At 41.3% G+C, this 57,671-nt stretch carries 47 protein-coding genes; 29 read left to right on the top strand and 18 right to left on the bottom strand.

The window, feature by feature from the left end; genetic code table 11:
• Positions 1–74 precede the first annotated feature (74 nt).
• The 8 genes from apf to AC6UD2_RS06300 all read left to right on the top strand — a co-directional run bounded on the left by apf (position 75) and on the right by AC6UD2_RS06300 (position 8,771).
• A complete protein-coding gene (gene apf / locus AC6UD2_RS06335) occupies positions 75–986 on the top strand; it encodes an aggregation-promoting factor (RefSeq protein WP_500698364.1) in 912 nt (303 codons plus the stop codon).
• A 342-nt stretch (positions 987–1,328) separates the two neighbouring features.
• A complete protein-coding gene (locus AC6UD2_RS06330) occupies positions 1,329–2,009 on the top strand; it encodes a WxL domain-containing protein (RefSeq protein WP_039145156.1) in 681 nt (226 codons plus the stop codon).
• Positions 2,010–2,128: 119 nt separating this feature from the next.
• A complete protein-coding gene (locus tag AC6UD2_RS06325) occupies positions 2,129–3,196 on the top strand; it encodes a WxLIP family cell surface protein (RefSeq protein WP_500698363.1) in 1,068 nt (355 codons plus the stop codon).
• A 21-nt stretch (positions 3,197–3,217) separates the two neighbouring features.
• Positions 3,218–3,661: an LPXTG cell wall anchor domain-containing protein gene (locus AC6UD2_RS06320; RefSeq protein ID WP_500698362.1), complete on the top strand. Its 444-nt coding sequence runs from the start codon at positions 3,218–3,220 to the stop codon at positions 3,659–3,661.
• A gap of 9 nt (positions 3,662–3,670) precedes the next feature.
• Entirely contained in the window at positions 3,671–4,639 is a 969-nt protein-coding gene (locus AC6UD2_RS06315; protein ID WP_500698361.1) for a WxL protein host-binding domain-containing protein, read from the top strand.
• A gap of 6 nt (positions 4,640–4,645) precedes the next feature.
• The gene (locus tag AC6UD2_RS06310; protein WP_500698360.1) at positions 4,646–7,093 is read left to right on the top strand and encodes a lectin-like domain-containing protein; all 2,448 of its coding nucleotides are present in this window, start codon (positions 4,646–4,648) and stop codon (positions 7,091–7,093) included.
• 213 nt (positions 7,094–7,306) lie between these two features.
• Positions 7,307–7,924, top strand: coding sequence for a CAP domain-containing protein (locus AC6UD2_RS06305; RefSeq protein ID WP_500698359.1), 618 nt, complete (start codon positions 7,307–7,309; stop codon positions 7,922–7,924).
• A 61-nt stretch (positions 7,925–7,985) separates the two neighbouring features.
• Positions 7,986–8,771 (top strand): TMEM175 family protein, encoded by a 786-nt coding sequence (locus tag AC6UD2_RS06300; protein WP_052236641.1) that lies wholly within the window; start codon positions 7,986–7,988, stop codon positions 8,769–8,771.
• Positions 8,772–8,871: 100 nt separating this feature from the next.
• Here AC6UD2_RS06300 and AC6UD2_RS06295 read toward each other — a convergent pair whose 3' ends face one another.
• A complete protein-coding gene (locus AC6UD2_RS06295) occupies positions 8,872–10,542 on the bottom strand; it encodes an alpha-keto acid decarboxylase family protein (protein ID WP_500698358.1) in 1,671 nt (556 codons plus the stop codon).
• A gap of 137 nt (positions 10,543–10,679) precedes the next feature.
• On the opposite strand from AC6UD2_RS06295, the gene AC6UD2_RS06290 reads away from it, so the two are divergent.
• Positions 10,680–11,060 (top strand): hypothetical protein, encoded by a 381-nt coding sequence (locus AC6UD2_RS06290; protein WP_500698357.1) that lies wholly within the window; start codon positions 10,680–10,682, stop codon positions 11,058–11,060.
• A gap of 55 nt (positions 11,061–11,115) precedes the next feature.
• On the opposite strand, the gene AC6UD2_RS06285 is transcribed toward AC6UD2_RS06290, so the two are convergent.
• The 3 genes from AC6UD2_RS06285 to AC6UD2_RS06275 all read right to left on the bottom strand — a co-directional run bounded on the left by AC6UD2_RS06285 (position 11,116) and on the right by AC6UD2_RS06275 (position 16,162).
• Complete coding sequence (locus AC6UD2_RS06285; protein WP_500698356.1) at positions 11,116–12,702, bottom strand: L-lactate permease; 1,587 nt, start codon at positions 12,700–12,702, stop codon at positions 11,116–11,118.
• Between the two features lie 135 nt (positions 12,703–12,837).
• Positions 12,838–14,325, bottom strand: coding sequence for a glutamate/gamma-aminobutyrate family transporter YjeM (yjeM, locus tag AC6UD2_RS06280; protein ID WP_500698355.1), 1,488 nt, complete (start codon positions 14,323–14,325; stop codon positions 12,838–12,840).
• A 94-nt stretch (positions 14,326–14,419) separates the two neighbouring features.
• Positions 14,420–16,162 (bottom strand): ABC transporter ATP-binding protein, encoded by a 1,743-nt coding sequence (locus AC6UD2_RS06275; protein ID WP_500698354.1) that lies wholly within the window; start codon positions 16,160–16,162, stop codon positions 14,420–14,422.
• Positions 16,163–16,273: 111 nt separating this feature from the next.
• On the opposite strand from AC6UD2_RS06275, the gene AC6UD2_RS06270 reads away from it, so the two are divergent.
• Positions 16,274–17,110: an aldo/keto reductase gene (locus AC6UD2_RS06270; protein WP_500698353.1), complete on the top strand. Its 837-nt coding sequence runs from the start codon at positions 16,274–16,276 to the stop codon at positions 17,108–17,110.
• Between the two features lie 54 nt (positions 17,111–17,164).
• Here the strand turns inward: AC6UD2_RS06270 and AC6UD2_RS06265 are convergent, their stop codons facing one another.
• Both AC6UD2_RS06265 and AC6UD2_RS06260 read right to left on the bottom strand, forming a co-directional pair.
• Positions 17,165–17,668, bottom strand: a complete 504-nt coding sequence (locus tag AC6UD2_RS06265; RefSeq protein ID WP_500698352.1) for a TetR/AcrR family transcriptional regulator — start codon at positions 17,666–17,668, stop codon at positions 17,165–17,167.
• Between the two features lie 170 nt (positions 17,669–17,838).
• Positions 17,839–18,675 (bottom strand): DegV family protein, encoded by an 837-nt coding sequence (locus AC6UD2_RS06260; RefSeq protein WP_500698351.1) that lies wholly within the window; start codon positions 18,673–18,675, stop codon positions 17,839–17,841.
• 281 nt (positions 18,676–18,956) lie between these two features.
• Here AC6UD2_RS06260 and AC6UD2_RS06255 point away from each other — a divergent pair, with 281 nt between their 5' ends.
• The 3 genes from AC6UD2_RS06255 to AC6UD2_RS06245 all read left to right on the top strand — a co-directional run bounded on the left by AC6UD2_RS06255 (position 18,957) and on the right by AC6UD2_RS06245 (position 22,672).
• A complete protein-coding gene (locus AC6UD2_RS06255) occupies positions 18,957–19,079 on the top strand; it encodes a hypothetical protein (RefSeq protein ID WP_259739964.1) in 123 nt (40 codons plus the stop codon).
• 114 nt (positions 19,080–19,193) lie between these two features.
• Positions 19,194–20,387, top strand: coding sequence for an MDR family MFS transporter (locus tag AC6UD2_RS06250; RefSeq protein ID WP_039145130.1), 1,194 nt, complete (start codon positions 19,194–19,196; stop codon positions 20,385–20,387).
• Between the two features lie 11 nt (positions 20,388–20,398).
• Positions 20,399–22,672, top strand: coding sequence for an ATP-binding cassette domain-containing protein (locus AC6UD2_RS06245; RefSeq protein WP_500698350.1), 2,274 nt, complete (start codon positions 20,399–20,401; stop codon positions 22,670–22,672).
• Here the strand turns inward: AC6UD2_RS06245 and AC6UD2_RS06240 are convergent.
• A complete protein-coding gene (locus AC6UD2_RS06240; RefSeq protein ID WP_500698349.1) occupies positions 22,652–23,527 on the bottom strand; it encodes a hypothetical protein in 876 nt (291 codons plus the stop codon). The genes AC6UD2_RS06245 and AC6UD2_RS06240 overlap by 21 nt on opposite strands.
• 193 nt (positions 23,528–23,720) lie before the next feature.
• On the opposite strand from AC6UD2_RS06240, the gene AC6UD2_RS06235 reads away from it, so the two are divergent.
• The gene (locus AC6UD2_RS06235; protein WP_010023001.1) at positions 23,721–24,137 is read left to right on the top strand and encodes a hypothetical protein; all 417 of its coding nucleotides are present in this window, start codon (positions 23,721–23,723) and stop codon (positions 24,135–24,137) included.
• Between the two features lie 73 nt (positions 24,138–24,210).
• Here the strand turns inward: AC6UD2_RS06235 and AC6UD2_RS06230 are convergent, their stop codons facing one another.
• The 4 genes from AC6UD2_RS06230 to AC6UD2_RS06215 all read right to left on the bottom strand — a co-directional run bounded on the left by AC6UD2_RS06230 (position 24,211) and on the right by AC6UD2_RS06215 (position 30,765).
• Positions 24,211–25,557, bottom strand: coding sequence for an FAD-dependent oxidoreductase (locus tag AC6UD2_RS06230; protein WP_500698348.1), 1,347 nt, complete (start codon positions 25,555–25,557; stop codon positions 24,211–24,213).
• A gap of 102 nt (positions 25,558–25,659) precedes the next feature.
• Positions 25,660–26,148: a class Ib ribonucleoside-diphosphate reductase assembly flavoprotein NrdI gene (gene nrdI / locus AC6UD2_RS06225; protein WP_039145123.1), complete on the bottom strand. Its 489-nt coding sequence runs from the start codon at positions 26,146–26,148 to the stop codon at positions 25,660–25,662.
• 128 nt (positions 26,149–26,276) lie between these two features.
• Entirely contained in the window at positions 26,277–29,312 is a 3,036-nt protein-coding gene (locus AC6UD2_RS06220) for a YfhO family protein (RefSeq protein ID WP_500698347.1), read from the bottom strand.
• A 67-nt stretch (positions 29,313–29,379) separates the two neighbouring features.
• Positions 29,380–30,765, bottom strand: a complete 1,386-nt coding sequence (locus tag AC6UD2_RS06215; protein ID WP_500698346.1) for a hemolysin family protein — start codon at positions 30,763–30,765, stop codon at positions 29,380–29,382.
• A gap of 318 nt (positions 30,766–31,083) precedes the next feature.
• Here AC6UD2_RS06215 and AC6UD2_RS06210 point away from each other — a divergent pair, with 318 nt between their 5' ends.
• The 3 genes from AC6UD2_RS06210 (at position 31,084) to adhE (ending at position 36,856) form a co-directional block, all read left to right on the top strand.
• On the top strand, positions 31,084–31,506 hold the full coding sequence (locus AC6UD2_RS06210; RefSeq protein ID WP_039145118.1) for an Hsp20/alpha crystallin family protein: 423 nt from the start codon (positions 31,084–31,086) through the stop codon (positions 31,504–31,506).
• A 154-nt stretch (positions 31,507–31,660) separates the two neighbouring features.
• The gene (locus AC6UD2_RS06205; RefSeq protein ID WP_500698345.1) at positions 31,661–34,012 is read left to right on the top strand and encodes an HAD-IC family P-type ATPase; all 2,352 of its coding nucleotides are present in this window, start codon (positions 31,661–31,663) and stop codon (positions 34,010–34,012) included.
• 225 nt (positions 34,013–34,237) lie between these two features.
• Positions 34,238–36,856: a bifunctional acetaldehyde-CoA/alcohol dehydrogenase gene (adhE, locus tag AC6UD2_RS06200; protein WP_056979242.1), complete on the top strand. Its 2,619-nt coding sequence runs from the start codon at positions 34,238–34,240 to the stop codon at positions 36,854–36,856.
• Positions 36,857–36,906: 50 nt separating this feature from the next.
• Here the strand turns inward: adhE and AC6UD2_RS06195 are convergent, their stop codons facing one another.
• On the bottom strand, positions 36,907–37,797 hold the full coding sequence (locus tag AC6UD2_RS06195; RefSeq protein ID WP_500698344.1) for a LysR family transcriptional regulator: 891 nt from the start codon (positions 37,795–37,797) through the stop codon (positions 36,907–36,909).
• Positions 37,798–37,918: 121 nt separating this feature from the next.
• On the opposite strand from AC6UD2_RS06195, the gene AC6UD2_RS06190 reads away from it, so the two are divergent.
• From AC6UD2_RS06190 to AC6UD2_RS06175, 4 genes are all read left to right on the top strand, one after another.
• Positions 37,919–39,574, top strand: a complete 1,656-nt coding sequence (locus AC6UD2_RS06190) for a malolactic enzyme (protein WP_500698343.1) — start codon at positions 37,919–37,921, stop codon at positions 39,572–39,574.
• Positions 39,575–39,590: 16 nt separating this feature from the next.
• Positions 39,591–40,562, top strand: coding sequence for an AEC family transporter (locus tag AC6UD2_RS06185; RefSeq protein WP_500698342.1), 972 nt, complete (start codon positions 39,591–39,593; stop codon positions 40,560–40,562).
• 131 nt (positions 40,563–40,693) lie between these two features.
• Positions 40,694–41,665, top strand: coding sequence for an AEC family transporter (locus AC6UD2_RS06180; protein WP_500698341.1), 972 nt, complete (start codon positions 40,694–40,696; stop codon positions 41,663–41,665).
• A 73-nt stretch (positions 41,666–41,738) separates the two neighbouring features.
• Positions 41,739–42,380, top strand: a complete 642-nt coding sequence (locus tag AC6UD2_RS06175; protein WP_500698340.1) for an HD domain-containing protein — start codon at positions 41,739–41,741, stop codon at positions 42,378–42,380.
• A gap of 34 nt (positions 42,381–42,414) precedes the next feature.
• Here AC6UD2_RS06175 and AC6UD2_RS06170 read toward each other — a convergent pair whose 3' ends face one another.
• The gene (locus tag AC6UD2_RS06170; RefSeq protein ID WP_500698339.1) at positions 42,415–42,915 is read right to left on the bottom strand and encodes an aminoacyl-tRNA deacylase; all 501 of its coding nucleotides are present in this window, start codon (positions 42,913–42,915) and stop codon (positions 42,415–42,417) included.
• Between the two features lie 112 nt (positions 42,916–43,027).
• Here AC6UD2_RS06170 and AC6UD2_RS06165 point away from each other — a divergent pair, with 112 nt between their 5' ends.
• The 4 genes from AC6UD2_RS06165 to AC6UD2_RS06150 all read left to right on the top strand — a co-directional run bounded on the left by AC6UD2_RS06165 (position 43,028) and on the right by AC6UD2_RS06150 (position 49,761).
• Positions 43,028–44,632 carry an Nramp family divalent metal transporter gene (locus AC6UD2_RS06165; protein ID WP_010022986.1) on the top strand — a complete coding sequence of 535 codons (1,605 nt, stop codon included), beginning with the start codon at positions 43,028–43,030 and terminating at the stop codon, positions 44,630–44,632.
• A 115-nt stretch (positions 44,633–44,747) separates the two neighbouring features.
• The gene (locus AC6UD2_RS06160; RefSeq protein WP_500698338.1) at positions 44,748–45,473 is read left to right on the top strand and encodes a GntR family transcriptional regulator; all 726 of its coding nucleotides are present in this window, start codon (positions 44,748–44,750) and stop codon (positions 45,471–45,473) included.
• Between the two features lie 138 nt (positions 45,474–45,611).
• On the top strand, positions 45,612–47,117 hold the full coding sequence (gene gltX, locus AC6UD2_RS06155) for a glutamate--tRNA ligase (RefSeq protein ID WP_010022982.1): 1,506 nt from the start codon (positions 45,612–45,614) through the stop codon (positions 47,115–47,117).
• 235 nt (positions 47,118–47,352) lie between these two features.
• On the top strand, positions 47,353–49,761 hold the full coding sequence (locus AC6UD2_RS06150; RefSeq protein ID WP_500698337.1) for a phosphoketolase family protein: 2,409 nt from the start codon (positions 47,353–47,355) through the stop codon (positions 49,759–49,761).
• Positions 49,762–49,816: 55 nt separating this feature from the next.
• On the opposite strand, the gene AC6UD2_RS06145 is transcribed toward AC6UD2_RS06150, so the two are convergent.
• Positions 49,817–50,698 (bottom strand): RluA family pseudouridine synthase, encoded by an 882-nt coding sequence (locus AC6UD2_RS06145; protein WP_500698336.1) that lies wholly within the window; start codon positions 50,696–50,698, stop codon positions 49,817–49,819.
• Between the two features lie 53 nt (positions 50,699–50,751).
• Positions 50,752–51,192 carry a universal stress protein gene (locus tag AC6UD2_RS06140; RefSeq protein WP_010022979.1) on the bottom strand — a complete coding sequence of 147 codons (441 nt, stop codon included), beginning with the start codon at positions 51,190–51,192 and terminating at the stop codon, positions 50,752–50,754.
• Between the two features lie 137 nt (positions 51,193–51,329).
• On the opposite strand from AC6UD2_RS06140, the gene AC6UD2_RS06135 reads away from it, so the two are divergent.
• Both AC6UD2_RS06135 and AC6UD2_RS06130 read left to right on the top strand, forming a co-directional pair.
• The gene (locus AC6UD2_RS06135) at positions 51,330–51,749 is read left to right on the top strand and encodes a hypothetical protein (RefSeq protein WP_039145100.1); all 420 of its coding nucleotides are present in this window, start codon (positions 51,330–51,332) and stop codon (positions 51,747–51,749) included.
• 15 nt (positions 51,750–51,764) lie between these two features.
• Positions 51,765–52,238 (top strand): hypothetical protein, encoded by a 474-nt coding sequence (locus tag AC6UD2_RS06130; RefSeq protein WP_500698335.1) that lies wholly within the window; start codon positions 51,765–51,767, stop codon positions 52,236–52,238.
• A gap of 191 nt (positions 52,239–52,429) precedes the next feature.
• On the opposite strand, the gene AC6UD2_RS06125 is transcribed toward AC6UD2_RS06130, so the two are convergent.
• Both AC6UD2_RS06125 and AC6UD2_RS06120 read right to left on the bottom strand, forming a co-directional pair.
• Positions 52,430–53,275: an SAM-dependent methyltransferase gene (locus AC6UD2_RS06125; RefSeq protein WP_500698334.1), complete on the bottom strand. Its 846-nt coding sequence runs from the start codon at positions 53,273–53,275 to the stop codon at positions 52,430–52,432.
• 9 nt (positions 53,276–53,284) lie between these two features.
• Positions 53,285–53,692, bottom strand: coding sequence for a helix-turn-helix domain-containing protein (locus AC6UD2_RS06120; protein ID WP_010022974.1), 408 nt, complete (start codon positions 53,690–53,692; stop codon positions 53,285–53,287).
• Between the two features lie 130 nt (positions 53,693–53,822).
• Here AC6UD2_RS06120 and rny point away from each other — a divergent pair, with 130 nt between their 5' ends.
• Complete coding sequence (rny, locus tag AC6UD2_RS06115) at positions 53,823–55,415, top strand: ribonuclease Y (RefSeq protein ID WP_500698333.1); 1,593 nt, start codon at positions 53,823–53,825, stop codon at positions 55,413–55,415.
• Positions 55,416–55,457: 42 nt separating this feature from the next.
• On the opposite strand, the gene AC6UD2_RS06110 is transcribed toward rny, so the two are convergent.
• Positions 55,458–56,999 carry a bifunctional metallophosphatase/5'-nucleotidase gene (locus AC6UD2_RS06110; RefSeq protein ID WP_500698332.1) on the bottom strand — a complete coding sequence of 514 codons (1,542 nt, stop codon included), beginning with the start codon at positions 56,997–56,999 and terminating at the stop codon, positions 55,458–55,460.
• 201 nt (positions 57,000–57,200) lie between these two features.
• On the opposite strand from AC6UD2_RS06110, the gene spx reads away from it, so the two are divergent.
• Positions 57,201–57,599: a transcriptional regulator Spx gene (spx, locus tag AC6UD2_RS06105; protein ID WP_010022968.1), complete on the top strand. Its 399-nt coding sequence runs from the start codon at positions 57,201–57,203 to the stop codon at positions 57,597–57,599.
• Positions 57,600–57,671 lie beyond the last annotated feature (72 nt).

Raw genomic sequence — 57,671 nt, 5'->3', positions numbered from 1 at the left:
ACGAGTTAAAAAACAGAATACCGGAAAACGAAAAAATTAGAATTAGAATATTAGATTAGGAGTGATTATTCATTATGAAGTCAAAAAGTATTAAAGCAGTCGTGTTATCAAGTGCCGCAGCATTAGGTTTATTAGCAGTAGGTGCTAACACCACCCACGCTTCAACTAACGTTACAGTTAAATCAGGTGACACCATTTCAGAAATTGCTCAACAATACAAAGTTTCTGCAAATGAAATCGCTAAAGTTAATCATTTACAAAATGCTGACCAAATTACTGTTGGTCAAAGATTAGTAATCCCAACTGGTGTTACTGTTCCAAACGCAGTATCACAATCAGCACAAACTACTAATGCTCAAGCACCAAAGACTACTACTAAAGCTGTTCAAGCACCAGCTGCTAAGGTTCAAGCACCTGTAAAACAACAAGCTGCTGCTCAACCAGCACAACAAGCTCAAGTACAAGCACCAGCTGCTAAGGTTCAAGCACCTGCACAACAACAAGCTGATGCTCAACCAGCACAACAAGCTCAAGTACAAACACCAGCTGCTAAGGTTCAAGCACCTGTAAAACCACAGGCTACTACTCAACCAGCACCAAAGGCTAATGTACAAACTAACGTTGCTGCAAAGCCAGCTGCTCAAAATACCAACAATGCTCAACCAGCACAACCAACTAACCAAAGAAGTTATGCTGTACAAACTAATACTGTAAAGCCAACTCAAAGTGTTAGCTATCAAAATAATAACACTTCAAGTAATGGCGGCGATGATGCAGCTAAAGCTTGGATCACTTCACGTGAATCAGGTGGATCATACACTGCTTCAAATGGTAACTACTACGGTAAGTACCAATTATCTAAGTCATACTTAAATGGTGACTATTCACAAGCTAACCAAGATAGAGTTGCTAACCAATACGTAACTTCACGTTATGGTTCATGGAGTGGTGCACAATCATTCTGGCAATCACACGGTTGGTACTAAGATAGAGTTAGTCTAACTGAATAATAAAAAGTAAGTGAAATAGTGATGATTATTAAATCATCACTATTTTTTTATTTTTTTCTCACAAAGCTTGCCAAACAGTATATTTATAAGTTATACTAATAATGTTGAAGCGCGAGTGGAAAGCGTTTAGACGAACATTGTGAAGAAATTACAAGAATTGTGAATCTTTCCCATTGCTTTCGGGTGGGTTAGCAGTTTAGTAATGCAATGTCCTTGTGAAAAATGTTATTAAGTTATGTGTTTGTAATGTGCTCGTCGCCATCACAAACATGTAATTTAGTAACAACAAAAATTTATATTTTTTGGAGGTAGTTTTTTATGGAAGCAAATATTGGTAAGAAATTGGTCTTAGGTGTGGCTTCACTAGCAGCCGTTTTAGGTTTGTCAGTAGCTGTAGGTAACGTTAATGCTAACGCTGCTACATTACCAGCAGACACTAGTACAACTGCTAACGACACTACGGGTTCAGTATCAGGAGAATCAAATGCCCATGTTCAAGTAAGAACTGGATACTTGACTTTACAAGAAGTTCCTGACTTAAACTTCGGTGAAGCTGCTAACACATCAACTCCACAAACTAACATTCCTTTGCACGATAACCAAACTGGTCTTGGAAAACCACAATTGGTTGTTACCGATGGTCGTGCCGTTAAAGATCAACCAAATGGTGCTGGTTACAACGTTACAGCTGCATTAAGTAACTTTAGTGATGGCAAAAACACTCAAGGTAATGGTTGGGGAATTCAATTGAAGCAAGGTAGCGGTTTAAATAATGACAATAACGTTCCTGTTAATACGCCACTATTAACTGCTGGAGCCAACAACGCTTCACAAGTACTTTCTGTACAACCTGGTCAAGGTTTAGGTACAACTAGTGTTGATTACTCAAAGAGCACTGATGCTAGCTTAAATATGCCAGCTAATGTAAATCCTGCTGACTACAATGCACCAATCACTTGGACTCTTAATGCTGCTGGTCCACAAAACCCAACTGCTTAATAGTTATTTTTAATAATGCATTGTACAGTGAAGAAGACATTCCAAGTAAGGTTTGTCTTCTTTTTAGTAAATAGGGGAATTAATTAAGTAATTAGGACGTGATTGTAATTTTATCAAGATTGAAAAAAGTCTGGGTGCCGTTTTTACTTGCTGTTGCAACAATCTTTTTGATGATTCCAATGATGGGGATCGGGAAAACGAATGCTTCACAAGGTCCATCAATTGCGGTTAAACCGAACTACACTAAAAATCAAATTAAACAGGATGGGGTAATTTTCGTTCAGACTAAGCCGGGTCAAACCCAGCAAATCAGTTTGAATATTGTTAACTTATCAAAGTCATCCCAGTCATTTAGTATTGAACCAACGACAGCATTTACTTCTGGCGGAGGTGCAATTGCACTAAATCCCACTAAGAATTTGCCAGTTGATAAGACTTTAAAGTATAAGTTTAAAGATTTGGTTCAAGATGGAAAGAAACAGACCATTAATTTGGGACCAAATAAGAGTACTAACGTTAATTTTAATGTGAAAGCACCTGATAAAACTTATAACGGAGTCATCTTGGGTGGATTATATATTAAGCCACAATTACCACCAGAGGCTGCAAAGTTAAAGGGAGTCAGTGTTAACAACAAGTTTGCCTTGGCAATGCCGGTTTATCTGCGTGATAACAATAATCAGCCGATCAAACCGAAATTGACAGCACAAACGATCAAGCCGGGTAAGGTTGCTAATCAACCAGTGATTTACACTAAGCTAGCAAACGAAAAACCCACTACGATTAACCAAATGCAGATCAAAGACAAGATTTATCGTAAGAGTGATCCTAGCAAGATTTTGAGTAAGTCCAATCAAAATGGATTGAGTATGGCTCCAAATTCAAACTTTAACTTTACCAATCAATTTGGCAAAAATGCTTTATTACCGGGTAATTACCACTTAAGTTTGAAAGCTTCTGATAACAATGGAAATAAGTGGACAATTGAAAAAGATTTCCACATTACCATTACGCAGGCTGCCATTAACAACGCCAACAAGAACTGGTGGTGGATCATCCTCTTGATTATCCTGTTGATCTTGATCTTAATTTTGTGCTACGTCTTATATCGTCAACACAGAAAACAAAAGAATTTGATTGCACAACAACAAGCAGAACTTGATAAAAGAAACGATCAACCAAAGTAAAGTAGGTTGGGAGATGTTTAAATGAGAAAACGATATTCTAAAGTTTTCAAGTCAATATTGTTAGTTGGAATGACTGTTTTAGTCGCAATTGGATTAGGTTTAAGCGTTACTTCATTTGCCAAAAGTCAGGATAATTCGAACGCAACCGTTCGGATTGGTAAAAATGTAAAACCGGTTGGCCCAGTTAAACCTGGAGCAAATCCTCAGAAGCCGCAACCAGAGCCGACACCACAACCCAAGCCACAAAATATGGCTAATGAAACTCCGGCTCCAGCTGCCAAACAGGGCACTAAGATTCCGCCAACAGTCGCTGTTAGTGGACAGCAACAAGGTAAGCTGCCTCAGACCGGTCAGATGCTACAGTGGGGAACAATGGTCGCAGGAGCAATCCTCTTGTTCATTGCTTTTCTCATTGTGCTAAACCGTCATTTCATCAAAAAGTTGGAATCTAAAAATTCGAAATAAAAAATTCAAATGCGAAAACTAATTAAAAGTGTAATTTTAGTTGGAGCTTTGTTAATTGGTCTCTTTGCACCAATGACTTCTCAAGCAAGTTCAAAGGACTACACGTCATTTTCTGCCACTCCGATCTTTGGAGGGCTGCCGCTTCAGAAGGGAAAAGAATACTTTGCCATTCGGGCCAAACCGAATCATGAGTATCAATTACCCATTCTGTTAAAGAATTATGGGGCGTATCCAATGAAGGTTCGCTTGACGTTAAATAACGCAACCACGACACCTACGGGAAACATTTCATATGATGACCCAAAGGCACTAGTAAATCGTAGGAGTGCCGTTTCTAAACAAGTAGTTGGGAAACTTGAAAAAGAAGTGACACTTCAACCTAGTTCTAATCAAGTGGTTCGTTATTACCTCAAGACGAATGCTAAGATCGTTGGAACTGAACTTGCGGGCATAACTGCGACCGGGATTGATCCAGCGGAAAATAGCAAGCAGGTCAATAGTCTGGCTAGTTATGTCATTGGGGTTTCATTAAGTGAGCAGGATGCATTGAAATTAGATCGCTTAAAAATTTCAAAAATTGAGAGTGGAAATTATAATTGTTCGAACGCTTTTAAAGTTACGATTAGTAATAATTACCCACAGTTGATTCAACATGCCAAAATGCGAGTGAAAATCTTTCATGGCGGACGATTATACCAAAGTAAAGAGTATCCGGACATTAACATCGCGCCGAATACTCCTTTGGCATGTGTAATCCCGCATAAAAATTTGCAGACTGGTAAGTACCGAATGGACGTAAACATCCAATCAGGTCAACAAAAAGTCCGATTACACCAAACATTTACCCCACTGAAATTATCAAACCAAGCAAGGTCGCATGAACCGCTAATGATTGCGGTTCTGATGACCGTCGAAATTTGGATTATTTTTTGGATTTGTCGAATGATATATCACAAAAAGAAAAATAAAAAGAATTGAGAAAAAATGAAAATAAAAAAAGAAGTACTTTATAAGCTATTAGTAGGAGTGGTGTGTACTGCTTTATTCATGATTTGTGGCATGATGATGAATGCCAGTGCGGATCCTAATAATCCGTATAACATTCCTGAACCACCAGAATCGGGTCCTGCCATGGATAAGTTCATGTTTGCAGGGGTTCAACCCAACGAGGATATTCAGAAGAAGTATCCAAACGTTCAGGTGGTTACCGATAACAACGGTGAAGATCATTCGGCACAAACCATGTGGTGGAGAAATCAGGTAGATTTACAGAAGCCATTTACCATTAAGTTTTATATTTACATGAAGAACCCGAAGAATACGAAGAAATTAGCCGATGGATTAACTTTTACCCTTCAAAATGACAAACCAGACGCGATCGGGTCGTCTGGTGAATCGTTAGGGTCTTACGGAAACGTGCGTCAGGCTTCCGCCGAAATCCATCATGGAATGGATCCAACCAAGGCTTATCTGGGAACTCAGTTTATTCACAATGCCTTATCGTTTGAATTTGACCCTTACTATAATGGAGACTTTAGTGATCACAAGTTACCAAAGGGAATTCCTCATACGGCCTTCATTTATCCTAATGAATATACCGGTCCCTTTGATTCACGGAGATGGGAAGATCATATCGGGATTAATCATCACGACTACAGTGAAACTCCCTCATTAACTAATCGACAGGGAACATGGATCCCAGTTACTTACAAGTGGATGCCCAACAGTTGGACTCCTAATGGAAACGCTAAGTCTGATCATGCAACCGCAACGGTAACCTATAATGATCCGAAGTCTGGTCATCCAGTAAGTGGTGTGGATCAACACACTACCACCGAGAACGTTAACCTTGATCAGTTTAAGGGTGATTATGCTTGGTGGGGATTCACTGGTGCCACTGGGGCATTGAACATGATCAGTGCCATCGCAAACACTGAAATTCCGCAAATCCCAGGAGTTAAGAAGTTAGCTTGTGATTTGAGTGCCTTACAACGTGACGGAAAATACAAGAATATTGATCCCTACGATGGTGATCAAAACGCAGCTAACGACATGATCAAGCAGATTGACCCCAATGATTTTAAGGATCGTGTTACCAACGCGAAAGTTGGAGATGTAATCCTTTATAAGGTGGACACCTATAATTACAAGGACAATGGTTTAGGAAATTCATGGGATAACGTTAAGGTGACCGATAACATCGCTAACTTAGGGATGCGTGGTCTTGATGATAACGATCAGATTGTGGCGGAGTATCCTAACGGAATTGAACCAATTGATGATGATGGGAAGCCAGATTCAGTTGGATTTCGAACCATTATTACTGATCCAAATCCGAATACGAAGCAAAATACCGTCACGGCGAAGGGAAGTAACTTTACTACGCCAGATGACGGAGTGGTCAAATCAAGCCAAGCTACCGTTGAAATGTCGAGTAATCCTTACGACAACGTCAAACCACGAGTAAGTTTACAAAACCAGATGTCAAATGATGGTGGCAACACTTGGACCAATAATCTGACCGACGTGAAGAATAACAGTGAGGTTCAATATAAGATTTCACTGCACAATATGATTGCAGGAACTGAATTCAAGGATGGTTCGTATTCCTTTGTCGTTCCAAGCATTAAGAACATTAATAATATTAACGTTAATGGAAGTCCAATTAGTAAAAGTGATTATACGGTTAGTGATACGAAGGACTACCAGATTAGTGGGAAGAACTCCAACACTGATTTTAAGAATGCCAAAAAGATTACGATTCATAACTTACCTGACATGAATGGACGAATGGTAACCGATATCACCGCTGATTTACAGTTAGGTGACAATAATCCGGATAATATGAGTTCAATTCCTGAACTTACTGGAACGGATCGTAATCGGGATGATCTTAAGTTTAAGGGTAAAAAGGAAACCTACAATTTCTGGAACGGTTCGGTAGTTTTGAACCAGCCACAGGACCTGGATTACGGTGTTCAAAATGATTACTTCTTTAAGGATCAGTATTTACAACCGCGAACGATGGGGAAGAACAAGTCTCCCATTGACATAAGCAAGGGTTATGAAGTAGCTAGTTTAACTGATGACAGACGAGTTAAGAGTCCGTACAGTGTATGGCTGTCACAGGAGAATACTCCGGAAAATAACCACGAGATTGGAAGACCGAACTCACCGTTTTCACTTGCTTACTTTGATTTAAAGAGTAATCAACCGACCATTTTGCAGCCCGGAACTGGGAGCGCACAGGTGTATAATTATCCTGGGAAGAAAGAAGAAGGTAAGATCACTAACCCCATTAAGTGGGGATTACATCAGGGCCTTGATCTCAGAATGAATTATGCTGGAAGTGCAACCGGGAAAACGGGTAACTATGATGCAACGTTGAATTGGAACATCAAGTACGGATCCAAGGCAGATGGAACACCTTAAAAGTGAAGGCAGCGTGATGCATCTAATCAATTAATTACTGCATTCGTTTGTCTTTTGATAATAATTATTATATAATTTGTTTAATTAAAGACTATCATTTAGATGATAGTCTTTTTTATTTATTAAGTTTGCTAGCTTTTACAAAATAATTAAATTGATTAGCTCAAATATGATTAAGTATCGTATTTAAATCTAAGGAGAGGTGGTCAAGGTATGAAAAATGCCAAGAAAAAATTGGTAATCGTTTTGTTAATGGTAGGAATGATAACGGTTGGCGTTAGTGTTCCATTTGAAGTTAAAAATCCAATGACCGTTTCAGCGAAGCAAACAATACATAAGAAGGCGGATAGACAAGTGATTAAACAAGAAGCAACTCCGGTAGCATATAGCACCGCGCACCAGTCAGCTTTTGATACAGAGTATCAAACCAAATTTATCGCACTACTTAATCGTGAGCGAAATGCCCGTGGTCTCAAATCTGTTCATCAAACTAAGGAAGCCCAGGATATTTCCAACCAGCGCATTGGTCAAGTTGTCTCAAACTTACCAAGTAGTTATGGACATGATAATAATGATAGTAGACCATACGCTGAATGTATTGGTCAGGTAAATGCCTTAAAGAATACTAGTGCCGAAGATAGTGCTTATACCATGCTGAACCTCTACGTCTATAACGATGCGCAAACTTTCGATCACCGTCCATGGGGTCATCGCAACATTTTGCTTGATCCGAACGTCAGTCAAGTTGGGATTAGCATGAAGAAGATGCCCGTGGGTGGTGCTGACGCTAACGTTGGATATGCCGAATATAATCAGGTTACTTTAATGTAGTGCTTAAACTCTCTCATGGGGCGTGCTATAATTATGTTAATTTAATAAAGCAGGTGAGGTCATGGGTGAGATAAAGAAGAGAATGAAAGACCGTTTGGACGCCTTCAGTGACGCCATTATTGCCATCATCATTACGGTGATGGTATTGGAATTACCGATTGAGAAGATTGGTGGAAGCGTTGATTATCTAGTGCTCTTTCGGGCCATTGGAATCTATGCGGTCAGCTTTTGTTTTGTTGGCAACTTGTGGTATCAACACGCTCAGGTCTTTAATGACACCGAACGGGTGGCGAATAAGACGGTAGTAATGGACTTGATCTTTTTATTCTTCATGTCGTTGGTTCCTACTTTTACCAAGTTGATGACGGATGATACGTCAAAAATTACGGTAATGCTTTACGGGACCCTTTCGTTAATCTTATTAGTCGTCTTTCGGATCATTGTTTCACAGATTGCTGAGGTTAAGTACAGTAAACATTCTAAACAGCATGAGGTTTTCAATTACATTTTTGCGCGGAATTTCAACTATTCGATTGCTGCGTACGTAATTTTGATTGTGCTTGCTTTCTTCTTCCCCAGAATTGCGTTGGTTCTCTTTATCATTATTCCAATCTGGTCGTTTGTTGAAAACAGCCATGAACATGGAACATTAAGCTTAGCTACGCGAGGAATGGAGGAAGGCCGAATTCAAGTTCCTGAATCAGTTAAGAATCTATCTCCTGACCAGAAAAAAGCTTTACGAGCAAAATTGGCATCTACCATTAAAGCTTCAAGGGGTGCTAAGGATGAAAGTCAGAAACGTGAAATTTGGTCTCAATTTGCCGAGTGGGCTGCGGATCAAAGATAAATAATAAAAAAATGAGTACCTTAGATATTAATCTGTGGTGCTCATTTTTTAATGAACAGAAGGGAAATTTTTTAATTGAAGTGCTTCCATAGAAATATCTTTATCCCTTATTTTGCTTTGCTATAATTTTTCCAAACTCCTTTAAATCTTCTGGAGCATCAGACGCTGCCATGTTGACTCGGACGATTGATAGCTGGGAAGAATTATTCTCGATTGATTTCATTGCCATTAGTAGTTCCTTTTCAGTCTTAACATCGAAATAATTATATTGGTTCTTTTTAGCACCAAAAGCTTCGGGAATTAAGCTGTAATTTAATGCAGGAACGTCATTGTATGGTTCGTGCATCCCATGAATTACTCTTTCAACTGAATACCCATGATTGTCAATTACAAAGATAATTGGTTTCAGGTCATATTTAACCGCAAATCCCATTTCCTGAATGGTCATCAGAAGTGATCCTTCACCAATTGAAAGGACGTTTCTTCTTTTTGGATTAGCAAGTTGACTTCCTAATGTGGCGGGGAAGCTAAAACCGATTGATGACCAAAGCGGCTGGCAGATAAATTTCACGTTAGCTGGAAATTTAATTTGTTCGAGGGCAAATAGTGATGTCCCTTGTTCGGCAATAACGGTGTCATCACTTTGAATGAAATTACTCATTGCACTAGTATAAAAATCCTGGGTGATTGGTTTATCGGATGGAACGGGTAATTTGTTATTAATGGAATCATGTGGTCCCTTTGGAAAACTTTGAGAAAGGCTTGTTTGACTAATTATCTTAATGAGGTTAACAAAGCCATTTTGTTCATTGTAATTAATTATTTTGGAGTAAAAATTAATTCGTTTGGCATTAATATCAATGGTATTCTGGCTATTAAAGCTTTGGGTAAAACCACCCGTATTGGCATCTGTTAGAACGGCACCTAATAATAAAATCAAATCAGATTTATTAATAAGTTGGTTAGTTAAACCTTTAGATAAGGAGCCATTATAAGTTCCGATAAACTGTGGGAGGGTTTCATCAATGATGCCCTTGCTTTCGATCATGTCTGCAAAGGGAATATCATTATTTATAATGAAGTTTCTTACTACGTCTTGGAGATGAAAACGTTGGACATCTTCACCGATGATCAAAATTGGATGATGAGAATTTTTCAATTGATTACTAATTGCTTCTATATTTTGTAAGTGGTCATGCGGTTCGTTTTTATTTCTAAATAAACTAGGGATTAGTTGTTTAAAAATTGGATTAACTGGCATTTCGGTAAGGTCAACGGGAAGGGCTAAATATCCTGGTTGTTTGTTTTCATAAACATACTTAACGACTTGATTGATTTCGCCGATAGCATCATCTTTAGTGATAGCTTCTACTTTGAAACCAAGTTCTTTATGGACGTTTTGAAAGTGTTCAAAGTTCCCATCACCGAGGCTGTGATGAATTAATTTTTGGTCATATTGGGCAGCTAAGGTTGGGGTCCCCACGATTTCTAAAACCGGGACCTTTTCAGCTTGGCTTCCAGAAAGTCCATTGACCGCACTAAGTTCACCTACACCAAAGGTGGTCACTAGTACTGCCATGCCGTTTTGACGAGCATAACCATCTGCCATGTACGCTGCGTTTAATTCATTCATATTACCACGCCATTTCATGTCAGAACGGCGAGTGATGTGATCTAAAAATGATAAATTGTAGTCACCAGGAACTCCTAGAACATCTTTGACATTTAAATAATTTAAAAGATCGAGTAAATAATCAGAAATTGTATACATATTAATATTCTCCACTTTTTATGTTTTCATTTTATTATCTCTTAGTGTAAATTGAAAAGCTAGCAAATTAACTTTAACGCCATTTTTCTTTCAGCTCACATTGTATGGTAGAATTTAGCTAAAGGTAGGTGTTAAAAATGAAGAAAAATGCATTTACTAGTCGTATCAGTTTACTTTGGACCGCAATGGCAATGATTCTGTTTGGAACCAGTGTTGTTGAGGGAATTCAAGAAATTATTTATGGCTTTCCCATTGGCTGGATTGATTGGGTCCTGATCATTTTGAGCGCGATTTGTATCGTGGTTTGGGCAGTTTCCCTATTTATCAAGAATCCAACGATGGCCATTGCTGGTGAAATTACTCAGAAACAACGAGTCTGGGGTGGAGTTGTAACCCTCATCGTATTCCTGTTAGTTATCATTGGAATCTCCCACCTCTCCGTGATGTGGACTGATTTGATCCTGATTCTAGGCTTTATTGGTTTTCTGCTTAACGAAGTGTGGACGTTTAAAAAGTAAATTCGAAAAAAGATCCATTCCAAATCTTAGTTGGAACGGATCTTTTATTTTGACTTTATTTAAAAACAAAAATTGAAACAATAAGGAAGAAAAGGTAGGCAGCAGCCGGGATGGCTGTTTTTCGCATGACCTTACCTTCTTCACCCTTCAACCCAACTACGCCACTGACTGAAACGATGTTGTAAACACAAATCATGTTACCAACGGCGGCTCCAATCACTTGTCCGGCTAAAATAAGATACTTGTCTAGTCCAGCATCGATGGCAACGTCGGCCTGAATCGACGAGAAGGTTAACGTTGAGACGGTCGTACTGCCTGTCACAAACGAACCAACGGCTCCTAAGATGGGAGCAATTGCTAACCAAACCCCGTGGAGGTGAGTGGCCATGAATGACGCGAGGTATCCTGGCATACTGTCAAGGTCAGCTCCGTTGAAATTCGTGTTAGTGAAGACTTGGACCATGATTAGAGTGACAATTAGCGTCAAAAGGGTCGTCTTCATGGATTTAACGACGCCCCATGCTTCTTTAGAAAAGGAGCGAAACGACTCTTCTCGTAATAAGACCGTTAATAACGCCACGATCAACAGTACGGTTCCGGGTGACGCTAGGAGAAGCCAGCTTGAATCGATGGCTTTAAAACCCAGAATGTTCGTGAGTGACAAATTAACATGAGTATTTAACCAGTCGTGAATCGGACGGATTAATTTGGGGATGACCAACAAGACAACCACGAGAACGTAGGGCATCCATGCGCGCACAAGTGAAATGTTAGTTTTGGGTTCTTTGATAGTAATTTTTGGTGATTGTTTCCACGGATTTTTCTTAACGTCCTTGGGTAATAAAATGTTGAATTTGATACTCAAAATTGCGATCACCAAGGCGATGATGGGACTGATGACGGAGGTTAATTCGTATCCCAAGAGTAGTTGACTACCAATATTAGAAATGGAATAGACAAGGCCAATGGCAATGCACCAGGGAGTAACCTGTAAGACTGACTTAAGGCGGTTTTGAGTGTGTTGATTAGGAAGAAGAAACACTAGCATGACAATTAAAATCAGTGGTACCAGTGTTCCACTGATTAGTTCTAGGTTAGCGATTTTTAATCCGACTTTGCCCATTTCAGCGGTGCCAACCGTGTTACTTAATCCAACCGTTAGCGGCGTTCCCACGGCCCCAAATGAAGCAGCGGTGGAATCGGCCACTAGTGCTAAGACGATTGACGAAAGGGGCTTGAAGCCTAAAGCGATTAATAGGGGTGCTGTGACCATTGCTGGAGCACCAAAGCCAGAAACACCCTCGATTAATGATCCAAATAAGAAGACAATTAGGATCGTCTGTAGGCGCATGTCAGTGGTTAACTTGGTAAAGCCAGCATTGATACGATCGACTGATCCAGTGTACTCAAGGGCTCGGAGTAGTAAGAGAGCTCCGAGTAAAATCCACGCAATTGTCAAACTCTTGTGAAATCCTTGAATGGCTGAAGCTGCGAGAGCCTTCAATGGCATTTTCCAGATGAATAGACTAGCTAAAATAACAAGTATTGCCGTTACACTCATTCCTTTTAAGGCTGGCATGTTTAAAAATCCCAGCAGAATAATTGGAACTAGTATCGGAAACATTGAAACTAATAATTCCATAAATGTTTTCTCCTCTTAGTGTTTTGCGGTAAACGATGTCTTGTAACTATTATACATGAGTCAACGTTTTCAAGCTAAGGGATATAAGAAGCAGAAAAATAAGGCGTCCCTCACTTAGGGGACGCCCTATTTTGATTAATTATTTTTTAGGTATTTCTTTTCGTAGTGATGGTACAACAGGTAACCAATTACCCCGAAGATGACGGGTCCAACTACCATCCAAATGCTACTTACATAATTCCCACTCAAAGCGGGAGCGATGATCGTAAAGATGATGGCAAAGCCAACCGTCAGCATGACCACACACACTGCGATTTTAGCAATCAATGGATTCTTATAGAATACAAAGGGCTTTTTGATTTTGGAATTAGCTTTAAACCCGATAAAGGCAAAGGCGATGAATAAGTACGGAATGACCATCGCCACGTTGGTCATCTGAACCAAGATGTTGAAGAAAGCCTTGGCACTTTGTCCCCCAAAGGAAATGATCAAGATGAACGCAATTACAAGTAGTCCTTGGATCATCATGGCGTTTCCGGGAACGTCGTGCTTGTTGATCTTGGTAAAGAATTTCGGCCAAATCTCTTTGGGAGTTCCCTCCACAATCGTCTTGACTGGTGAAATGATGAGGGTAATGAAAGCTCCACTTAAGGCAAGAAAGATGGAAATTCCAACGTAGCGACTGACCCACATGCCAATCTCAACTGAAACGCCGTGAGAGAAGTTGAGTGCCGTTCCCAGTTGGTAACCAAAGTTGTTCATAATGATGAAAGGCACGTTAACTAGGTTAATGTTGTGGTGTGAACCTAGAATTTGGCTCCAATTAGTGAAAGCACCAACCATGAAGATTCCGATGGAGTAAACCACCGAGATGGTTAAAGCTGAGATCGTGATTCCCCTTGGGAAGGCCTTTTCGGGCGTCTTGGTCTGATCGACTAGTCCACCAATGGTTTCAAGACCACCGTACGCAAAGATGGCGTAAACGACGAATCCTAAAACGTTAATTAGTGAATCGTACTGGGGATTAGGGGAAACCAGGATGGCTTTCCAAGACAGTGGTTGAAAGGTGTGACCATTAATTAAGAGAATAATGGCACCACCGACAATCAGGATGACGTTGGTTAACATGGCCGCAAAGCCACCAATGGAAGTAACTTTTTGAATCTGACTGATTCCACGGGTGGCAATAAACGTGATTACAATCATTAAGATCACAGCCAGAATTCCAATTGTTTCAACGCTTGAGAGGCCAAACAAGTGACCGTCGGAGGTTTTATCAACCCCGAAGATTGCATTTGAAAGTGGGACCCAGATTGCTGAACTGGTGTTAACCATCCAAATAATGGCAGAAGCATACCACATTGAAATGCCCGTAAAGGCAAACTTGGGATTAACTGATTCACTCATCCAAGTGTAGATGCCACCATGCTTTTTGGAAAAAGCCGCGCCAAATTCCGCAATCATAAACGCGAACGGGATGAAGAAACAGAGTGCTGCCAGGATATACCAGATGATTGAGGCATACCCCATTAAGTAGAACGCTCTTGAAATGTTCGCTGATCCGAAGACGGAAGTAAATATCATCAAAACTAACGCAAATAATGATAATTTTTTATTATCCATCAAATGTAACCTCCAATTTCTTAAAGAATTCTTAATAGTATAACAGGATTAAACTCATTTGTGGGACAAAAAAAGAAATTCATTTCTGAATTTCTTATTTTTTGAATTGAATTTTAACGTATTCACGGTATTTCGGTAGCTTCTTAATCAGTTCTTCATGTGTTCCGTGACCACTAATTTCACCATGATCAACGAAGTAAATGTCATCCGAGTCGACAATGGTACTTAAGCGATGGGCAATGATGAGGGTCGTACGGCCCTTCATTAGTTGACCAAGCGCCTTTTGAACCATGGCTTCTGACTGGGAATCTAGGCTAGCGGTTGCTTCGTCTAACATCAGAATCTTAGGGTCTCTGAGAAAGGCACGAGCAATTGCCAAACGTTGTCTCTGACCACCACTGACCTTAATACCACGTTCACCAACTTGAGTTGAAAGTCCTTCAGGCATCTCTTTGACAAATCCTTCAGCATAAGCAAGGCTCAATACGTGCCAAAGTTGGTCATCTGTAAACTTTTCGTTTAGTCCATAGGTCAGGTTATGACGAATGGTTCCGGCCATAATGGCCGAATCCTGACTAACTAGGCCGATCTGGTGGCGCCAATTGGAAAGATTAATGTCATCGATATTTTCGTTTCCAATCGTGAGTGTCCCAGACGTTGGCTGATAGTAGCGTTCAATCAAACTGAAGATGGTAGATTTCCCACCTCCAGATGGTCCCACAAACGCCGTGGTCTGGTTGGGTTTAGCAACAACGTTGACGTTTTTTAGCACTGGTTCGTCAGTGTCATACGCAAAACTTACATCGTTTAAACGAAGTGTTTTTCCACCAATGTCGTCTGAAAAGCCGGAGGCAAAGTCCTCTTCCGGTTCCGTGAGTAACTCTCTGACGTGTTCGGTGGAACCGTTGGCCTTGGAAAGGTCGGTAATGAATCGACCTAGCATACTAACTGGTCCAATGATTTGGAACAGGTACATTAGAAAGGCAAACATGGTTCCAATTGTCATGGCCCCGATTGCGACTCGATGAGCACCGTAGGCTAGGATTCCAACGATCATGGCCATCATGACCGTATTCAAGATGGGACCAGCGATTGAATCATAGACGGATTCCTTTAAACCAACCCGATATAGGTTGTGAATTAAGCTGGAACCAGCCTTGGTTTCATATGGTTCGGCATTTGATGACTTTACCAGGCGAATCTCATTTAATGTTTCTTGAGCTTTCCCACTAAAATCAGCCATTTGGTCCTGTCTGGACTTTCCAATCTGACTGGATTTTCTAATGATCGGACGCATGACAATCATGACAATTGGAATGGCAATGAACATGATTAAAGCCATTCGCCAGTCCATGATCAACATGATAATCAGAGCTCCAATTAATTGGAAAATGGACGTAATGGTATTGGGAAATGACACTGATAACAGGTCTTTAATCTGGTCAGAATCACTAACCAACCGCGAAATCATCTTCCCGGTTTTTACACTATCGAAGTAGTGGACGTTTAATTTGACCATTTTCTCCCACAGTAGTTCTCGAAGGTTGGCCACCACGTTTTCACCAAAGAAACCCAGTAGGGTCCCTGATCCGGCGTTAATTAATGCACTTAAAATGAATAATACGATCATGGCGGAGACTAGTAATAGACTAACTCCCTTAGCAAAATCGTTAACCATGACCTGAGCAATCTTTGGCACCGTCAGTTGGGCTCCCGTTGCGATGAGTCCCAGAAGAAGACCAACGACTAACTGCCAGTAACGGGGTTTGGTTTCACGAATTAGGTGAAAGAATCCCCGAAAGTTAAATGATCCATTATTTTTTGCTTGTTTCTTCACGTTATCACCTCTTAAATCGTAACTACTATCATATCACAAATCGACTTACTTGAAACGAATATACATTCCGCTTATCCTTACTGTAGAAACATATTGAGAGGAGTTCTCATCATGGAATATGAATATTATACTTTAAGTAACGGGATGCAAGTTCCAAAGATTGGCTTTGGAACATACCTGTTAAAGGGCTTTGAAGGTGCCATGGCAATCACTTCTGCCATCCATAAGGGTTACCGTTTAATTGACACTGCCTATAACTACGAAAACGAAGGAGCGGTTGGACGTGGAATTGAAAATTCAAACGTTCGTCGTTCTGATTTACTGGTAACTTCCAAGTTACCTGGTCGTTACTACGATCGTAAGAGTGCCATTGATGCCATCCAAGAGTCTCTTTACCGGGCTAACTTAGATTACTTTGATATCTACTTGTTGCACTGGCCTAATCCTAAAGAAGGCAACTACGTGGAAGCTTGGCAAGCACTGATTGATGCCCAACAATACGGCTTAATTCGGACGATTGGTGTCTGCAACTTCTTACCTGATTACCTTGATAAATTGGTTGATGAAACGGGCGTTATGCCAGCCATTAACCAAATTGAACTCCATCCATACTTCAACCAAGCTGACATGCGTCACTATGACGACGAACATGGCATCTTGACCGAAGACTGGAGTCCACTTGGTCGTGCTAGTGAAATGCTTAAGAACCCAGTTTTAGTTGACATGGCTGCTAAATACCACAAGAACGTTGGTCAATTGATCTTACGTTGGGAGATTCAATTAGGGACACTTCCAATTCCTAAGTCAGCCAATCCTGGTAGACAAAGTGGGAACCTTGACGTCTTTGACTTCGAGATTACGCCAGAAGACATGAAGACCATTGCTTCTTTGACGAAGCCTGATGGTCGAACCCATAATCAGGATCCTGCAACTTACGAAGAATTTTAATTAATGCAAATTAAAAGAGACTCATGATTGAGTCTCTTTTTTTATGGATTGAATTTAACTGAGAGCTTCTAACGTGATTTGAAGCCGTTGAAGCAGTTTTTCGGAATCATCGGGGGCTTCCATGGCTTCCTTAATGGTTTCGTGACACAGAATGGTAATGGCCCATCGTTTGGGCGGCAATTGAATGATTGTTGAATCATCGAGGTTTTTCTGATTGTGAAGAATGTCCATCTGAATAAACTCGAAGTATTCACTTTCTGAACTATCCTCTAGAAACGAACGGGCGGCATTGACGTAGTCGGTGGGCTGTAACTGGTTAAGTCGCTTTCCAGCAAACGGCCGATGGATCGTTGATAGGACCATTCTTCTGGTGTAGTCGTAACCGCCCGTGAGGGTAATGAAGTACTTGTAGTAAGCTCCCCGCGATATCTTGGCATCCTTGATGATCCGAGCCACCTGAGCGTCGGCCAACGGATGGGCGGAAAATTCATTGAGAAGGGCAGCATTGATGCGCTCTTTTTTGGCCTGCGGTAGGTTTAAAAAGGTTGATGATGGCATAAAAAAGTCCTCCGTTCAATGTAATAACTTAATTATACCCACATGTTGACACGGTGTTAACTGCTAATTTACCATAAATAGATAATGAGAAGTTTTAGTAGGAAAGAAATGGATCGTTTTTAAATAAAAAGACCGGACGTTTCCGTTCGATCTCCCACAATTACGTTTAGTTAGGCAAAGATGTAACCAAATCCACCGGGACCAACGTGGGTCATAACGATGGGGCTGGTTAAACGACAGGTCACGTCAATGTCTGGTCGAGCTTCCCTGATCTTAGCTGCGATCTTCTTGGGGGCGGTCCCATCATCAACGTAGGATAGTCCAACTTCGGAAATATCCTTGTTGTTAATGATTTCATCGGTCACTTGATTAGCGATCTTGGTCATCTTCTTCAGACCCCGACATTTATACTTAAGCTTCAAGGTTCCCTTGGTTAATTGAATCACTGGTTTAAGTTGGATCAGTGATGAAATAAAACCAACGGCTCGGCTGGCACGACCGCCCTTAACCATGTAGTCAAAACTGTTGATAAAGACGTAGGTCATGATGGTGGGTACAAACGATTTTAAATTATCCATGATTTCGGCAACGGATTTCCCTTCATCGGCTAATTTTTTAGCGCGCATGACGGCAAAGGTGAGGCCACTATCAGTTGAATCACTATCAAGAACGGCGATTTCGCCACCAACCTGTTTAGCAGCGGTTCGGGCGGTTTCCACCGTTCCACTTAAAACTTTAGTGAGATGAATGGAAATGATCGAAGCGTCTGGATCTTCCTTTTGGATTTTTTCGTATGCCTCAATGAATTGACCCAAAGAAGGTTGACTGGTCTTTGGGAACTCTTTATCGTTTGCAAGGTGATCGGAAAATTCCTGACGGGTAATGTCAACGCCGTCCTTATAAGTTTTGCCGTCGATGGTAACCTGAAGCGGTACCACCGTAAGATTATTTTTTTTGATTTCATCTGGTGTTAATTGAGCAGTTGAATCGGTAACAATGTGAATCATGTGTTTCTCCCTCCAATTAACGTTTCGTTAATTTGCCTTATAGATTTTAATTATAGTAGAAGGACTAAATTTTTCCCAGTTAAAATTAAATTTAATTCCACTGGGAGTCCCAACGCCGCAGTGTGTTGCTAATCAGGGCTAACTAAGTGCGGTTACACAGTATGTAAGGTGTAACCAGCGCCACTTATATTATAAAAATTATAAATTAAAAAAATAAGTAGCTTTTTTGTTATAAACAAGATATAACTATAAGTAGGGATTAAAAGCAGAGGAGTTACATTATGAAAAATAAAATGAAAATTTTGTTGACCAGTGTTGCTTCGGTGCTGGTAGCGGGTTCAATGGTAGCTGGAATAGTTGCCAAAAAACGAGATAATGAAAAGAAGCGTGCTTCTAAAAAGTAGGCATTGCTGATTATCAAGGGATTTCAACTACGGTTGAGCATCCCTTTTTATTATGGTCGCTATAGCGTGAAAAAGTTAGTAAAGATCGAAAAAATGGGAAAGTGAGGCAAATAAATGGTAAAAGGAAAACCAAAAGAATTAAGGCTTAGTACGGTTTTAATTTATTCGTTACTACTGAATACTGGGTCATCATTTATGTGGCCACTAACGACGGTCTACATGCATAATTATCTTCATGAGTCACTAACAACCGCGGGGATTGTTTTGTTTGCCATGTCAATGTTTATGATTATCGGCAATTATCTTGGTGGGTATCTCTTTGATCATTGGTCACCGTATAAGACAGCCATCATCAGTGTTTTGATCACAATGGCTTCAATTGTCACCCTGATCTTCTTTCATGGTTGGCCGATTTTCGGAATCATGCTCTTACTGTACGGTTTAGGAAATGGATCCAGCATGACGCTATTGAACTCGTACGCTTCGATGATTACGTCCAAGAGTACTCGCTACGTCTTTAACTCATTATACGTCGGATTAAACCTAGGTGTCGTAGTTGGAACCGCACTGGTAGGATTTTTGATGAAGTACGGAATTTCGGTTGTCTTCATCGTTGCCACTGGCTTTTACATTGTTTTATTATTGATGACCATTTTTGAATTTAACATTAAGTTACATCGTCCTGCACCAACCGCGGTAAAACGTTCTGAGGACGATGATGTCGTTCAACAAAAGAAGAATCGTGGACTAAAACTCATCTGGCTAATTTGTATCATGGTTTTCTGTATTTATATGAGTTACACCTTATGGGAAAGTGTTATGTCAGTTCACATGACCCAACTGGGAATTTCATTTGAGAATTACAGTTTTCTGTGGACGATTAATGGACTCCTGATTGTCTTCATTCAGCCCATTATTAATAAGATCGGAGCCCGCTTTAAGATGAGTCGTCAAATTGCCTTTGGGGTAATCATTTTCGGTCTCAGCTTCTTTATGTTAATATTTGCTAAACAATACGCCGTATTTGTAATCATCATGGTCATTTTGACCTTTGGTGAAATGAATGGGTTGCCAGGAATTCCAGCTTGGATCGATACATTGGCGGATCCCAGACAAAAAGGGAAGTTTCAGGGACTCTTTAATATTTTTATGTCCCTTGGGAGAGCCGTTGGACCGCTTTTTGGTGGTTTAATGGTAGAGTTCTTTAACTATCCCGCCCTATTCATTGTATCCGGCGGACTGATCTTGTTCGCGTTGTTCTGTGTGATGAGCGAAGCAAGAAAGTTGAGTAGAACACAGAAGAATTAGTGAGGTGAACTATGGTTGATACTTATTACCAAGATACAATTGATGTCTCTGATGCACATCAGAATAATTTAAAACACGTTAACGTAAAACTCCCGAAGCATGAGATTACCGTTTTCGTTGGTGAATCCGGTTCCGGTAAATCATCGTTAGTATTTGATACGATTGCGGCCATGTCGCGTCGTGAATTAAACGAAACGTTTCCCAGTTTTTCGCAACAGTATTTACCTAAATACGGACAACCCCACGTCGGTGACATTAAAAATCTGCCCGTTGCAATTGCGATTGAGCAGAAACAACTGACAGGGAATGCTCGTTCAACCCTTGCCACTTACACGGGGATTTATTCGCTACTACGGTTACTTTTTTCACGAGTAGGGAAGCCGTTTGTGGGTTATTCGGAGGTCTTCTCGTTCAACCTGCCGCAGGGTATGTGTCCCTACTGTCAGGGATTAGGTTACGTTGACGAGGTGGATGAATCAAAGCTAATTGATCCAAAAAAATCTCTCAATAATGGTGCCATTACTTTCGTTAGTTTTGGACCAGGAACCTGGCGTTGGCGTGGTTACGGCTACAGTGGGTTATTTGATAACGACAAGCCGATTAAAGATTACACTCCAGAAGAGTACGACTTGTTAATGCACGCACCCCAACAAAAGTTGTACAATGCCCCAGATTACTACAAAACGAGTCAGTATGAAGGGGTCGTTCCGCGGATCAAACGTTCCATTATCAACAGTCGAGAGGGAAAGCATCATAAGGAAGCCATCAGTGAGATCGTTACACGTGAGGTTTGCCCGGTATGTAAAGGAGCCCGACTCAATCCCCGTTCTTTGAGCGTTAAGATTAATGGATTTAACATTAATGATGTTTCGCAGATGGATCTGGTTCAGTTTCTGGACTTTCTCGATTCGATTAAAGATAATCTGGGGGATGAAATCATCCGGGGTCTCGAGTCCAAGATTCAACCCCTAGTGGACATTGGACTGGGCTATTTGACTTTAGATCGAACGACCAGCACGTTGTCTGGTGGTGAAGTTCAACGGATCAAGATTGCTAATCATCTGACGAACTCGTTGTCGGACATCTTGTATGTCTTTGACGAACCCAGTGTCGGGTTGCATCCCCATGACATTGCGTTAATTAAAAAGGCGATGATTAACCTGAAAAAGAAGGGTAACACCATCTTCATCGTTGATCACAATCCAGAAATTATGTCGATTGCGGATCACGTTGTTGAAGTGGGACCTAAATCAGGAGCTGACGGTGGAAAAATTACCTTCTCTGGTACCTATCCTGAAGTCTTAGATTCTGACACGCTTACCGGAAAATGGTTACGAGCTCCCCATCATTTTGCCAAACCCTTGAAACCAAAGGGCTTTGTTGACTTAGAGCACGTTCACATGCACAACATTGACGACGTAAGTGTTAAGGTGCCAACGGGCATTATGACCGTCCTATCAGGTGTAGCTGGTTCTGGAAAGAGTTCACTGGCTGAGGCCATGAAAGACCGTCTAAACGGTGATTACGTGGATCTGACTCAGAAACAAGCCGGGATCAGCATTCGATCCACGCCGGTGACGTACCTCAACATTTTAAATCCAATTCGAAAGTTGTTTGCGAAGGCTAATAACGTTTCTACGCAACTCTTCAGTTACAACGGCAAGGGTGCTTGTCCTCGTTGTAAGGGAAAGGGTGTTACCATCACCAACATGGCGTTTATGGATCCGGTAGTTCAGACCTGTGAGCTGTGTCACGGTAAGCGTTATAGCCAGGAAGCACTTAGTTACAAGTATCATGGAAAAGACATTGCTGATGTTTTGTCAATGTCCGTTGCCCAAGCAGCCACCTTTTTCAAGGATGTTCCTGAAATTGCTAACCCATTGAAACAGATGAACGAAGTTGGTCTAGACTATTTGGCCTTAAATCAGGCCCTGACGACGTTATCTGGTGGTGAATTACAACGACTACGGTTAGCTCAGATGTTGGAAGAGAAGGGGAAAATTTACTTTCTTGATGAACCAACGGCTGGCCTTCACATGAACGACACCCAGCGCCTCTTGAAGTTATTTAAACGGATGGTCGCAGATGGTGATAGTTTAATCATCGTGGAACATAACTTAGACGTAATTAGTCAAGCGGACTGGTTGATTGACATGGGACCAGGAGCCGGAATTTACGGTGGAAACGTTCTCTACAGTGGTATTCCAGAGGGATCGGAGAAAGTTCCACAATCCTTTACTGGTCGTGCCCTAAAGAAATACATGCTACCTTATAAAGAAAGATAAGCAAAAAGAGCGCTTCTCATAATGAGAAACGCTCTTTTTAAGTTTTAACGTTAGAAATCCGATGTAAGACTGAATTTTAGCAGCCAGCATGTTGAAACCATCTTGAATTGTCGTGATAACCTGTTGGATGTCATTTCGGTTATTGTTATCAATATGACTCTCAATTTCTTTTTTGGCGTTATTGATAGCATTCTGAGCTTTTTGGTTAGCATCATTACTACCAGCATTTCCACCATTATCAGCGTTATTTTGTGGTTTGCCGTTATCAGAATTGTTTGCTGGGGTACTATTATCCGCATTATTTGCGGGTTTGTTATTGTAATTTTTGACCACCACTGGTGGATTTTGTTTAACTTGTTGTTGTGCACTTTTACCGGAATGATACAGACCAAAGATCCCTAGCAGAATAATAATGAGGAAGATGATGACAATCCAGCGAAACCAATGGTGCTTCTTTTTGGAGGGAGCTGCCTGGTTAGAAGCGACACGATCGGCGTTTGGTGAAACGACCTTAGCACTAGGAGCGTAAACCAGATTATAGTTAAGCGTTCCCCTGGCAAACGTCCCATTGATCTTTTCGGCTGGGTTAACTGCCACGACCTGACCAACGTTGGCTGGATAGTCGATGTTACGCTTAAAAGTAACGTTAGTAAGGTAGCTCACGGCATTTTGATCTCCGCTAAGTCCTTGGACAACGTAACCGTTTAAATCGGGGATTTCGATGGAAAATCCCTTTCCCGGTGCTCCCGAGTATTTCAAGGGGTTGGTAAGGATTTGATCGTTCTTATTGACGACGTTAATGATTACATTACCAACGTTTCGATCCATCCGACTACCAACAGTTTCATTATTCATTAGTTAAGTGCTCCTTTAGTAGTTTATATTAATTATCTTACCATGATTCATTAATCTGGCAAAAAGAATCCAACTTTGTTAACCAGAGGGACGGGAAAGATCAACTGTCGATTAGTTCCCCGAAATGTGATACTATATTTAATGTAAGTGATAGTTATTAACTATCAGACTGAATATTGAGAGGAAGAATGACATGAGCGAAAAAAAGATGATTAAAAAACTCGATGACATTAAAGATTACGAAGACAAGATGGCTGATTTAGTATCAGCAATTTTGACCGACCAACCTTGGGAACAAACTGACGAAGTTAGAAACGTTTACTTCTTGGACGTTTCCGATTTTGGTAAAGATCTCCAAGACGTTTTGGACCAAATGAACGTTTTGCGTGACCAATATGATGAAACCTTACACTCATACTTGGGTGTTCCGTTCATCCCATACGTTCCACTATCAAAATTAACTGATGCCGCTTTTAAAACTTTAGTTGATGTTGACCCAACCGACAACATTACTAAGACAAAGAAGAACAGTGTCTTTGTTGATTCACGTGTTATTGATAGTAAAGATGGTAAGCACATTAGCTTGGACTTACAATTTAACGAACAATAATAGTATTAAAAAAAGCTCTACATAATATGTAGAGCTCTTTTTTTGTATTCGATATTATAACTATTACGGATGACTACTTACTTTGAGCTTCTTTTTCCTGAGCTGCCTGACCCAAAAGGTTGAGGTAGTTGAACGGACGATCAAAGTTTGGTTGAAACAGCATATCAACCATGGCTAAATCATCGATGGTGTTTTCGTTTTGAATGGCAACCGAAAGGACGTTAGCTGACTGCGAAATGTCATACAAACTGGTTAAGGCTCCACCCAAAATCCTACGGGTATCTGGATCGTAAACCAGTGACATCAGGACCGGAGTCGTCGTTGGCATGAACTCGGGACGGTAATTATCCTCGAGAATAACCTGGTGTGCGTTAATGCCCTGAGCTTTGGCAGCACTCATGGTCAAACCAGTTGAAGCCAAATTCCGGTCGTACAATTTTAAACCAGATGAAGATTGAGTGCCCATGTACTTCTCGGTATCTTTTTCAATGTTCTTTCCGACTAAAATTCCCTGACGGACGGCATTGGTAGCGAGTGGAATGTAGGCATTCTTATGAGTTGGATTGTAGTGGACGGCAGCACTGTCACCCGCAGCGTAGATGTCTTGGTTCGATGAGTGCATGTAGTCGTCGACGATGATTGCACCATTTGACAGCATTTCAACTTGTCCCTTTAGTAAGCTGGTGTTGGGCTTGAAACCGATGCACAGGATGGCAAGATCAGCGGTGAATTCGTCACTAGTGGTTTTGATCGAAACTGTATCACCATTGTCGGTGAACTTTTGGACCATTTGGCCACCTTCAAATTTAACGCCGTGATCTTTATAGTCTTTTTCGACAATGTCGGTGAATTTGGGATCATAGTATTTACTTAAAACTCGATCCACACCATCGATTAAGGTGACTTCATGACCGGTCTTAGAGTAAGCTTCGGCTAGCTCGGCACCAATGTATCCGGCTCCGATGACCGCAATGTGCTTAGCGTCTTTGGCATCATCGAATAAGACCTGAGCGTCCGTCCAGTTCTTGCAGAGGCGAACGTGATCATTATGGATTCCTTCAATCGGGGGAACAATTGGCAAAGAACCACTGGTCATGACCAGTTTGTCATAACTCTCAGTTTTACTTTTACCGGAGTCAAGATCCTTTACGGTGATTTCCTTTTTATCGGAGTCAACGTCAGTTACTTCGTGTTTCATTTGAACGTTAGCACCTAAACCCTTTAATTCTTTTGGATCAGAGTAGAAGAGACCCTTAGGATCCTTGACTTCACCACCTAGATAGAGCGCAATTCCACATGAGAGAAATGAGATGTTGTCATTTTTTTCATAAACCGTTAAATCATAATCGGGATGTTCTTTTAAGATCTGCTTAACAGCAAAGGTTCCCGCATGAGTACAACCAACAACAATAATTTTCATGATATGACCTCCTAAATCCAAAACTTAATGTATCGATTATGGATATCCTACCAGATAGTATTGTGAAATGCTAATCAATTGCCATTTATTATTTGTTTTTAATTATTTCTTAGCAGTAGCCTGCTCGTCCTCGTATTCCCGCGCTCTTTTGATCATGGTTTGATAGACCCGCGATACATCACGATCGGTTCCCCGTAGTTCGTACTCGGCGATCTCGGGAACGTCGAAACGTTCGGCATATCTTCTGGCGGTGAGGCAAAATTGAATGTTAAAATTGCGGTTGCCACTGCCGACAATTCCCATGCAATAATCAGCGTTGTGATCGTATGCGACGTACTCGCCCATGGTATTGGTCATCAGTTCTTTGACCCCATTGTCAATTCCGTTTCCTCCGTCTAGATAAGTTGGGACAAAAACGAAATATGGTGACTTTTCGTCGGCAAAGTCACTTTGATCTGAGATTTCGGTGAGTTCAATGAGTGGTTGATCAGAATTTTTTTGGTGCTGGTCTTCGGCGTAGTCTTCTAGATTTTCGACGAAGTTTCGCGTGTTTCCAGCAATTGAGATGTATAAAATGCGAATTGGTTTAATGATAATAACCTCCTAAATACGAAAATAATCACTATTAGTGTAACCTTTAACAGGTTTAAATGCACAAAATTTTCGGAGTTGATCGAAATCAAAAAGCGTCTGGAAGTTATCATCCGGACGCTTTTAATTTATTTTCTTTTTTTGAAGATCCAAATTACGATTGAACTAATTATGAGAATGATGATTCCAATGACACTGGCGACTGATCCCAGGATTAATCCCGGAGTCTGATACCTTAGCCGAATCTGATGTTTACCAGCTGGCAGGATCGCACCGACAAACCCGGTATTGACCCTTTGAGTTGGGGCTGACTTTCCGTCCACAGTGAGTTTCCATCCTGGTGAATAGGGGATGGACGTAGTCAGAACGGATTTTTTCGGATTGGTACTGATTCCCTTGACTTCATTCCTTTTAACTCTTAGTTTCTGAAGCCGGTTGCGTTGTAACTTATGGATCCGCTGCTCGTATGAATTGCCGAACGGAACGGTGATCAAACGGGCGTGTTTGAAGTTTAGTCGTGAGACACCGTCAAAGGTTAGTTTGATCTGACCCCGTCGTTTTGGAGAATAACCCAAGTTAATGAGAACGTTCTTTTTCTGAGCGTAGTTAGAAAGATTATCCCGTCCATACTGAGAATATCCATTCTTCATTCCCTTGGTAGCGGCGTTAAACGAGTATTGATTGACAAATGGGGTATGAAGATTTTTCCTCATCTGGTTTAGTTTCATCATCCGGGTGTAGGGTTCGTTCTTAATGGCGTGTTGCCTTTCGACCATCGCGTTTTTGGCGTCGGTGGTGTAATCATGACTTTTGATGCCATCTAGCTGTAAATAAAGTTCCGCGTTCTTAGTACGGTTAGGCTGTTTAAGCTTAAGGAAGTATGGAATGGGTTTACCAAGCACATCCTTGGTCATGACGTGTAATCCGTCTGCATTTTGCTTCTGAGTCTCAGTTTCTAGCTCGACGTTTTCATCAAGAATTTTTTGTGCCGTATCCGGTGACGTGTGGTTAACGCTTGGTTCACTGTACTCGACCCGTTTGGAATTATTAGTAAAAGTGGTTAATTTATCAAAATTATCTAACGTTTTTTCGTAATCGGGTTTTACTTCGTAATCAAGCTGTTTTTGTTTATCGTTCAGTTTAGCCGCAGAAATCCCCTTTACGGGCTTGGCGATGTGAGCTCCACTAATCATTGACTGTTCGCGTTCCGTTGGCGAGAGAGCCTGATACTGCTTGTCTGACACCGTTTGTTCCTGCGTGTAAGCCAGGGGAAGGGCGTTTTTATTTTGGAGGACAAGCGTTCCATCTGGTTCTTTGTCGTCAACGAGAGGATTATTGGCCGTAAACAACAGTGGTTTACGGTCTTTACCCTTAACCGTCTTGAAACCAAATGGTTGCGACTTGTCTTGCTGACCGTTTCGAATGAAGAGGTATTTAACGCCCATGAGGTTATCTAACGTTGTCCGGTAGTCATTTTGGGCAACCGGTGCGTTAAAGGTTCTTTGGTTGTTTTGAACGGAACTTTCTAGTTGACCGATGGCCCCATTTTCCACCGTTAAGTATGATGAAATGTCATGCGTCCCAAATAACATGGGGATATTGGTGTTGACGTTGGAGTAGTTGGATAAATTAACGTCGTTCCGACCCGCGTAGTGGTAGCGATTACCGAGCACAGTTCGCTCACCATTGAGGCGGGGTTCGACGTACTTGTTGGCACCATTGTAGAAGTTGTTAACAAAATTAGTGGCAACCTGCTTGTTAAGCATTCCCGTTGAAAAGCCAGAGATGTTGGGACTGTAGTACCCAACGCCAAGGGAGATCAAGTTGACTACTAAAAGGCCGGTTACACTCCCCATGGTCAGGCGCTGATTCCAGTGAAAGAGCTGACCGCACAGGATGATGCCGACTAGGACTAACAGTAAAATAATTTCGCCGTAGTCATGTGCACTTAATTTCATAATAAATCCACGGGAAGCCCAGATAACGATGATCAGTCCGATGGTAGCGCCAATCATAATTTCAAGATCCCGTTTTGAAAGGGTGGAAATGTGCTCGGCAAAAATGGTAGTTGCCAGTCCGATTGGCAATAGTCCAAGGCAGACCCACCGATTTGATGGGGTAGAAATGGCATTAAAAACCGCTCCAAAAGCGGGGATTAAGGCTCCAATGAACACGACAATGAGGCCATAGTTTAGATAGCGATACTTTTTGAAGTGAGAGAGCGTGTAAACAATTCCCAAAAAGCTGAGACCGCTAATGCTGATGATGAGCCAGAAACTAATGGTTAGGTAGCCGTTACCGAGGATTTTACTTGGGATCGAGAGATAATAGTAGAGGGGATAAAAGAGGTAGCCGTTTGCGAAGTTTGATGTGATTCTGGTTGACTTCATGGCAAAGAGTAGGGTCGGAACAAAGATGACCGCACTGATGAGGATTCCAGTCAAAATGGCCGCTCCCATCTTGACAACTGATCTAACAAAGTGAAAATCAGGGTCTTTGCGGATGCTTAAATACCTGATAATGACGTAAATAATGCTACCAAGTCCAATGATGTAGGCAAAGTAGAAGTTACTGAGAAAGGTAAGAGCCACCGCCAGCATCAAAGGCATCATCGAGTGATTGCGAATGATCCGTTCCACGCCATAACAGATTAGTGGAAAGAAAATCATCGGGAGAATAAAAAAAGGATGGTGCATCCCTGCGTATAACGAATAGCCAGCAAACGTATAGGTGAGGGTACCCAGAACCAAACTAATCTTTTTAAAGTTAAATTGGTGAGCAAATAGTAAAAAGGCTAGCCCGGCTACGTAGAGACGCAAAATTACCAGCAGTCCATAGCCTAATTCAAGTAAGTGATCGGGAAAGAGGACAATGAGATAGTTAAAAAAGTCTCCGACTACGTAGTACGAGAAACTGGTTAGCTGATCGGCACCCAGTCCAATGTTAAATGACCAGTTGGTAAAGCCATGACTGGGATGAGCTAAGAATTCGCTCAGCATGTGCTTAAAGTTGATGAGGATGGGATAATGTTGGGCAATTCCGTCCATTCCCCAGATCAGTGAATTACCGGTTAGATAAAAAGTCCAAACGTATGCCATGGTAATTACAAAAAAAATAAGACTATAAAAGAGCCATGCTGGGCATTTCTTTATTACTTTGTTCATGATGCAAATTTCCCCTATGTATTATTAAAGCCGAGGGGTTACCTCGGCTTTATTGGTGATAGATTAGTTATTTATCTTTTGAATCGTCCTCAGCGTTCGAATCATCGTCCTCTTCGTTGGGTTCGATCTTGTTGACTTCAAGCCAGTTAATGAAGGAGTTCTTGTAATCAAGCACCTTAAACTTAAAGCCATCGATCGTTACCACATCGCCCACCTTAATGTGGGGATTTTGTTCGATAATAAAACCAGCGATGGTGACGATATCAGAGTCGTCGAAGGCGGGCATTTCAACGTCAAAGTACTTCTCGAAGTCGTACGTGTTTAATTTCCCGTTGACTTGGAAAGTTCCATTAGGTTGTTTGAAGATGTATTCATTGACCTGTGGATCAATCTCATCACGGACGGTGCCAAATAACTCTTCGTAGATATCCTTATCGGTAATCAAGCCGGAAGTTCCACCATACTCATCAATTACCACTACGATTGGTTGGTGCATTTTGATCATTTGTTGAAGCACCATCGTAATGGGTGTGGTTTCAGGGGTCGTGCTGATCTTTCGCAGCAGTTTTCCAACCTTAACGTTGGAATCGACCTGTGACTGACGAACCAGATCGTAACTATATACGTAACCCAGAATATTATCTTTGTCGTTATCCTTAACTACCGGAATTCGACTGAATTTCTTCTGAATGTAGACGTTAATGGCATCTTGAACGGTATCGTTGATGTCAATGGTAACTAGTTGCGTTCGGTCAATCATGATGTCTCGAGCAACCTTATCGTTTAGTTCAAACGAACGTTGCATGTAGAGATAATCGTTTCGTTCCAAGTCTCCGTTTTTCACGGCATCCTTGGAAAGACTTAGAATTTCTGACTGCGAGAATGCCTCATCATTTTCGTTGGCCACTGGAATTCCAAGTAACTTAACTACTCCCGTAGCTGAGACGTTCAGTAACCAAACAAACGGGTAGAACAAGATGTGAAAGAAGTGGAGTGGACCAGAAATCACATTTAATACCTTCAAAGGCATGTCAATACTGATGTTCTTTGGCACAATCTCAGTGAAGACCACTTCTAAGTAGGTAAGTAGTAAGACCCCGATAATCGCACCAACACTGTGGGCAGTGGCGGGGTTAACGTTGAAATCTTTTAATTCCATAACGGAAACTAAGATTCCAATGACAAATGATTCACCAATCCAACCAAGGATGATTCCCGCAAGCGATACCCCTACCTGAGTGGTAGAAAGGTATTCGTTCAGGTTGGTAACCATCTTCATTTCACGGTTGATTTTCTTCTTCTTGCTAGCGCTGATGTCCTCGTCATCGAGTCGTTCTTGTAATGCACTTGGCCTTGATTGAACCAACGAAAACTCACACGCGACAAAGAACGCGGCAAAGAAGAACGTTATTAAAATTATTATTAGATCAAGTATTATCTGACCGGTATCCAAAGTTCATTCCTCATTTCAAAATTTTAAACAGTAATTATATTATAACGTATTTATTCATTTTTTTAAGTATTTAAGATGAATAGCATAATCAATTGATTTTATCACAAAGAGGGACAAATGGAAAAATTATTCTGATTAATTAGTTTGGGTCCCTTTTTGCCGCCTTTAATGAAGATTTTTAAATAAATGGTCCAAACGTTTCTTAATCGCACTTTTTTTCACTTAAACATGAGCTAATTTCTTGTATAAACGGAGCCTCATCCGTAGTATAGAAGGTGCTAAGAGATTAGCAAATAAAAAATAAAAGAGGTTTTAGTTATGGCAAACGATGTAAGAAAAACAAATTACGATCCAATGGATGACTTTTTCGGCGACTTTGGTAAAAGTTTATTAAATTCAGTTGCCGGAAACAATAAAATGAAAACCGATGTTTTAGATAAAAATGATGAATACGTTGTAAAAGCAGAACTACCTGGATTCAAGAAGAGCGATATCGACATTAGTTACGACAATGACACTTTAACTGTTCATGCAATTCATGACATTGATAAAGAAAACAAAGGTGACTACGGACGTATCTTAAGCAGAGAACGTTCATCAAGTGACGTTAACCGTTCATTCTATATTCCTGGCGTTGATGAAAAGAAAATCTCAGCTGACTACGACGGCGGTGTATTAACCATTACACTTCCAAAGTCACAAGATGAAGAGACCCAGAATCATCACGTTGAAATTGAATAATCAAATTTAAATCGAATTTTAGGAGACGACCCATTTGGATCGTCTCTTTTTTAACTCTTTTTAAAACTCTTTCATTAGTGGTGCAAAATCGAATGCCTTCTTATACAATATTAATTAGATTAGAAATGAATTAATTAATATTGGAGGTGGAACTATGGCAGATGATCAGATTAATATCGATAACGTTAACCCCAGTGAGGGACTGACGACCGCTGAAGTAAAAAGGCAGGTTGACGACGGCTATAAAAACACGGAACCCAAGCCATTGACCAAATCAGTGAAACAGATTTTAGTTGAAAACGTGTTTACGTTATTTAACGTAATTAACGTGGTATTAGGTATCCTGGTCTTTTACACCGGCAGCTATATCAACATGCTGTTCCTGGTGATTGCCATAGCTAACACCGCAATCGGAATCTTCCAGGAGATTCGTTCGAAGCGTCAAGTTGACAAAATGGCTTTACTGTCTCAAAGCAAAGTGAAAGTCAGACGAAATGGTGAAAATGAATTAATTCAACCCGATCAGATCGTGTTGGGTGACATCATTGAGTTGGATCGCGGTGACCAGGTTCCCGTCGATGGCGTAATCAAAGAAACCAAGGGAATCGAAGTCGACGAGTCCCAGATCACTGGTGAATCCAGTCCGATTGAGAAAAATGACGGGGATCAAGTCACCTCCGGAAGCTTTTTGGTCAGTGGAAAAGCTTTTATGCTGGCCACCAAGGTTGGTGATGAAACCTTCGTCAACACGATTACAAATCAGGCTAAAACTGATAAGAGTAAGAACAGTGTCCTGATTTCATTAATCAAAAAAATCATTAAAATTTTGACGATTATCATTATTCCATTGGGAATTGCCCTCTTTGTTTCTCGTTTGATGCATGGGGTGAGCGTTAATAACGCCATTCTTGGAACCGTGGCTGCGATGATCGGAATGATCCCAGAGGGACTCGTTCTTTTAACCTCAGTGACGTTGGCCATTTCCGCTTATCATCTAGCTAAGAAGCGGGTGCTTGTTCGGGATTTATCTTCCATTGAGACGCTTGCCCGGGTCAACACCATTTGTTTGGACAAGACCGGGACGATTACCAGTGGTGAATTAAAGTTCAACAAGTTAATTAGGGAAGTCCCTCATTATGATGATCAACAGATCACGGCCATTATGGGATCCCTTGTAAACGAGATTGATGATAATAACGAAACGGCGTCCGCCTTAAAAGATCACTTTACAGATCATCCATACTCAGCAACCAAGATTGTGCCGTTCTCCTCCGCACGAAAGTGGAGTGGGGCCGAGTTAGATGACAAGGGTAAGTATGTCTTTGGTGCCCCTCAATTTATTCTTAATTTAAACGATCAGCAACAAAAAGAAGTCCAACACTACGCGGAACAAGGCTTCCGAGTGATTGCTTTGGCCAAGGTTGATCAATTAAATGAAGACAGGATCTCAGGAAGTGAATTGATTGCCCTGATTCTGATTACGGATGTGATTCGTCCCAACGCTTCAGATACGCTTCAGTACTTTTACAATCAGGGAGTGGACTTGAAAGTTATTTCCGGAGATGATCCGGTGACGGTCTCAAGTATTGCCAAACGGGTTGGAATTCGAAACTATTCTGATTACGTAGACATGACCACCGTTGGTGACGATGCCAACTATCAGGACCTGGTTAAAAAGTACGTTGTCTTTGGTCGGGTTAAGCCCGATCAAAAACAGCGTCTCATTAAGGCGTTGCAGGAAAATGGACGGACGGTTGCCATGACTGGTGATGGGGTCAACGATCTGTTGGCCTTAAAACAGTCTGACTGTGGCATTGCGATGGCCTCTGGCTCTGAGAGTGTTAAAAGTATTGCTGACTTTGTCATTATCGATTCCAACTTTGATGCCCTCATTAAAGTCCTAAACGAAGGACGTAGGGTCATCAACAACATTGACAGCATTGCCTGTCTGTACCTGATCAAAACCATGTTCTCGGTTATGTTAAGCGTGATTTTCTTGTTTTTTGCCAGGAACTATCCGTTTCAGCCAATTCAACTGACACCAATTAACGATTTAATGGTAGGAATTCCATCGTTCTTACTAGCGCTCGAACCAAACTACCGGGCTCTAAAGGACAAATTTGTTTCTAACATTTATGAGATCTCTTTGCCAGCTGCATTGAGTGTCGTGTTTTACATCCTGGTAATTGGGGTAATTGGCGACATCCTCGGACTCTATACCTCGATTACGTCGTCCTTAAGCGTTTTGATTACGGGAGTCATTTGTTGGCTAGCACTCATAATGGTTTGTCGGCCATTTAACCGCTACAAACTGCTCATCGTGATTTTAAGTATGACGTTGTTCCTGTCGGTCTTCATCTTCTTGGGTAAAATCTTTTCACTGGTCACGATCTTTACCTGGTCAGTTGGAGGAATTGGACTCCTTTTGGCACTTACAACGGACTTCTCGTTTGTAGGGATTCAGAAATGTGTCAATCTCATTCGGCACCAATTTTTCAATAAATAATTATTAAAACAGGTAATCCTTACTGAGGATTACCTGTTTTTTAACGCTTGCTAGTGTATTTCGTAACAATAGTATCTTTAAACCCAATTACTTACTTTTTAAGAGTTAGACCACCGCCAGAATAATAAGTGAAAAAAATAACAACGAACCATTGCTTTTTAAAAAAGATGATGATAAGATATTAAATGTGAAAGAAATAACAAGAAAATGTTGGAGGCTGGAAATATGACAGATGCAAAGCAACAACCCAATGTTGACGAGATCGAAAAGAATATTGATGCAAAAGTTCAAAAAGCTCGCATTGCCGTAGACGAGATGAGTAACTTCGACCAAGATAAGGTTGATAAGATTACTCACGCTATGGTTCTTGCAGGTGTAAACGCCCACCAAAAGCTTGCCAAAATGGCGTACGAAGAAACTGGACGTGGTGTTGAAGAAGACAAGGCTATCAAGAACTTGTTCGCAACTGAAGAAATTTGGCACGACATTCGTAATGATAAGACCGTTGGAATCATCTCAGAAGATTCTGAAAATGACTTGATTAAAGTTGCTGAGCCCCTTGGTGTGATCGCTGGAATTACACCAGTTACCAACCCAACCTCAACGACTTTATTTAAAGCAATCATTTCAATGAAGACTAGAAACGCCATCATCTTTAGTTTGCATCCCCAAGCCCTTCAATCCTCAATTGAAGCTGCACGGATTGTAAGAGATGCTGCCGTTAAGGCTGGTGCTCCTAAGGATGCCATTCAATGGATCGAAAAGCCAAGTCGTGAAGCTACGAACGCTTTAATTCAAAATCCTGGAGTTGACATTACCCTTGCTACTGGTGGTCCTGGACTTGTTAAGGCCGCTTACTCAGCTGGAAAGCCAGCTTTAGGTGTTGGTCCTGGTAATGGTCCTGTCTACGTTGAAAAGACTGCTAACATTCCCCGAGCCGTTAATGACATTGTGTTATCAAAAACCTTTGATAACGGGATGATCTGTGCCACTGAGAACAGTGCCGTCATTGACGCTGACATCTACAAGGATGTAAAGGAACAACTTGAATTAAACCGTGTTTACTTTGTTCCCGAAAACGAAAAACAAAAGTTAACGGACGCCATGTTTGATAGCAAGCGTCTTAGTGTAAAAGGTCCAATTGCTGGTGCTACCGCGCAACAAATCGCTGACATGGCCAAGATTAAGATTCCAAAGGACACTCAGGTTCTAGCCGTTGAAATGACCGGTATTGGTCCCAAGTATCCAATGTCTGGTGAAAAGTTGTCACCAGTGCTCTCAGTTTACAAATCAAAGGACCACAAGGATGCCTTCAGAATTTGTGCTGAATTATTGAACTATGGTGGTTTAGGTCATACTGCAGCCATTCAGACTTCAGATGACCAACTGGCCGTTGACTTTGGGGTAGCCGTTAAGGCTTCTCGTGTCATCGTTAACTCTCCAGCTGGACTTGCCGGAGTTGGTAACTTGTACAACAACATGACTCCATCGCTTACTCTTGGAACTGGATCATGGGGTAAAAACTCAATTTCCCATAACGTTACTGATTATGACTTGTTGAACATTAAAACTATCGCAAAGAGAAGAAATAATATGCAATGGATTAAATTACCTCGAATTTACTTCGAAAAGAACTCAGTTCGTTACTTACACGATATGCCAGGTATCAAGAAGGCCTTCATTGTTACTAGTCCTTCCATGGTTAAATATCACTACGTTGATAAGGTCTTAGATGAATTGAACCGTAGACAAGATGACGTTCAATACTACATCTTTGACGATATCCATGGTGAACCAACGACCGACATGGTAAATGCTGGTGTTACTCAAATGAACGCTTTCAAACCTGATACCATCATTGCCTTAGGTGGGGGATCACCACTTGATGCCGCTAAGATGATGTGGTTGATTTACGAAAACCCTGAAACTGATTTCTTCGGCGCAAAGCAGAAGTTCTTGGATATCAGAAAGCGGGCTTACCGTTACAACAAACCCGAAAAATCACAAATGGTTGCCATTCCAAGTACCTCTGGAACTGGTTCAGAAGTAACTCCATTCTCAGTTATTACTGATTCGAAGTTGCACGTGAAATACCCACTTGCTGATTACGCTTTGACACCAGATGTTGCCATTGTTGATCCACAATTTGTTAAGACGGTTCCAAAGGGTACCATTGCCGCTTCAGGTCTTGATGCCTTGACTCATGCCATTGAGTCATACGTATCAACCATGGCCTCTGACTACACTCGTCCATTGTCACTACAAGCAATCAAGATGATTTTTGATAACCTGACCGACTCATACAATGGCAACATGGAAGCCAGAGACAAGATGCACACGGCTTCTACCATTGCCGGAATGGCATTTGCGAACGCCTTCCTGGGAATTACCCACTCAATTGCTCATAAAATTGGGGGTCAATTCGGGATCACCCACGGACTTGCCATCGCCATTACCTTGCCACATGTCATCAGATACAACTTCAAGAAGCCTAAGAAGATCGCTACTTGGCCTAAGTACGAATCATTTAGAGCTGATGATGACTACGCTACCATCGCAAGATACTTGGGTCTCCCAGGTAACTCCAATGAAGAATTAAAGGAAGCCTTGGTTCATCGCTTCATCGAATTAGCTCACTCCGTTGGGGTTGAGTTAGATCTGAAGTCCCAAGGGGTAAGTAAGGCAGAGCTTGAAGCCGCTGCTGACCACCTTGCTGAACTGGCATACTCTGATCAATGTACAACTGCTAACCCGAAGGAACCACTAATCGCAGACCTCAAGAAGATGATTCTTGATGAATACGAAGGGGTTGGAGTTGAGACACAAACCGACAAAGAAGTTTAACTAACAAGTTACATTAAAGAAAGAAAAAGTAGGAATTCCAAATGGAATTCCTACTTTTTTTGTGTGATCGATTTCGTTAAGACGTTAATGAGTTCTTTTTCTTTCGGTGATAGGACGTGGCTCTTTCGATACGCCATGGAAACGTAAAATGGGGGTAAACTGGCATCGTTAATCGGGATTGAGATGAGGGGATCGGTTGACTTAATGGCATTGCCGACCAGAAAGGTGATTCCCACGTTTTCGGAGACTAACTGCTTAGCTAGCTCAATATCTGAAGTGTGGTACTTGATGTTGGGGTGAATGGAGTGAAGGTCACACATGTCAGAAAAAACCTTGGTGTGAACAAAATCGTCGGATAAACCGACGAATTCTTCATTTTTTAAATCTGCAAAACGAACTGACTTCATTCCGGCCAGGTGTGATTTGGGATTAACCACAATTTTAAAGGTATCAGAGGTTAGGATTCTGGAGCTGATCTCACTACTTTCAAGGGGCGCACTTGAACCAAGCAAGGCCAAATCAATGTGGCCGTCTTTTAGCTCACTTAAGAGTTTCTGAGAACCACTTTCAGAATTGTCCATGTCATTTAGGATGCCGAGGGAAAGTAATTCGCTGGCTAATTTGGGGAAATAGTAGTTGCCAATGATTGGTGGTAATCCGAAGCGAATCACATGGTCGTTGGCACTGCCCATCTCCTGCTCGATTTCGTTGACCTGGTCGGAAATGATCTTAACGTGTTCCTCTAGTCTTAGTCCGGCATTGGTTAACTTGACGTTGTGGTGGGACTGGTTACGGTTAACCAGTTCGACGTTAAAGTTATTTTCGAGCCGCTTGATTGCCATGGTAACGGTTGGCTGCTTCACGTCGTAGTACTGCGAAACGTCGGTGTAGTTTTTGAGCTCTGCTAACTTGTTAAAGTACATTAAATCTTTTAGCTTCATATATTATCCTCATATAAATTAAATTTATGAATAATTGGCGTTTGACTATATTTTTAAGCATGACTTAATATTTAAAAGAATCAATTAAGAACCATTTTACTACAAAAAGGAGTCTTAAAATATGGTTAAAGGTGAAGAAATATTGAATAATCCCTTTATCAATAAGGGAACCGCATTTACTGAAGACGAACGAAAAACATTAGGACTAGTGGGGATGCTTCCTCCAAACGTTCAAACCCTAGACGAACAGGTTGAAAATGTTTATGACGAATACCAACACAAAAGTAGTGATCTCGACAAACGAGTCTATTTAATGAGTATTTTTAATGAAAATCGAGTTTTATTCTACGCTACGTTTGCTAAACACGTAACTGAATTCATGCCCGTTGTCTACGATCCAACGATTGCGGATTCAATCGAAAACTACTCACGATTGTATGTTAATCCACAAAACGCAGCCTTCTTATCAATTGATCACGATGATTCAGAAACCATCCGTGAAAGTTTGAAGAACACTGCTGCCGGACGCAACATCAAGTTGATTGTTGTAACCGATGGTGAGGGAATCCTCGGAATCGGTGACTGGGGTACTCAAGGAATTGATATCCCCGTTGGAAAGCTAATGGTTTACAGTGCCGCTGCCGGTATTGACCCATCAGAAGTTCTTCCCGTTGTTATGGACGTTGGAACTACTAACAAGAGTCTGTTAGACAATCCACTCTACCTTGGTAATCACCAAGACCGTGACTACGGCCAAAAGTACTATGACTTCGTTGACAAGTTTGTTAAGGAAGCAGAAGACTTGTTCCCAAACTTGTACCTCCACTTTGAGGACTTTGGTCGAGCTAACGCTTCTAACATTTTGGATAAGTACAAGGATGACTACTTGGTCTTTAATGATGACATTCAGGGAACTGGAATCATCGTGCTTGCCGGTGTCCTTGGTGGACTCAAGATCTCCGGTGAAAAGATGACCGATCAGAAGTACCTGTGCTTCGGAGCTGGAACCGCTGGAGTTGGAATTGCTCAAAGAGTCTGTGAAGAAATGGTTCAAGCTGGTCTATCTGAAGAAGACGCTAAGAAACACTTCTACATGGTTGATAAGCAGGGTCTCTTGTTTGATGACATGAGCGACTTAACCCCTGGCCAAAAGGAATTTGCACGGAGTCGTTCTGAATTTGATAACTCGGAAGACCTCACTGACTTACTTTCAATCGTAAAGGCCGTTCATCCATCAATTATGATAGGAACTTCGACTCAACACGGGGCCTTCACTGAAGACGTCATTAAAGAAATGGCCGCTCACACGGAACGTCCAATTATCATGCCAATCTCTAACCCAACTAAATTAGCTGAAGCAACTGCCCCAGATCTAATCAAGTGGACCGATGGTCGTGCTTTAGTTGCTACTGGTGTCCCAAGTGCTCCCGTTGAATACAATGGTGTGAAGTACGAGATCGGACAGGCCAATAACGCTCTGGTATACCCAGGAATTGGATTAGGTGCCATCGCCGCCACCGCAACTAAGTTGAATGACGACATGATTAGTGCCGCTGCTCACTCACTTGGTGGCATTGTGGACTCAAAGGTTCCTGGTGCCGCAATCTTGCCTCCAGTGGATCAATTAACTGAATTCTCTGAGACAGTGGCCATTGCCGTTGCTCAAAGTGCGGTTGATCAAGGCATTACTAGAGAAAAGATTTCTGACGTTAAGTCGGCGGTTGAAGACGAAAAATGGTATCCAGTATACCCAGATTTAACTAATTTAAACAAATAATTGGAGGAATGTTACATTGGCAGCGTTTATTACTTCACTAGAAAGTGTCGCTGAGATTGTCATTGTCATTGCGCTTGGTTATTTCCTAAGAAAATCGGGTAAGTTTGCCGACAGTTTCAAGGGTAATATCTCATTCTTAATCATGAATGTGGCTTTGCCAATTTCAATTTTCGTATCAGTATTAGATAATTTGACCCGCGGAAAGTTAGTGGGTCTGGCAGGTGGATTGCTTTATACCCTAATCAGTTTTGCTTTAGGTTATATTGTTGCCATCGCCCTTGTGTACATCTTAAAGATCAGAAAGGGTCGTCGTGGGACCTTCATTAACATGGCGGTAAACGCCAACACCATCTTCATTGGTTTACCATTGAACATGGCACTGTTTGGGACTTCTGGAATGACTTACTTCCTGATTTACTATGTGATGAACACCATCTCAACTTGGGCCATTGGAATTTTCTTCATTTCTGGAGACGATCCAACTAAGGAAAAGGGTTCAAGTAAAGGCAGCTTTAACTGGAAGAAATTACTTCCAGCACCCCTCATTGGTTTCTTGATCGCATTAGCTTGGATCCTAATTGTGAACGTTAAGTTACCAATGTGGATCGATAAGACCTGTAACATGATTGGTGGGCTAGTAACCCCATTGTCACTGATTTACATTGGAATTATTTTAGCCGATGCTGGTCTTTCATCAATTCACTTTGATAAGGACTCCATCACCGCTTTGATTGCCCGTTTCGTAATTGCTCCGGCCATTATGATCGGAACCTTGTTGGTCTTCATGCACACTGGTGCTGGAATTCCTAACATCGAATTTGGAACATTGGTAATTCAATCCGCAACTCCAGGTCTTGCTGTTCTTCCAATCTTGGTTAGCCAGTCCCACGGAGACGTGGATTACGCAACCAACTTGGTGGTAACCAGTACGATCCTGTTCGTGATTGTGGTACCAATCTTGATGGCAATCATCAACTTCATTGTATAGATTATAATTAATTAAGAAGCCATATGAGTTATGGCTTCTTTTTATTTGGGAAAAGACGCGGCTGGGTTTTGAAAGTGTTAACGTAGAACTATGTACAACTTAATTTATTAATTAATTGGAGGGGTTAAACAGTGACCGCATTTATTGCCTCACTAGAGAGTGTCGCTGAGATTGTTATTATTATTGCTTTAGGGTATTTCATTCGTCGTTCTGGAAAGATGACGGATGGTTTTAAGGGAAACGTTTCGTTTCTAATTATGAACATCGCGTTGCCCGTCTCGATTTTTATCTCGGTCTTAGATAATTTAAACCGGGGGAAATTGGTCGGATTAGCCGGTGGACTTCTGTACACGTTAATTAGTTTTACTTTGGGATACCTTATCGCCATTTTGTTAGTGTTTGTTTTGAGAATCAAAAAGGGTCGTCGAGGAGCTTTTATTAACATGTCGGTGAACGCCAACACGATCTTCATGGGATTACCACTGAACATTGCCTTGTTTGGTAATTCTGGGATGACCTATTTTCTGGTTTACTATGTGATGAATACCGTCTCAACCTGGGCGATTGGGATCTTCTTCATTTCTGGAGATGACCCAACTAAGGAAAAGGGTGACAGTAAGAAGAAACTTAGTTTGAAACAAATTCTTCCACCACCACTGATCGGATTTATCCTCGGATTGGCTTGGATCGTAATTATTAACGTGAAACTACCGATGTGGATCGATAAGACCTGTAACATGATCGGTGGACTTGTGACGCCCTTGGCGTTAATTTACATTGGAATCATTCTAGCTGATGCTGGCCTTTCCTCAATTCATTTTGATAAAGATACAATTGCTGGATTAGTAGGAAGATTTGTGATTGCGCCGGCTATTATGATCGGAACGTTACTGGTCTTTATGCATTCAGGAATCTCGGTAACATATCCCGAGTTTGGGACCTTGGTTATTCAGTCCGCTACTCCCGAACTAGCCGTTCTACCAATTCTGGTTAGTCAGGCGCATGGCGACGTGGACTACGCCACCAATCTGGTAGTAACCAGTACCGTGTTGTTTGTGGTAGTGGTTCCAATCTTAATGGAAGTCATTAATTTTATCGTATAATTGGTTAGAAGCTTAAACGGCTTCTTTTTTGTTTGAAAGTAATATGGTAAGTTATTTTGTGGGAGTGAGATAATTGAACGATAAAATTGCGAAAGTCAGAACGTATGCGAAAGAAAACATGAGTAAGGATCGGAGTGGCCATGGTTTTGACCATATTCAACGGGTGGCTAACATGGTGCTCCAACTGATGGGAACGGAACCTGCTAATGGTGAGATTGCACTGACGGCGGCGTACTTGCACGATGTTTTTGACGATAAGATTGTATCTGATCCGGATGCTAAGCGTGATGAGGTGAAGGCGAAGCTGACAGAGTTTGGCTTTGACCAGTATGAAATTAACCAGGTGATGGATATCATCAATCACGTGTCATTTAGTGACAACATTGAACACAAGCAGTCCTTATCAAAGGAAGGGCAAATTGTTCAGGACGCCGATCGACTAGATGCCATTGGTGCCATTGGGATTGCGCGGGCATTTCAGTATGGCGGTGCTCACGGACGGACCATTTACGATCCCAACATCAAGCCCCGTGATTTAACCACTAAAGCAGCCTATCGCAACGCAGTTGATGACACTACCATCAATCATTTTTACGAAAAGCTGTTCAAGATTGCATCCGATCTGAATACGGATGCCGCTAAACAAATTGGAAAGAAAAGAACCCAGTACATGCGAGATTTCGTAACGGAATTCAAGCAGGAATGGGATCAATAAAAAAACGTCGATACGATCGTATCGACGTTTTAGTTTATTCAGTTATATCGGCAAAATGACCGTGCACTAATTGGGCCATGGCATCGGCATTAACCTTGACTGACCGGCCAATTTGACCAGAAGAGACAATGATCTCACCCTGTTTTTGGGCTTCTTGATCGATGTAAATGGGATAACCCTTTTGTTCATAGATTCCAATAGGGGTGTTAGCTCCATGTTTGTATCCAGTTGTGTTAACGAGGTTTTTTAACGGAACCATGCCGACTTTTTTATTTCCAGAAGCTTTCGCCAACTTTTTGTAGCTTAAGCGTTCATCAAGTGGAACGACCCCGATCACAGGACCCGTTGTTTTTCCGGTTAGGGCGAGGGTTTTGTAAATTAAGTGTTGGTCCACATCGGCCTCATCGGTGGTAATTTGCTGGACGTCACCTTCTGCGTGGGTGGCAAAAATCATCTGTTGAAATGGAATGTTGTGCTTTTCTAGGATTTGTTCGACTAGTGTTTTATGAACTTGGTTCTTCTTTTTCTTTGCCAAACTGCTCACCTCTCGGAGATATTTTATCATATTACTAAAATCTAAGTAAAAATTTTATTTACTTTTAATTCTTATTTATGTAGAATCAACGTGAAGGGAGATGCAAAGGAAAATGAGTGAAAAAGACGAGAAACAAGAACCAAAGAAAAAGCATGCTCTAATCGAGTATGCGAACGGTAAATCCCTTCAAGAGATTAACGGAACCGTTAAAGTTCCAGAAGGAATGGGATTTTGGAAAACATTATTCATGTATTCAGGCCCCGGAGCGCTAGTTGCAGTGGGGTACATGGATCCCGGAAATTGGTCCACTTCAATTACTGGTGGTCAGAATTTCGGATACTTGCTGATGTCAATTATCTTGATTTCAAGTTTGATCGCGATGTTACTTCAATACATGGCGGCTAAACTTGGTATCGTGACACAAATGGATTTAGCGCAAGCCATTCGAGCAAGAACGAGTAAGACGTTAGGAATCGTCCTTTGGATCACCACTGAGTTGGCGATCATGGCGACCGATATTGCCGAAGTTATTGGTGCGGCGATTGCGTTGTACCTGTTGTTCCATATTCCATTGTTGATTGCCGTTTTGATCACCGTGTTGGATGTTTTGGTACTATTACTTCTAACTAGTATCGGTTTTAGAAAGATTGAGGCCATTGTTGTCTGTTTGATTTGTGTTATCTTCTTGGTATTTGCCTACGAAGTTGCTCTATCAAACCCAAGATGGTCACAGGTCTTCTTGAACTTGGTACCAAACATTAAAACGGTTGAAACTCATCCATACGTTGGAGGTCAGACACCATTGAGTGGTGCTTTAGGTATCATTGGTGCGACCGTTATGCCACATAATCTGTACTTGCATTCAGCAATTTCACAGACTCGTGACACCGACAATAATGATGAAGATTCAGTTGCACGTTCAGTTAAGTTTTCGGCTTGGGATTCAAACATCCAGTTATCAATGGCATTCTTCGTTAACGCTTTGCTATTGATCATGGGGGTTGCGGTCTTCAAGTCAGGTGCCGTTAAAGATCCATCATTCTTCGGTTTGTTCGATGCTTTAAAGAATCCTCAATTCATGACGAACCCGTTGTTAGCAAGTGTTGCTAAGACAGGGGTTCTATCAATTCTGTTTGCCGTTGCATTGCTTGCTTCTGGTCAAAACTCTACCATTACTGGTACCTTAACTGGTCAGGTTGTTATGGAAGGCTTTATTCACATGAGAATGCCTTTATGGGCCCGTCGTTTGGTAACCCGTGTCATTTCAATTATCCCAGTTGTTATCTGTGTGCTTTTGAGTAGTGGAAAGCCAGCGGTTCAGGAGCATGAGGCGCTCAATACGCTGATGAATAACTCGCAGGTCTTTCTGGCTTTTGCCCTACCATTCTCAATGCTGCCACTTCTAATCTTCACTGACAGCAAGTTTGAGATGCGTGGGAAACGATTTGTAAACTCACTCTGGGTTAAGGTTGCTGGTTGGGCATCCGTTATCGCACTGACTTTCTTGAACCTCTATGGTTTACCAAGTCAGATTGTCAGCTTCTTCGGCGATAATCCAACTCCAGCTCAGACCGATATGGGGAACGGAATCGCATACATTCTGATTGTTCTTGTTTTGGCCTTGCTTGCCTGGGTAATGTGGGATCTTTACAAGAGTAATAAGCGTTTCATGAGAGAACATGAAAACGCCGAAAAGGAAATTGATCAGTACGAATAATTAATTTCAATAATAGAACTTCGATGTTGTCGAGGCTCTATTTTTTTGTCAAAATGAACTAGTATCTTAGTATGGTAGAATGTTAAGTAGGAAACGTCCGGTAAGGAGTATTTGAATGACTGATCTAGTTTATAAACGCGTAATGGATGATTTAAAAAAGAAGATTGAATCCAATTACTTCAAGCAGAACCGCTTGCCAGACGAGCGAACTTTAAGTGCTAAGTATCGTGTTAGTCGGAGTTCCGTGAAACAGGCTCTGAGCATTCTAGCCGAGCAGGGAATTATTTTTAAAAAACGGGGGTCGGGAACTTTCATCAACCCCCTGTATTTAAAGAATAAATCCATTTTTAGTTATGAGGGTTCAAATTTGGGGATTACTAACAACCTGAAGACAGAGGGATATGACCCTAAGATTGATCTCTTAGAATTTAAAGTCGTTTCACCAACTGCTGAGATTGCGGAGGACCTCTTCTTAAATCCCGGAGATCAGGTGTATGAGATTAAGCGCCTGCGGTCGGTTGACTCCACACCAATTATTATTGAGTCGGGCTACATCCCGGTAAAGGTAGCTCCGAAGATGAATGAGCGGGTAGTGAGTGGTTCGATTTTTAACTATTTAGAGGAGAAACTTAACAAAACGGGAACGAAATCATACATGTCAATTGAGGCCCAACCCTCGACCACAGAAGACCAGAGACTCTTAGGGTTAAAACCAACTGAGCCAGTGGTGATCATGGGTGGAATCTTCTTTCTTGACGATGGAACACCGTTTGAGATTTCGAACATGCGGATTCATTACAAGTACTTTAATTACAATACGTTTGTGGATTTAAACAATTAAATGATGGTCAGTCCTAATTTTTTTGAAATTCACAAAAGTGATATAATAAAGTTGTTGTAGTCACGTACATTAGTTGAATTTTAATGTACATAAAGATTTAAAAGAGTGCCAATGTTGGCAAAAAAAGGAAGTATTATGATGGCAAAAAAGGACGTTAGAGTTAGATATGCACCAAGCCCAACTGGTTTTTTACACATTGGAAATGCACAATCGGCTTTATTTAATTATTTGTTTGCAAAACACTTCGGTGGAACGATGGTTCTTCGAATTGAAGATACTGATTTAAAGCGAAACGTTGCCAGTGGTGAAAAGAGTCAGATGGACAACTTACGGTGGTTAGGAATTGATTGGGATGAAGGTCCTGATAAGCCTAACCCTAAGTATGCTCCATATCATCAGACCGAACGAAGAGACCTGTACGATAAGTACATTACTGAACTCATGGATAAGGGCCTCGCATACAAAGATTTTGCTACCGAAGATGAACTAAAAGAAATGCGTGATAAGCAGCGTGCTAATAAGGAAGCTCCTCATTATGATGGTCGTTGGTATGGTGCTTCGGAAGCAGATATCAAAGCTGCTGAAGACAAGGGGTTACCATACACAATTCGTTTGCACCTTCCAAAGGATCACACCTACGAATGGGATGACATTGTAAGAGGCAAGGTTGAATTTAACTCTGATAACTTAGGTGGCGATTTCATCATTCAAAAGAGTGATGGACTTCCAACTTATAACTTTGCCGTAGTTGTCGATGATCATTTGATGGACATCACCGATGTTTTAAGGGGTGACGATCACATTGCTAACACGCCAAAACAAATGGCCGTTTATGATGCTTTAGGTTGGAAACACCCTAACTTTGGTCACATCTCACTGATTTACAATCCCAAGACTGGTAAGAAACTAAGTAAGCGAGACAAGGATACCCTTCAGTTTATTAGCGAATATAAGCGTGAAGGATACCTACGCGAAGCCATCTTTAACTTTATTGCCTTTTTGGGTTGGTCTCCAGTTGGTGAAAAAGAAATCTTCACTAAGGATGAACTGATCAAAGCCTATGACCCTAAACGGATGTCAAAGTCACCGGCATTCTTTGACCAGCACAAGCTCGATTGGATTAACTCACAATACATTAAGAGCATGTCGTCAAGTGAGATTGCTGATCGCGTGGTTGAACTAGTTGAAGAGGGTCAGACCCCAATTGCCAAGAAGATTCAGGAAGATGATATTCCGAACCTCCACGACTACGCTGAACACGTCATTGATATTTATAAGCACAGTGTGTTCAAGTTGACTGAGATCATGGAATACGTGGACTTCTATTACAACATCCTGGGTCAAGACATTGACTACTCAAAACTAAATGACTTTTCTCACGAAGATTTGGAAAAATTGTTTAACGCTTTGGAAGACAAGATTCATGAAGCCAGTGAAAATGGTCAAAATAAAGGACTAGATTATGGTCCGATTGTAAATGAAGTTGGCAAAGAAACTGGGATGAAGGGTAAAAAACTTTACTTCCCATTGAATGTCATCTTTACAGGTGATACTTCAGCTCCTCAAGTTGCCCAAATTATGGGGCTGTTTTCACCATCAGTTATTAGTGCATTAATTAATAAAGCACTTCGTGGAATTGAATAAAATATTTTCAGCCTTCAATTGCAAAATTGAGGGCTTTTTTCTTGCAAAAAAAGGCTTGAAATTGGGGTTTTTAGGGCCTCAAAATTGGTTCGTATCAATTGTCGAATTGGTTGACATTTCACCAAAAGTCTTTATCATAGTTGTTGTAGGTAAGCCAATAAGTTTGGCGCTTTCAAAAACAGATTAGATTCAGTTCGTTTTCGAGCTGACGATTATTTAAAAGGAGTGTTATAGCATGGCAGTAGATTATGATTCCAAATCATATTTTGAAAAAATGCAACAATACTGGAATACTGCAAATTACTTGTCAGTAGGTCAGCTATTTTTACGTGCTAATCCTTTGCTTAAGAAGCCTTTGACTTCTAAAGATGTAAAGGTTAAGCCAATTGGACATTGGGGAACAATTGCCTCACAAAACTTTGTTTACACCCATTTGAACCGTGTCATTAACAAGTACGACCTTAATATGTTCTATATTGAAGGATCAGGTCACGGTGGCCAAGTTATGGTTTCTAATTCATACATGGATGGAAGCTACTCAGAAATCTATCCAAAAATTTCTCAAGATGAAGCCGGAATGGCTCGACTATTCAAGCAATTCTCATTCCCTGGTGGAATTGCATCACATGCTGCACCTGAAACTCCAGGTTCAATTCATGAAGGTGGAGAATTAGGTTACTCACTTTCACATGGTGTTGGTGCGATCTTTGATAATCCTGATGTTATCGCTGCCGTTGAAATCGGTGACGGTGAATCAGAAACTGGTCCTTTGGCTGGTTCATGGATGTCAAGTAAGTTCATCAACCCTGTTACTGATGGTGCTGTTTTACCAATCATTAACTTAAACGGATACAAAATTGCTAACCCAACTGTCTTAGCTCGTATGACTGACGAAGACATTACTAAGTACTTTGAAGGTATGGGCTGGAAGCCTCGTTTCGTTGAAACCAACATGCCTTACGGTACTGACCAAATGGAAACTCACGAAAAGCTTGCTAAAGTTATGGATGCTTCAATTGAAGAAATTAAAGCAATTCAAAAGAACGCTCGTGAGAACCAAACTGCAGAAACTGCAACAGAACCAAAATGGCCAATGATCATCTTCCGTTCACCTAAGGGCTGGACTGGTCCTAAGAAGAACGCTGAAGGCCTTCCAATTGAAGGATCATTCAGAGCTCACCAAGTTCCAATTCCACTATCAGCAAACGACATGGGTACTGCTGATGAATTCGTAGAATGGATGAAGAGTTACAAACCTGAAGAATCATTTGATGAAAATGGTACTTTAAAGCCATACCTTAGAGAGTTAGCTCCTAAGGGTGACAAACGGATGTCAACCAACCCAATCACTAACGGTGGTATCGACCCTAAGCCATTAGACTTACCTGACTACCGTGATTACGCTCTTGACATCAAGACTCCAGGTGCTACTGAAAACGAAGACATGGTTGTTTGGTCAGAATGGCTACGTGATGTTACTAAGAGAAATCCTAATAACTTCCGTGGATTCGGTCCTGATGAAACATGGTCTAACAGATTATGGCACCTCTTCGATGTTACTCGTCGTCAATGGATGCCAAACATCAATCCACCATATGATGAGTACATGGCTCACTATGGCCGTTTGATTGATTCACAATTATCAGAACACCAAGACGAAGGTTGGCTTGAAGGATACACTCTTACTGGTCGTCATGGATTCTTCGCAACTTACGAAGCCTTCGGTCGAGTTGTAGATTCAATGCTTACTCAATACTTCAAGTGGTTGAGAAAAGCTTCTGAACTCGAATGGAGAAACAAGTACCCTGCATTGAACTTCATCGATTCATCAACTGTATTCCAACAAGATCACAATGGTTACACTCACCAAGATCCAGGTATGATTACCCACTTGTCTGAGAAGAAACCTGAGTTCATCCGTGAATACTTCCCAGCTGATGCAAACACATTATTGGCTGTAGGTAACGAAGCATTTGATAGTTATGAAAGAATTAACTTGATCACTACTTCAAAGCACCCACGTCCACAATGGTTTAACATTGACGAAGCTTCAAACCTTGTTAAGAATGGTCTCGGTTACATTGACTGGGCTTCAACTGACAATGGTGAAGAACCTGATGTTGTTATGGCATCTGCTGGTGTTGAATCAACTCTTGAAACTCTTGCCGCAATTTCAATCTTGCACAAGCGTTTCCCTGAAATGAAGATTCGTTACATCAACGTTGTTGATTTGCTTAAGTTACGTAACCCTGAACTAGACCCTCGTGGTATTAGCGACAAGGAATTCGATCAACTCTTTACTAAAGACAAACCAGTTGTATTCGCATTCCACGGTTTCGAAGACATTATCAGAACTATCTTCTTCGATCGTCACAACAAGAACGTTCACGTTCATGGATACCGTGAAAATGGTGATATTACTACACCATTTGACATGCGTGTCTTGAACCAATTAGACAGATTCAACCTGTCTAAGGAAGTTGTTTCTGATATTCCAGAATATGCCCTTAAGGGTACTGGATTTATCCAAGACATGAACAACATGCTAGACAAGCACGACCACTACATCAGAGAGTATGGTACTGACTTGCCAGAAGTTGAAAACTGGAAATGGGAACCACTTAGAAAACCAGCTAAAAAATAATTAATTGAACTAATTAATTAGAAAGAGCGAACTCTTATGAGTTCGCTCTTTTTGTTTACATATTAAATTCAGGTGGCAGCGGGGCAGAAACCGCTAAAGGCTGATAATAAAATGGTGTTAACATTTTGATTTTCCAAGAATGAAGAAGCATTGGATGACCAGGCTGAGCGTTTGGATCGTACAAGGGATCGTTAATGATGGGGTGTCCAATGGATGCCAGGTGCACCCGAATCTGGTGCGTTCGTCCGGTCTGTAGTTGGAGGGAAACTAGGGTAGCGGTCGTTCCACTTTGAACTACGCGATAGTTGGTAAGGGCAGACTGGGCGTGAACTCCATTAATTTTCCGTTTACGCCGATCATTAGGATCACGTCCAATCGGGTCATTAATCACTCCAGTTGGCTGGTTTAACCTGCCATGAACCCAAGCAAGATAGGTCCGTTTAACGGTTTTATCCTTAATCATGCGCACGAGAATCGGAACCACCGCCGGATTCTTCCCAATGATGATAGCTCCGCTGGTTTGTTGATCCAGCCGGTGAACCATGTAAGCATCGGCTGCTGGTTGCAGGTAATTTTCTGCTTGATTTAACGTGGCGCCAACTTCGCCAGGCTGGTTAGCGTGGGTCTTGTCACCCCGATTTTTGTTGACGATCAGCAGATCCTCATTTTCGTACACCACTTTTAGTGGTTTCGACGCATCGGGAATGACATGTGGAAAGGGAGTTTGGAAATCCGCAGGGATAAAATCGAGCATGATCCGATCACCAGTGTGGATCGGAAAGTTCATGGGACGATAATTCCCGTTGACCAGAACCCGTTGAGCTTTTCTAAGGGAAAAAATAAGATGCTTAGGAATAAGGAGATATTCGTGTAAATATTCACGAACGGTAGTTTCAGCTACGTTAGGTACAATTAATTGATATTTCCAGTTCTTCATAAAATTCCTCAAAATAAAAAAGCCCACTAAAAAGTGGACAAAACTAATGATGACTATTTAACGACTAACACGTCTTGCTTTGCGGCACGTGTAACGTAGCTAGTGACCGAGCCAACCATCAATCGTTCAACGGCTGAGAGACCAGTAGCACCAATGATAATTAAATCATCGTGGTGATCGCTTGGAAATTCCTTGGCAATGACTTTTTTAGGATTTCCAAAACGCATATGAATTGATACGTCGGAAACACCCGCATCAGTTGCTTGTTGTTTCAAAGTTTCAAGAATCTTCTTTGTCTTGTCAGTTAACTGGTAAACAGCGTCGGCGGTAATTGCATCTCCGTAACTACGGTTGAATTGGTTAACTTCAATTACGTTTAAAATATCTAAGTGACTGTCATTTTGTTTAGCCATTGTAATCGCACGACTCATAACAGGCATTGTGTCTTCAGCACCATCGACCGGTGCTAAAATTCTCTTGTAATTCTTGGCCATTTAGCTCACCTCATTTGTTTTCTTATACACTAACTATACCATGTTTTAGGGTTTTACGTAACGGATTTAGCCAAATCAAAAATTGTTGGTATCAAATTGCGAAGTTCGTTATACTTAACCTAAAAGGATGGGTAAAAATGAAAAGAAAAAAGACGCTGACGTGGGCATTAATTTCATTGGTCCTGTTTTGGATAGTAAATGTAATCATGACCCTGCCGGTAATGCGATTGGCGGTTAGGGTAAGTGTCAATGGTCTGATCAGAACTTCGGCCATTGCGGCGATTATGTACCTGATTCCTATGATTCTGGTTGCGTTTCAAAGTCGACTGGGATACTATTTGTTGGCAGCCGTGCAGGTGATCTACACCATTGGACTGATTGCGGCCATCATCGCCATGATTACAATTAGTCACGCGGGCTGGCCACTAAAAATTGCGGTGATCGTGCTAGTGATCGTAGCGATTATGGTGAACGTTTACTGGTTTACGATTGCGTACCAGGTCAGAAAGGCCACGACCAAGGAACGGGTGGCCCATTATATGAAATTTAGAAAATAAAGTTAGGTGAACAAAATGGAAATTGACGAAAAAGAGTTTGTGGAAGCAGCTGGAAACGATGATTTTCAAAAGCAAGCAACGGAAATGAAGTTAAAGGCGCTCGAGGCTGATTTAAAGGGTAACTTGAAAAAAATGACAGATTTTATCGCGACAAATTTGAAAGAGGACAGCATTGCCAGTGCCAGCATTAAGGTTTCTGATCATGATATCCAGTTGGAACTGCAGACCTCGGTCATTAACTTGCCGTTAGACTACGCTAAAAACATCGCTAAGATCACGGTTGGGGATGGGATGAAGCCCATTAACGTCTACATGATTATCGTTTCACCAGACGTTAACCGTTCTAAAATGCGAATTGATGAGTTAGCTGATTCAACGAGCTTTGTGAAAGACCCCGACGGAACCTACCTTGCCCAATTTGTTGACTGGACCCAGGATAAACTGGATCAGATTGCTGCAAATGAGCAGGATGACAAGCGTTCTGATTAGTAATTAATTTCAAAATATGCTACACTAACTTCGTGCGACGAGCCGAACAGACTTTTTAGTCTGATTTGTGGGAACCATGTTTACCTGCCGGATTGCAGATGGTTTGATTAGCAAGTGATGTGAACACTTCGCTAGTCCGTCTGACTAGTTCAGATGCCAAAAAGAGCTTCCAACTTTTGTTGGAGGCTCTTTTATTTTGCTAAATAAACGTGATCTTGAATTAAATCAAAGTTTGAATAATGCTGATTAAGATTCTTAATTCCTTCGTCATCATAGAGATGAACATCTTGCCAGAACGCTTTCGAATCCGTTGCTCCGTCTTTTTCGCCAATTACGATTAGTTTAATGTCACGCGGGGCCTTACGAATGGCCTGTAAGAGTTCGTCATCAATGGGAATCCCATCAGGAGACCATGACATGATAACGTAGTCAATCTGATCCTGATACTTATGAAAGGCATCAAGTGCTGATAATTGCTCAACGTTAGTAACCGGATGGCGACCGGTCTCGTTCTCATTTTTCCATTCCAAGCTATCCGTTGCGATCACATCAGCGTGATTATCACGGAGTCCCTTCGAGATGTAGCCGTTGCCAGCCATTACTTCTAAAGTAGGGTGTCCGTTCAGGTATTGGGCCAAGTGATACGTAAATGATGAAGAAATGTAGGCCCACATGCCAAACTGATTTTCAAGATAGTCCCGGAAGTCACGAAGCTGTTTGTCGAGTTCCGGAAGGTCAGCCGATAGCCGGTTCCATTCCTGATCGCCCTTGGAGTCATCCATCTCGTACTTCGAGTTAATTTTTTTGTAAATCTGGTCTTGAATGTTATCAGGTAGGATCATCTTGGGAAGATCCTGGGGCAAGCGACCGGCGGTGAGCAGTTTGTCAGCTGCCAGAACGTTGTTAATCAGGTACTTAATCTCAGGATATTCCCGATATTCATCCCGATAGTGTTCCATGTTAGTGATGTAAGTCGGTGTGGCTCGTTTTAATTGATGATTCTTTTTTAGTTTTTTTATGAGTTTGCGTTTATCCATATAATTTCCTTAGTAATGTAAATCAAGCGATTCCTGTTGATTTTCATGGTCATCGCCGCGGTTTTGTTTCCCGTGAAGATACCCGTTAATCAACTGAAAGATCTCGTAGCGATCGTTATTATTGATGGCTTCACCGTTAAAGAAGAGTTGCTTTCCGGAGATAAATAACTTGGAAAGATCCGACTCCTCATGATCAACGCGACCACTTAGATAGTCCATTGACACACCAAAAAATTCGGCTAACTTTTTCACTTCAATATAAGAAGGATTACGAATCCCACGTTCCCAGTTACCAATCTGGGAAGCCGTATTCTCGTGCTCTTTGTCAGTGGGAAACATGGTGTTTAATCCAGTTGCAAGGTCAGTTAGCGTGATTTTCTGACCGGTTCGTAAAGCTCTGAGTCTTTCAGGAAACATAGAATCACTCCTTAATACCATTATACTTCATGATATCATCAAAAAGCACGAGTGACTTATTTTAAAATAAAGATTTAAATGTTATTATTTAATTAGATGAAAATGAATTGAAAAGAAAGGAAGTGTCCAATTGATAACTTCCATTGTGGTTATTATCGCAATCCTTGGTGGTGCGGGAGTCGGTTATTATATTCGCAGAAACCACGTTTACAAGGGGCTTGCAACGGCTAGAAATGCTGCTGACAAGATCAAAGATGATAACCAAGTTAAGATCGATGATACCAAAAGAAAGCTCGAAAGTAAGAGTAAAGCATCTGCTGAACAGTATCGAAAAGAAGAAGAGGGCGAGCTCAACGCTCAGGTAAAAGAGAATCAGAGTCGGACGGTGCGAGTTGACCACAGAGAAAAGAGCCTAGAAACTTCCATTGCTCGATTAGATAAATCAGAAGCTGCGTTAGCAACCAAGAAGAATAATAACGGTTTGCTGGTGGAAAACTTAAAAAAAGCGCGCAATGATGTTGTTAAACTTGAGGAACAACGAAGACAGGTCATCCACGAACGTGGTGAGCTGACGGAGGATCAAGCTAAACAGCTCGTTTTGGCGAGTCTTGAAGCTGACTTAAAACGAGACTTTGATACCACTGTGAAAGAAAATAACGACCTAGTGACGTTAAATGCAGCCAAGCAGGCTCAGAATTTAATGATTGAGGCCGTTCAAAGTGGTCCTATCGATGTTCCAAGAGATCATATTGAACGTTCGGTGATCATTCCAGACGCGGGGATGCGTGCCAAGATTGCTGGAAAAGATGATCAGCGATTACGCTTGATTGAGACTCTGACTGGAGTTGATTTAATCTTTGATCCTGAAAGTCCAGAAACTCTAATCATCAGTACTAATGATCCCGTTCGAAGGGAAATTACGAGGAATTCGATTAATGATTTACTGGCTATCAAGCAGGTGAACAATGGTGTGATTGAAAACGAAGTCAATCAGACACAACAGGATGTTTTAGATGAACTCCGAAAGACCGGGGAGATGACTGTAAGTCACTTACACCTGGGTTGGGTCCATCCTGATCTGATGAAGACGGTCGGACGCCTTAAGTTTCGGACCTCTTATGGCCAAAATGTTCTTGAACATTCCGTTGAAGTAGCGGAACTATCAGCTGTCATGGCTGCGGAACTAGGGTTAGACGTCCGAATGGCCAAGCGGGCCGGATTGTTTCATGATATTGGAAAAGCGATTGATCGCGAGGTTGCTGGAACCCACGTTGAACTTGGTGTGAAGTTGACCGAAGCCTATGATGAAGATCCCATTGTGATTAATTCGATTGCTTCTCATCATGGTGACGTTGAACCTGATAATCCATACGCCGTCTTAGTTGCAGTGGCTGATGGGATGTCAGGGGCTCGACCGGGCGCCCGAAGTGAATCCGTGGAAGAGTACATTAATCGTTTGAAGAGTCTCGAAAAGATCGCGAACGAACATCCCGGGGTTAAAGATAGTTATGCCATTCAAGCTGGTCGAGAGATCCGAATCATGGTTGACCCGAAAAAGGTTGACGATGCTGGCAGCGACGAATTAACCAATGAGGTTAAAGATCAAATCGAGGATGAGTTAACGTATCCTGGTAAGATTAAAGTGACGACGATTAGACAACTTCAGGCGGTTCAGTACGTTGGCGGTAAGCCTAAAAATAATAAAAAGAAAAAAGCTGGATAAAAAAATTCCTTATCACGTAAATTAAAGTGATAAGGAATTTTTTTATGAAATAACTTTAAAGTTTTGGCGGTTGTTGGCATCGATGATTGGATGACTTTGAAGATACTTGGCAATGAGATTACTCATGGTAATGGTGTTGTAAGAGACAATCTTACTTTCATCGTACATGGAGTAATGACCGCCACCAACAGCGCGATACGCGTTTAGGACGATTTTAAGTGGTTGCTGATCTTTTACGGGACGACCGTGATAGGTCAGATTCGTGATTCGTGACCCAACTGGTTTGGAGACGTCGATGGTGTAATCAATGCCAGCGTACATGTCATAGTTGTAATCCCTGTGTTTGGGATAACTGTAAGCTGGGTTAACAATGATCTGTTTATCTTTTAAAGCGAAGTATTCGGCCGTCTTTTCAAGGGCGGCTTTTAGATCCTTACCGGTAATGTTCAATACGGCGAGGGTATTCGGGTAAACATAATTGGTAATGATGTTACGCATGGTGATGGGATTTTCGAATCCATGGGCCTCATCGGTGAAAAGGGCAGTGGCCGAAATGTCGACCCCCATTGTTTCCATTTGTACCCTTTGAATGAAGTTGATGAACGATGAACCTTGGGTCCGAACTTTAAACGGGTCCTTGTAACGAAGACTACCGTTAATTTTGGAAAGTGGCTTTGAGAGCCACCGTTCAACTTGTTGATCAATGGGATCGACAATATTCTTAGTTGGTTGATAGGGTTTGTTTTGTGCTGTTGAGATGAGTTTAGCGTCACTGTCGGTAACTTTTTTATCGTCATCAATATCAAGAGTGATCTTACCCACGTAATTTCCGCGATGACCAGGTTGCACGTATGGGACCCCGAAGAGATGATTGGCTAACTTGCGATGTTGATGACCAGTGACTAGCGCATCGATTCCAGGAACTTGTTCTAAGATTTGGTAACTTTCATTTTCACCGGTAAACTTTTCACTGAGTTTGCCCGCTTTATCGCGTTCAAAGCCACCATGATACAGAACGACAATAATGTCAGCCTCTTTTTTCATAATTGGAACGTATTTTTGTGCGGTCTCAAGTCCTGACTTGAACTGAAGTCCCTTGACGTTGGCCTTATTTTCCCATTGATTAATGGCCTGGGTGGTCAGTCCTAGTACGCCGACTTTTAGATCACCAAAGTCCTTTATGGCATATGGTTTGCCAAACGCTGGTTCGCCATTTTCGTTTAAAATGTTGGCACACACAAACTGGCGCTTGGTGTTTTGAATGGTGTCTTTAAGGTAAGCTTGACCATAGTTAAATTCGTGATTTCCAAGGGAACCAAAATCATAGTTAATCGTGTCGTATGCCGAATTAATGGGTTTGGCACTCGGATGTTTAACGACTTCAGCCGAATAGTAGGCAAGAGGCGAGCCCTCCAAAAAATCACCATCATCTAAAATTAAAGTGTGGTCGGAATCTTTTTGTTCCTGCTTAATTGTAGTTGCTGCCTTTTCTAAACCAAAGGGCATGTTTTCATTTGGTTTAACGTAATTTGTTGGCGCTAAATAACCGTGAATATCGCTCGTACATAGTATTTTGAGTTTCATAGTTTGGCCTCTCCCTTTTATATAATAAAATTATAATATTTATTAACGAAAGTGTAAATAAAACCTAGAAATCGGGCTTTATTTAAGTTCAAAAGACCGTTGACGAAGTCGGGATATATGATACAATTTAGTTGTTTAGTAAGTACACGTGTACCTATTTAAACGCATCATGTTCAATGTTAGACATGAGGAGGTTATTATATGTTGAATTTATATGTTGCACCAAGCAGCGCATCAAGTCGAAAAGCACGTGCTTGGTTGAAAGATCATAATATCCCATTTAAGGAACGAAACATTAATTCTAACCCACTTAACGCTGACGAGGTAAAACAAATTCTTCGTTTAACGGAAAATGGTAGTGAAGATATTATTTCAACAAGATCAAACGTTTTTAAGAAACTTCATCTTAACTTAGATGATTTATCTTTGACAGAATTAGTTGATCTATTAGTTAAGTACCCCGACCTAATCAAGCGTCCGATTATCTTTGATGACAAACGACTTGAGGTTGGTTACAACGAAGAAGAAATTAGACGATTCTTACCACGCGATGTTCGTGAGGCAGAGTTGAGACAATTAGAGTCAAAGTTGACTTCTTAAACAAAGAAAACGCCCAGTTGGGCGTTTTTTTATAAATAATATAAATAAAATAACGAGGAATAAAAATGATTA

Source organism: Fructilactobacillus sp. X2R5C2 (assembly GCF_059901375.1).
The sequence above is the reverse complement of the archived record's forward strand: the minus strand, read 5'-3'. Positions and strand labels throughout refer to the sequence as shown.

Bases quoted from the DNA above. Each gene is read 5' to 3' on its own strand.
- apf (WP_500698364.1), top strand. From the start codon at position 75: ATGAAGTCAAAAAGTATTAAAGCAGTCGTGTTATCAAGTGCCGCAGCA.
- AC6UD2_RS06330 (WP_039145156.1), top strand. From the start codon at position 1,329: ATGGAAGCAAATATTGGTAAGAAATTGGTCTTAGGTGTGGCTTCACTA.
- AC6UD2_RS06320 (WP_500698362.1), top strand. From the start codon at position 3,218: ATGAGAAAACGATATTCTAAAGTTTTCAAGTCAATATTGTTAGTTGGA.
- AC6UD2_RS06315 (WP_500698361.1), top strand. From the start codon at position 3,671: ATGCGAAAACTAATTAAAAGTGTAATTTTAGTTGGAGCTTTGTTAATT.
- AC6UD2_RS06310 (WP_500698360.1), top strand. From the start codon at position 4,646: ATGAAAATAAAAAAAGAAGTACTTTATAAGCTATTAGTAGGAGTGGTG.
- AC6UD2_RS06305 (WP_500698359.1), top strand. From the start codon at position 7,307: ATGAAAAATGCCAAGAAAAAATTGGTAATCGTTTTGTTAATGGTAGGA.
- AC6UD2_RS06300 (WP_052236641.1), top strand. From the start codon at position 7,986: ATGGGTGAGATAAAGAAGAGAATGAAAGACCGTTTGGACGCCTTCAGT.
- AC6UD2_RS06295 (WP_500698358.1), bottom strand. From the start codon at position 10,542: ATGTATACAATTTCTGATTATTTACTCGATCTTTTAAATTATTTAAAT.
- AC6UD2_RS06290 (WP_500698357.1), top strand. From the start codon at position 10,680: ATGAAGAAAAATGCATTTACTAGTCGTATCAGTTTACTTTGGACCGCA.
- AC6UD2_RS06285 (WP_500698356.1), bottom strand. From the start codon at position 12,702: ATGGAATTATTAGTTTCAATGTTTCCGATACTAGTTCCAATTATTCTG.
- yjeM (WP_500698355.1), bottom strand. From the start codon at position 14,325: ATGGATAATAAAAAATTATCATTATTTGCGTTAGTTTTGATGATATTT.
- AC6UD2_RS06270 (WP_500698353.1), top strand. From the start codon at position 16,274: ATGGAATATGAATATTATACTTTAAGTAACGGGATGCAAGTTCCAAAG.
- AC6UD2_RS06265 (WP_500698352.1), bottom strand. From the start codon at position 17,668: ATGCCATCATCAACCTTTTTAAACCTACCGCAGGCCAAAAAAGAGCGC.
- AC6UD2_RS06260 (WP_500698351.1), bottom strand. From the start codon at position 18,675: ATGATTCACATTGTTACCGATTCAACTGCTCAATTAACACCAGATGAA.
- AC6UD2_RS06255 (WP_259739964.1), top strand. From the start codon at position 18,957: ATGAAAAATAAAATGAAAATTTTGTTGACCAGTGTTGCTTCGGTGCTG.
- AC6UD2_RS06250 (WP_039145130.1), top strand. From the start codon at position 19,194: ATGGTAAAAGGAAAACCAAAAGAATTAAGGCTTAGTACGGTTTTAATT.
- AC6UD2_RS06245 (WP_500698350.1), top strand. From the start codon at position 20,399: ATGGTTGATACTTATTACCAAGATACAATTGATGTCTCTGATGCACAT.
- AC6UD2_RS06240 (WP_500698349.1), bottom strand. From the start codon at position 23,527: ATGAATAATGAAACTGTTGGTAGTCGGATGGATCGAAACGTTGGTAAT.
- AC6UD2_RS06235 (WP_010023001.1), top strand. From the start codon at position 23,721: ATGAGCGAAAAAAAGATGATTAAAAAACTCGATGACATTAAAGATTAC.
- AC6UD2_RS06230 (WP_500698348.1), bottom strand. From the start codon at position 25,557: ATGAAAATTATTGTTGTTGGTTGTACTCATGCGGGAACCTTTGCTGTT.
- AC6UD2_RS06220 (WP_500698347.1), bottom strand. From the start codon at position 29,312: ATGAACAAAGTAATAAAGAAATGCCCAGCATGGCTCTTTTATAGTCTT.
- AC6UD2_RS06210 (WP_039145118.1), top strand. From the start codon at position 31,084: ATGGCAAACGATGTAAGAAAAACAAATTACGATCCAATGGATGACTTT.
- AC6UD2_RS06205 (WP_500698345.1), top strand. From the start codon at position 31,661: ATGGCAGATGATCAGATTAATATCGATAACGTTAACCCCAGTGAGGGA.
- adhE (WP_056979242.1), top strand. From the start codon at position 34,238: ATGACAGATGCAAAGCAACAACCCAATGTTGACGAGATCGAAAAGAAT.
- AC6UD2_RS06195 (WP_500698344.1), bottom strand. From the start codon at position 37,797: ATGAAGCTAAAAGATTTAATGTACTTTAACAAGTTAGCAGAGCTCAAA.
- AC6UD2_RS06190 (WP_500698343.1), top strand. From the start codon at position 37,919: ATGGTTAAAGGTGAAGAAATATTGAATAATCCCTTTATCAATAAGGGA.
- AC6UD2_RS06165 (WP_010022986.1), top strand. From the start codon at position 43,028: ATGAGTGAAAAAGACGAGAAACAAGAACCAAAGAAAAAGCATGCTCTA.
- AC6UD2_RS06160 (WP_500698338.1), top strand. From the start codon at position 44,748: ATGACTGATCTAGTTTATAAACGCGTAATGGATGATTTAAAAAAGAAG.
- gltX (WP_010022982.1), top strand. From the start codon at position 45,612: ATGGCAAAAAAGGACGTTAGAGTTAGATATGCACCAAGCCCAACTGGT.
- AC6UD2_RS06150 (WP_500698337.1), top strand. From the start codon at position 47,353: ATGGCAGTAGATTATGATTCCAAATCATATTTTGAAAAAATGCAACAA.
- AC6UD2_RS06145 (WP_500698336.1), bottom strand. From the start codon at position 50,698: ATGAAGAACTGGAAATATCAATTAATTGTACCTAACGTAGCTGAAACT.
- AC6UD2_RS06140 (WP_010022979.1), bottom strand. From the start codon at position 51,192: ATGGCCAAGAATTACAAGAGAATTTTAGCACCGGTCGATGGTGCTGAA.
- AC6UD2_RS06135 (WP_039145100.1), top strand. From the start codon at position 51,330: ATGAAAAGAAAAAAGACGCTGACGTGGGCATTAATTTCATTGGTCCTG.
- AC6UD2_RS06130 (WP_500698335.1), top strand. From the start codon at position 51,765: ATGGAAATTGACGAAAAAGAGTTTGTGGAAGCAGCTGGAAACGATGAT.
- AC6UD2_RS06125 (WP_500698334.1), bottom strand. From the start codon at position 53,275: ATGGATAAACGCAAACTCATAAAAAAACTAAAAAAGAATCATCAATTA.
- AC6UD2_RS06120 (WP_010022974.1), bottom strand. From the start codon at position 53,692: ATGTTTCCTGAAAGACTCAGAGCTTTACGAACCGGTCAGAAAATCACG.
- AC6UD2_RS06110 (WP_500698332.1), bottom strand. From the start codon at position 56,999: ATGAAACTCAAAATACTATGTACGAGCGATATTCACGGTTATTTAGCG.
- spx (WP_010022968.1), top strand. From the start codon at position 57,201: ATGTTGAATTTATATGTTGCACCAAGCAGCGCATCAAGTCGAAAAGCA.